The sequence below is a fragment of the Candidatus Brocadia sp. genome (genome assembly GCA_021646415.1).
Classification (GTDB): domain Bacteria; phylum Planctomycetota; class Brocadiia; order Brocadiales; family Brocadiaceae; genus Brocadia.
In genome coordinates this window covers 1-55,416 of record SOEU01000021.1, presented here as the reverse complement: position 1 = coordinate 55,416, position 55,416 = coordinate 1, and the positions used below count along the sequence as shown (strand labels likewise).

Annotated in this window: 54 protein-coding genes, 1 tRNA gene and 2 pseudogenes; 27 read left to right on the top strand and 30 right to left on the bottom strand. The window is 42.2% G+C overall.

The window, feature by feature from the left end:
• Positions 1–410: 410 nt before the first annotated feature.
• The 9 genes and pseudogenes from E3K36_14465 to E3K36_14425 form a co-directional block, all read right to left on the bottom strand.
• Positions 411–830: a HEPN domain-containing protein gene (locus tag E3K36_14465; protein ID MCF6156407.1), complete on the bottom strand. Its 420-nt coding sequence runs from the start codon at positions 828–830 to the stop codon at positions 411–413.
• The gene (locus E3K36_14460) at positions 772–1,134 is read right to left on the bottom strand and encodes a nucleotidyltransferase domain-containing protein (protein ID MCF6156406.1); all 363 of its coding nucleotides are present in this window, start codon (positions 1,132–1,134) and stop codon (positions 772–774) included. Before E3K36_14460 ends, E3K36_14465 begins: the two co-directional genes overlap by 59 nt.
• A 590-nt stretch (positions 1,135–1,724) precedes the next feature.
• A complete protein-coding gene (locus E3K36_14455; GenBank protein ID MCF6156405.1) occupies positions 1,725–4,208 on the bottom strand; it encodes a S8 family peptidase in 2,484 nt (827 codons plus the stop codon).
• A 3-nt stretch (positions 4,209–4,211) separates the two neighbouring features.
• On the bottom strand, positions 4,212–5,183 hold the full coding sequence (locus tag E3K36_14450; protein MCF6156404.1) for an ATP-binding protein: 972 nt from the start codon (positions 5,181–5,183) through the stop codon (positions 4,212–4,214).
• Between the two features lie 97 nt (positions 5,184–5,280).
• Entirely contained in the window at positions 5,281–7,449 is a 2,169-nt protein-coding gene (locus E3K36_14445) for a hypothetical protein (GenBank protein MCF6156403.1), read from the bottom strand.
• A gap of 47 nt (positions 7,450–7,496) precedes the next feature.
• Positions 7,497–8,741: a hypothetical protein gene (locus E3K36_14440; protein ID MCF6156402.1), complete on the bottom strand. Its 1,245-nt coding sequence runs from the start codon at positions 8,739–8,741 to the stop codon at positions 7,497–7,499.
• A 77-nt stretch (positions 8,742–8,818) separates the two neighbouring features.
• Positions 8,819–9,022, bottom strand: a complete 204-nt coding sequence (locus E3K36_14435) for a hypothetical protein (GenBank protein ID MCF6156401.1) — start codon at positions 9,020–9,022, stop codon at positions 8,819–8,821.
• Positions 9,023–9,080: 58 nt separating this feature from the next.
• Positions 9,081–12,285 (bottom strand): annotated as a pseudogene (locus E3K36_14430) (helicase).
• A 68-nt stretch (positions 12,286–12,353) separates the two neighbouring features.
• Positions 12,354–13,094, bottom strand: a complete 741-nt coding sequence (locus E3K36_14425; protein MCF6156400.1) for a YggS family pyridoxal phosphate-dependent enzyme — start codon at positions 13,092–13,094, stop codon at positions 12,354–12,356.
• A gap of 312 nt (positions 13,095–13,406) precedes the next feature.
• On the opposite strand from E3K36_14425, the gene E3K36_14420 reads away from it, so the two are divergent.
• Positions 13,407–15,371, top strand: coding sequence for a hypothetical protein (locus E3K36_14420; protein ID MCF6156399.1), 1,965 nt, complete (start codon positions 13,407–13,409; stop codon positions 15,369–15,371).
• 63 nt (positions 15,372–15,434) lie between these two features.
• On the opposite strand, the gene E3K36_14415 is transcribed toward E3K36_14420, so the two are convergent.
• The gene (locus tag E3K36_14415) at positions 15,435–15,923 is read right to left on the bottom strand and encodes a DinB family protein (protein ID MCF6156398.1); all 489 of its coding nucleotides are present in this window, start codon (positions 15,921–15,923) and stop codon (positions 15,435–15,437) included.
• A gap of 288 nt (positions 15,924–16,211) precedes the next feature.
• On the opposite strand from E3K36_14415, the gene E3K36_14410 reads away from it, so the two are divergent.
• The 6 genes from E3K36_14410 (at position 16,212) to E3K36_14385 (ending at position 24,147) form a co-directional block, all read left to right on the top strand.
• Positions 16,212–17,681 (top strand): hydroxylamine reductase, encoded by a 1,470-nt coding sequence (locus E3K36_14410; protein ID MCF6156397.1) that lies wholly within the window; start codon positions 16,212–16,214, stop codon positions 17,679–17,681.
• A 32-nt stretch (positions 17,682–17,713) separates the two neighbouring features.
• The gene (locus tag E3K36_14405; GenBank protein ID MCF6156396.1) at positions 17,714–20,005 is read left to right on the top strand and encodes a hypothetical protein; all 2,292 of its coding nucleotides are present in this window, start codon (positions 17,714–17,716) and stop codon (positions 20,003–20,005) included.
• A 267-nt stretch (positions 20,006–20,272) separates the two neighbouring features.
• Positions 20,273–20,938 carry a (d)CMP kinase gene (locus tag E3K36_14400; GenBank protein MCF6156395.1) on the top strand — a complete coding sequence of 222 codons (666 nt, stop codon included), beginning with the start codon at positions 20,273–20,275 and terminating at the stop codon, positions 20,936–20,938.
• A gap of 85 nt (positions 20,939–21,023) precedes the next feature.
• Positions 21,024–22,775: a 30S ribosomal protein S1 gene (locus tag E3K36_14395; protein MCF6156394.1), complete on the top strand. Its 1,752-nt coding sequence runs from the start codon at positions 21,024–21,026 to the stop codon at positions 22,773–22,775.
• Positions 22,775–23,623 carry a sigma-70 family RNA polymerase sigma factor gene (locus E3K36_14390; protein ID MCF6156393.1) on the top strand — a complete coding sequence of 283 codons (849 nt, stop codon included), beginning with the start codon at positions 22,775–22,777 and terminating at the stop codon, positions 23,621–23,623. The genes E3K36_14395 and E3K36_14390 overlap by 1 nt, the downstream gene beginning before the upstream one ends.
• An 8-nt stretch (positions 23,624–23,631) precedes the next feature.
• A complete protein-coding gene (locus E3K36_14385) occupies positions 23,632–24,147 on the top strand; it encodes an adenine phosphoribosyltransferase (protein ID MCF6156392.1) in 516 nt (171 codons plus the stop codon).
• A gap of 67 nt (positions 24,148–24,214) precedes the next feature.
• Here E3K36_14385 and E3K36_14380 read toward each other — a convergent pair whose 3' ends face one another.
• Entirely contained in the window at positions 24,215–24,478 is a 264-nt protein-coding gene (locus E3K36_14380; protein ID MCF6156391.1) for a hypothetical protein, read from the bottom strand.
• A 536-nt stretch (positions 24,479–25,014) separates the two neighbouring features.
• Between E3K36_14380 and E3K36_14375 the strand changes: the two genes are divergently transcribed.
• Together E3K36_14375 and E3K36_14370 are read left to right on the top strand one after the other, a co-directional pair.
• On the top strand, positions 25,015–25,212 hold the full coding sequence (locus tag E3K36_14375; GenBank protein ID MCF6156390.1) for a hypothetical protein: 198 nt from the start codon (positions 25,015–25,017) through the stop codon (positions 25,210–25,212).
• 14 nt (positions 25,213–25,226) lie between these two features.
• On the top strand, positions 25,227–25,805 hold the full coding sequence (locus E3K36_14370) for a hypothetical protein (protein MCF6156389.1): 579 nt from the start codon (positions 25,227–25,229) through the stop codon (positions 25,803–25,805).
• A 202-nt stretch (positions 25,806–26,007) separates the two neighbouring features.
• Here E3K36_14370 and E3K36_14365 read toward each other — a convergent pair.
• The 3 genes and pseudogenes from E3K36_14365 to E3K36_14355 form a co-directional block, all read right to left on the bottom strand.
• Positions 26,008–26,193, bottom strand: a pseudogene (locus E3K36_14365) (type II toxin-antitoxin system HicA family toxin).
• Positions 26,190–26,414 carry a type II toxin-antitoxin system HicB family antitoxin gene (locus E3K36_14360; GenBank protein ID MCF6156388.1) on the bottom strand — a complete coding sequence of 75 codons (225 nt, stop codon included), beginning with the start codon at positions 26,412–26,414 and terminating at the stop codon, positions 26,190–26,192. The pseudogene E3K36_14365 and the gene E3K36_14360 overlap by 4 nt, the downstream one beginning before the upstream one ends.
• 11 nt (positions 26,415–26,425) lie before the next feature.
• Positions 26,426–26,704 carry a hypothetical protein gene (locus tag E3K36_14355; protein MCF6156387.1) on the bottom strand — a complete coding sequence of 93 codons (279 nt, stop codon included), beginning with the start codon at positions 26,702–26,704 and terminating at the stop codon, positions 26,426–26,428.
• A gap of 299 nt (positions 26,705–27,003) precedes the next feature.
• Between E3K36_14355 and E3K36_14350 the strand changes: the two genes are divergently transcribed.
• The 3 genes from E3K36_14350 to E3K36_14340 all read left to right on the top strand — a co-directional run bounded on the left by E3K36_14350 (position 27,004) and on the right by E3K36_14340 (position 28,435).
• A complete protein-coding gene (locus E3K36_14350; protein ID MCF6156386.1) occupies positions 27,004–27,426 on the top strand; it encodes a hypothetical protein in 423 nt (140 codons plus the stop codon).
• Between the two features lie 164 nt (positions 27,427–27,590).
• Positions 27,591–28,196, top strand: a complete 606-nt coding sequence (locus tag E3K36_14345; GenBank protein MCF6156385.1) for a hypothetical protein — start codon at positions 27,591–27,593, stop codon at positions 28,194–28,196.
• 23 nt (positions 28,197–28,219) lie between these two features.
• Complete coding sequence (locus E3K36_14340; protein MCF6156384.1) at positions 28,220–28,435, top strand: hypothetical protein; 216 nt, start codon at positions 28,220–28,222, stop codon at positions 28,433–28,435.
• Positions 28,436–28,560: 125 nt separating this feature from the next.
• Here E3K36_14340 and E3K36_14335 read toward each other — a convergent pair.
• From E3K36_14335 to E3K36_14325, 3 genes are all read right to left on the bottom strand, one after another.
• Positions 28,561–28,636, bottom strand: a tRNA-Val gene (locus E3K36_14335).
• Between the two features lie 72 nt (positions 28,637–28,708).
• Positions 28,709–28,996, bottom strand: coding sequence for a hypothetical protein (locus E3K36_14330; GenBank protein ID MCF6156383.1), 288 nt, complete (start codon positions 28,994–28,996; stop codon positions 28,709–28,711).
• Between the two features lie 42 nt (positions 28,997–29,038).
• Positions 29,039–29,251, bottom strand: coding sequence for a hypothetical protein (locus E3K36_14325; GenBank protein ID MCF6156382.1), 213 nt, complete (start codon positions 29,249–29,251; stop codon positions 29,039–29,041).
• A 315-nt stretch (positions 29,252–29,566) separates the two neighbouring features.
• Here E3K36_14325 and E3K36_14320 point away from each other — a divergent pair, with 315 nt between their 5' ends.
• Positions 29,567–30,058, top strand: coding sequence for a DUF456 domain-containing protein (locus E3K36_14320; GenBank protein ID MCF6156381.1), 492 nt, complete (start codon positions 29,567–29,569; stop codon positions 30,056–30,058).
• A 61-nt stretch (positions 30,059–30,119) separates the two neighbouring features.
• Here the strand turns inward: E3K36_14320 and E3K36_14315 are convergent, their stop codons facing one another.
• Together E3K36_14315 and folE are read right to left on the bottom strand one after the other, a co-directional pair.
• Positions 30,120–31,715 carry a TolC family protein gene (locus E3K36_14315; GenBank protein MCF6156380.1) on the bottom strand — a complete coding sequence of 532 codons (1,596 nt, stop codon included), beginning with the start codon at positions 31,713–31,715 and terminating at the stop codon, positions 30,120–30,122.
• A 168-nt stretch (positions 31,716–31,883) separates the two neighbouring features.
• Positions 31,884–32,447 carry a GTP cyclohydrolase I FolE gene (folE, locus tag E3K36_14310; protein ID MCF6156379.1) on the bottom strand — a complete coding sequence of 188 codons (564 nt, stop codon included), beginning with the start codon at positions 32,445–32,447 and terminating at the stop codon, positions 31,884–31,886.
• Between the two features lie 198 nt (positions 32,448–32,645).
• On the opposite strand from folE, the gene E3K36_14305 reads away from it, so the two are divergent.
• On the top strand, positions 32,646–32,765 hold the full coding sequence (locus E3K36_14305) for a hypothetical protein (GenBank protein MCF6156378.1): 120 nt from the start codon (positions 32,646–32,648) through the stop codon (positions 32,763–32,765).
• Between the two features lie 49 nt (positions 32,766–32,814).
• Positions 32,815–33,240, top strand: coding sequence for a DUF3568 family protein (locus E3K36_14300; protein ID MCF6156377.1), 426 nt, complete (start codon positions 32,815–32,817; stop codon positions 33,238–33,240).
• Positions 33,241–33,302: 62 nt separating this feature from the next.
• Here the strand turns inward: E3K36_14300 and mutS are convergent, their stop codons facing one another.
• The gene (gene mutS / locus E3K36_14295) at positions 33,303–35,912 is read right to left on the bottom strand and encodes a DNA mismatch repair protein MutS (protein ID MCF6156376.1); all 2,610 of its coding nucleotides are present in this window, start codon (positions 35,910–35,912) and stop codon (positions 33,303–33,305) included.
• Positions 35,913–35,961: 49 nt separating this feature from the next.
• Positions 35,962–36,369, bottom strand: a complete 408-nt coding sequence (locus tag E3K36_14290) for a GIY-YIG nuclease family protein (GenBank protein ID MCF6156375.1) — start codon at positions 36,367–36,369, stop codon at positions 35,962–35,964.
• A gap of 224 nt (positions 36,370–36,593) precedes the next feature.
• On the opposite strand from E3K36_14290, the gene E3K36_14285 reads away from it, so the two are divergent.
• The 5 genes from E3K36_14285 (at position 36,594) to E3K36_14265 (ending at position 42,532) form a co-directional block, all read left to right on the top strand.
• A complete protein-coding gene (locus E3K36_14285; GenBank protein ID MCF6156374.1) occupies positions 36,594–37,043 on the top strand; it encodes a glycine cleavage system protein H in 450 nt (149 codons plus the stop codon).
• 18 nt (positions 37,044–37,061) lie between these two features.
• Positions 37,062–38,099 (top strand): DUF1611 domain-containing protein, encoded by a 1,038-nt coding sequence (locus tag E3K36_14280; protein MCF6156373.1) that lies wholly within the window; start codon positions 37,062–37,064, stop codon positions 38,097–38,099.
• 23 nt (positions 38,100–38,122) lie between these two features.
• Entirely contained in the window at positions 38,123–39,136 is a 1,014-nt protein-coding gene (locus E3K36_14275) for a dipeptide epimerase (protein ID MCF6156372.1), read from the top strand.
• 349 nt (positions 39,137–39,485) lie between these two features.
• Positions 39,486–40,598, top strand: coding sequence for an amidohydrolase (locus tag E3K36_14270; protein MCF6156371.1), 1,113 nt, complete (start codon positions 39,486–39,488; stop codon positions 40,596–40,598).
• Between the two features lie 161 nt (positions 40,599–40,759).
• Positions 40,760–42,532, top strand: coding sequence for a carbon starvation protein A (locus tag E3K36_14265; GenBank protein MCF6156370.1), 1,773 nt, complete (start codon positions 40,760–40,762; stop codon positions 42,530–42,532).
• Between the two features lie 52 nt (positions 42,533–42,584).
• On the opposite strand, the gene E3K36_14260 is transcribed toward E3K36_14265, so the two are convergent.
• Positions 42,585–43,565 (bottom strand): acyl-CoA thioesterase, encoded by a 981-nt coding sequence (locus tag E3K36_14260; protein ID MCF6156369.1) that lies wholly within the window; start codon positions 43,563–43,565, stop codon positions 42,585–42,587.
• Positions 43,566–43,892: 327 nt separating this feature from the next.
• Between E3K36_14260 and E3K36_14255 the strand changes: the two genes are divergently transcribed.
• Complete coding sequence (locus E3K36_14255) at positions 43,893–44,159, top strand: hypothetical protein (GenBank protein MCF6156368.1); 267 nt, start codon at positions 43,893–43,895, stop codon at positions 44,157–44,159.
• Positions 44,160–44,655: 496 nt separating this feature from the next.
• Here E3K36_14255 and E3K36_14250 read toward each other — a convergent pair whose 3' ends face one another.
• The 8 genes from E3K36_14250 to E3K36_14215 form a co-directional block, all read right to left on the bottom strand.
• A complete protein-coding gene (locus E3K36_14250) occupies positions 44,656–46,851 on the bottom strand; it encodes a B12-binding domain-containing radical SAM protein (GenBank protein MCF6156367.1) in 2,196 nt (731 codons plus the stop codon).
• Positions 46,852–46,912: 61 nt separating this feature from the next.
• Positions 46,913–47,389 (bottom strand): hypothetical protein, encoded by a 477-nt coding sequence (locus tag E3K36_14245; protein MCF6156366.1) that lies wholly within the window; start codon positions 47,387–47,389, stop codon positions 46,913–46,915.
• A gap of 191 nt (positions 47,390–47,580) precedes the next feature.
• Positions 47,581–48,081, bottom strand: a complete 501-nt coding sequence (locus tag E3K36_14240; protein ID MCF6156365.1) for a hypothetical protein — start codon at positions 48,079–48,081, stop codon at positions 47,581–47,583.
• A gap of 21 nt (positions 48,082–48,102) precedes the next feature.
• The gene (locus E3K36_14235; protein ID MCF6156364.1) at positions 48,103–49,158 is read right to left on the bottom strand and encodes a 2Fe-2S iron-sulfur cluster binding domain-containing protein; all 1,056 of its coding nucleotides are present in this window, start codon (positions 49,156–49,158) and stop codon (positions 48,103–48,105) included.
• A 59-nt stretch (positions 49,159–49,217) separates the two neighbouring features.
• Positions 49,218–49,808, bottom strand: a complete 591-nt coding sequence (locus tag E3K36_14230) for an NADH:ubiquinone reductase (Na(+)-transporting) subunit E (protein MCF6156363.1) — start codon at positions 49,806–49,808, stop codon at positions 49,218–49,220.
• A gap of 25 nt (positions 49,809–49,833) precedes the next feature.
• On the bottom strand, positions 49,834–50,445 hold the full coding sequence (rsxE, locus tag E3K36_14225) for an electron transport complex subunit RsxE (GenBank protein ID MCF6156362.1): 612 nt from the start codon (positions 50,443–50,445) through the stop codon (positions 49,834–49,836).
• 169 nt (positions 50,446–50,614) lie between these two features.
• A complete protein-coding gene (locus E3K36_14220; GenBank protein ID MCF6156361.1) occupies positions 50,615–51,277 on the bottom strand; it encodes an FMN-binding protein in 663 nt (220 codons plus the stop codon).
• Positions 51,274–52,347, bottom strand: a complete 1,074-nt coding sequence (locus E3K36_14215) for an RnfABCDGE type electron transport complex subunit D (protein MCF6156360.1) — start codon at positions 52,345–52,347, stop codon at positions 51,274–51,276. Before E3K36_14215 ends, E3K36_14220 begins: the two co-directional genes overlap by 4 nt.
• Positions 52,348–53,006: 659 nt before the next feature.
• Between E3K36_14215 and E3K36_14210 the strand changes: the two genes are divergently transcribed.
• From E3K36_14210 to E3K36_14185, 6 genes are all read left to right on the top strand, one after another.
• Positions 53,007–53,456, top strand: coding sequence for an Hsp20/alpha crystallin family protein (locus tag E3K36_14210; GenBank protein ID MCF6156359.1), 450 nt, complete (start codon positions 53,007–53,009; stop codon positions 53,454–53,456).
• A 21-nt stretch (positions 53,457–53,477) separates the two neighbouring features.
• Positions 53,478–53,882, top strand: coding sequence for an Hsp20/alpha crystallin family protein (locus E3K36_14205; GenBank protein MCF6156358.1), 405 nt, complete (start codon positions 53,478–53,480; stop codon positions 53,880–53,882).
• Between the two features lie 68 nt (positions 53,883–53,950).
• The gene (locus E3K36_14200) at positions 53,951–54,145 is read left to right on the top strand and encodes a 4Fe-4S dicluster domain-containing protein (protein ID MCF6156357.1); all 195 of its coding nucleotides are present in this window, start codon (positions 53,951–53,953) and stop codon (positions 54,143–54,145) included.
• A 31-nt stretch (positions 54,146–54,176) separates the two neighbouring features.
• The gene (locus tag E3K36_14195) at positions 54,177–54,542 is read left to right on the top strand and encodes a hypothetical protein (protein MCF6156356.1); all 366 of its coding nucleotides are present in this window, start codon (positions 54,177–54,179) and stop codon (positions 54,540–54,542) included.
• A gap of 35 nt (positions 54,543–54,577) precedes the next feature.
• Positions 54,578–54,772 carry a hypothetical protein gene (locus E3K36_14190; protein ID MCF6156355.1) on the top strand — a complete coding sequence of 65 codons (195 nt, stop codon included), beginning with the start codon at positions 54,578–54,580 and terminating at the stop codon, positions 54,770–54,772.
• A gap of 104 nt (positions 54,773–54,876) precedes the next feature.
• Positions 54,877–55,227 carry a cytochrome c gene (locus E3K36_14185; GenBank protein MCF6156354.1) on the top strand — a complete coding sequence of 117 codons (351 nt, stop codon included), beginning with the start codon at positions 54,877–54,879 and terminating at the stop codon, positions 55,225–55,227.
• The last annotated feature ends 189 nt before the right edge of the window (positions 55,228–55,416 follow it).

The following is a 55,416-nucleotide window of genomic DNA, read 5'->3' as shown; positions in this document are numbered from 1 at the left end:
CCTCTTGAAGTACTTTTTTACTAATCAATGGTTACTCCTATAATTTATCTCATTAGATAGAATGCATCGGACTCTTAAAGGAGATTTACTATACGTTTTATACCACATCTTTCAATTTTTTAAAAGCGTATAGTATTCCCCCCCTACAATCGCAATCCCATCCAAGGTGAGGACGTAAAGTTTGTAAACAAGCTGCCAACACCGTTAGATAACGGACATGTCTATCTAACGGGGCAAGCCGTGTCTTTCGTAATGGTCTGTCCTCGTGAAAACGGGGAGTGGGGAGTGGGGAAAAGATGTATCTTTGCACATTTCCATCCAGATAGAATTTGTCAATTTGAAAGATTCGCCCTTGACCTTTTGATCTTTTGTCATTAATCAACTGGCAACACCAAGTACCATTTTATGTACTATGAAATTTTTAACCCTCTCTTTTTTAAAGTACCTCTTATTATTTTTCTTACAGTATCTGCAATCTTTACTGCCTGTAAGGCATCTCGTTTACTTACCCTACCTTTTCCTGGATAACGTGCAGTAATTGCATAAGGGGTTAAAACTTTTGCTTCCTGTAAATCCTTTGCCAGTACTGTAAAATCAGGACATAATTCTAATAGATGGGATATGTTGTGGGTGTAAGGAAAGTCAATATTTCTAAAAACAAGGTAAGCCTTTAAATACTTTTCGGCACACTGCTGTGCATGATAGGCAATAAGCTTGTATGGACAGGAACTCTTGAGCTTAAGGGCATGTTTGGCTAAGCGCAGGTCTTCATCAGCGTGCACCAGCCATTCCTTTGTTTTTCTTATAATCTCGCTTCTGCTTTCGCTCATACAATAGCTTTCCCTCTTTGCTTGCGTAACGCGCAATTGTGCCCGGAATTTCTTTATCTATTTCAAATTCCTTTGGGGTGAGAACGACAATATCCCTTGCCATTTTTAATCCTTCAAGTACGCTGTCCATCTCCACCATCGCTTTTATGCGATTTTTTTTCACAGGACAAACTACAAGAATATCTGCATCGCTATGTTCGTCTGCAGTTCCTCTTGCGTACGAACCAAAAAGAATTATACGCTCAGGTTGAAATTTCGATACTAACCGTCTTGTTGCCTCTTGAAGTACTTTTTTACTAATCAATGGTTACTCCTATAATTTATCTCATTAGATAGAATGCATCGGACTCTTAAAGGAGATTTACTATACGTTTTATACCACATCTTTCAATTTTTTAAAAGCATATAGTATTCTTCGGGAGCATTCCCGATTTTTTGTAATTCTTTACATTTGCCAATTGGCGGACTATTATTGTATCACAAGCATTCTGCTTGTGAAATTTATAACTCAAGCTGGAAGCATGAGTTACTATTACTACATAATTGCCTTTTACAAAAAATCGGGAATGCTCCCATATTCTTCTCCACAATTGCATCCTCCGGCGTGAGGTTGCAGAGTATATAGACAAGCTGGTCAATGTGTTTTTCCAAATCGTGGACTTTGGCTTGCCCCGTTAGATAACGGATTTGCTATCTAACGGGGTTTGTTTGTCCATCTTTTGCCTGTTTTCCGCTGCACAGGCAGGCAGATAATCCTCTTTCATGATGACAAATATAAGCAAAATTCTTTAAAATCGCTATAAATACTCAACATTATATTCACTAATCAAGGTGTCCCAACACGTTCCCTTAGATCACTAATACGACCCTCTTCCTCTCCATGTCCACTAATTTCTAAGAACTTCTATTAACAGTTACTTCAATCGGAACTGACAATCTAATCTGAGTTGCTACAGGAGTATAGATATCGATATTTTGTTCCTGTGTATAAATTGATACAATCAGTGCATAACGAGTTTGCCGGTTCCAACGGCCCAGATGATTTCTTTCACGCCACCACCCGACAGAAGGATATATACCGACCAAATTAGACCCTGCAAGTTCGGCAGCCCGGCCTTGCCAAATATCAGAGTGGACAGACCCTACATTTCTGGCATCGCCTACTAACCACCTATCTCCAGGACCTTCGGTACCAGGATGTTCTCCATCATCACGAGCTTGATCATTGACACGCCTTACAAACTCATCTTCAGATTCTCCCGGCCCGTTGACTGCAAATCTGAGTGCATGAGAGGCATATCTATATCGATTATTCCAACCGACCTCTCCGGGCCCTGGTTCTATGAAATAAGAAAGTGTGACTCGCATAGTCACTATTTGTTCTCCAAGATTAGATAATTCACTCGTTGGCCATAGGAGGTTGTAAAGATGCATATCTCGGGTCACATATCGGCCGTCACGCCTGTCAAAGGGTTGCAGTTGCGTCTGCGAAATTAATGTCAAAGAATTTGACGCGCAGTAAAGGGCGCGCCCTAGATTCGGTACGCCATATCCGCAAATTCGAAGTAGCTTTGCAAAATCTTGTTTGGTAGGAGGCTGAGATTGTAAAAATTGACTTTTCATCGCATCAGTCCATTCTGCTGTATGGACAATCAAGGCACGGACGGTTTCCGGCCAAGCATCAGGATATTGGGTCTGAATTTGTGAGGCCATCCATGCTGCTTGAGCAGAAGCGGCACTCGTCATATTAAACGGTGCGAACTGGGCAACCTGCGGATCATGATATGTTGAGAGCAGCTGCAGGTCATCAGCATCCAGAATGGAATCATTAGGGCCACGTGCAACATTACCACCTTCAAAAACAACTTCGGGTTTGATAGGCCACTTCCGGGTAGGCCAAGTTACCGAAGTAGTACTGAAAGGAGAAAGCCCACCAGATGGGGCGATAGGGTAATATAAACTCAGTGTAGGATCATTGATTCTCGTTTTTTCTGTAAAAGCTCCTACTGTTAAGGCATTCCATGCCTGAGCAGGATCGTGAACCTCGTTTGTCAAATTGTCATTTGGGTAGTTGCGCCAATTATTCGAGTTATCAACATTTCCTGCGCAGACTACTATGAGCCGCCTGACATTGTCTCCATACCCGGAAGCTAACTCGTCCACCATGGCAGACCACGAGGAAGGCCTCCCACGGTCTCGGTTGTCGGTTGAAGTAACAGCCATACACACAATCCGCTTTCGTTGAGGGGCTTGAATCTCCGCTCTACTTATGCCTTGGGCGGTCATATAGCCCCAAAGTTCTTTCGAATTTTGCGCTGGAGGAGGGGGTAGGATTTTCGCGGACTCCAAGCGATGGTTGATTTGCAAGCGACCACTGTTATTAAGAATAGCCAGCAAGTCGCCATAAGCGGCTGTTCCGGCCATCAAAGTACCGTGTCCATTGTGGTCGTTTACATTCCATGCCGGAATAACTGTATGAAGATCAGCATCATCCAAGATCGGCCTGATAAGCAAGTGCCCGTTGTTCACGCCGGTATCGAGAATGCAAATGGCCACATCGGTATCGACATTAAAGCTGGTGCGACCGAGAAGTTCTTGAACTCGCTCTATCTGCTCTTGATTTTCCATTGCAATGAAGAATGAGGCTATCTCCTTGGCCGCGCGTAACTCCGCAATGTCGTCTGAAGCCTCAATCAACTGCTCCAGTTGACTTCGATTAGCATGGATGAGCTTCACTGATCTTTCGGGAAATTTCAAAAGCCCTTCAGCTCGTTCAATATGGAATTGCTCCAGCAATAAATCAAACCGCCTAACAACGGCATCATCGTCGCTACTAAGCCAGACCTCCACCCATACGGTGTTAGTAGCGGGAAGGAACATCATGTCGTCCTGCCAGAATGATTCGAGAACAGAAGCTCGGATATCAGCGATACTGCTTATGAGTTTCTTGTTTTTTGGTTCTCCTGATTTGGTTACTTGTTCTGCATAGGCAGTGATCTTTCTAAAAAAATGACCTCGCTTATCATGAGGGACATATACTGTTGCAAAGGTTTGTTTTTGTCCATCTTCTCCGACTCTCTGACGTACATTCAGAAGGCAGATGCCTGATCTTTTGGATTCCAGACTCTGAACCAGTAACTCAAAGCCAGGCTCGCTCATAAAATCAATGTAGGCTCCGTGACGCTCCACTTGGACAACGGCTTGTCGTTGTCCGACCTCATTCCATGCGGCATCAAGGCGTTGTTGTAGAAAAGTGCTGTGCTGGGAACGATCGCGGTTTGGAATCCGAGCGGATGAACCGCCTTTTCGTGGATTCGTAAATCCTTGAGTGCGTGTCGGTCCTCTCAGAAAAATATGTCTGTATTGCTTTCCGGGCATAATTTATCGCCCCTGCCGCCCGACATGAGTTCTTTGTCGTTCATTTAGCATCTGTCTCAACAAAGATATATTCACCTTCTGTTTATTATTCAAGATTGCCTGCTTAATGGCGTCTCGGCAAGCCTGATCGATTTCTGCATGACTTAAACCTTCGCTTTCCGCCAACACAGTCTTCCATGTAAATTTTGATGTCAGAAATGCAGCAAGTACATTTTGTATCAGGCGCTTGCGTTCCTCGGGCGTGGGTTGTTCATAATACAACACATCATCAAAACGCCGAAATAACGCACGATCCAAAAGTTTTGGGCTATTTGTAGCCGCTACAATTATGCTATCAGATATATCTTGCTCTATGAATTGCAAGAACGAATTAAGTACCCGGCGCATCTCACCAACATCGTTCTCCAACGACCGTTCTCCTCCAATCGCATCAAATTCATCAAAAAGATAAACTCCGGTTTCTTTCTGAATTAGATCAAATATCTGGCGCAACTTGGCACTTGTTTCGCCCATAAACTTAGTGACCAATCTATCCACCTGGATAATATGCATAGGCAGTCGTAGCTCTTTAGCCAGTACTTTGGCAGTCATCGTCTTGCCCGTTCCGGGTGGACCTATGAGAAGGATTTTTCTACGATGTGTCAATCCGTAGGTTTTCAATTTCTGTTGCTGTCGATATTCATGAATTATTCGCTCTACTCGGATTCTCAGGGTGGTAGGAATAACTAATGCCGTCATAGAGGTGACCGGTTCTTCCGACAACACCAGTCCTCGCATATCCTGAGGGAACTTGAGAACCAAAGCTCCTCTCTCCCGCCGCGCTTTGTCAATCGTTTCACGAATATCATGAGCCAGTGCGCCGTGGCCCTGGCCGGCCTCATGTGCCGCCACTTGGAGCGCAATCGTAAAGAACCGCTCCGGATCACTACTAAAATGTGATCTAATTAAGGATTTAATTTGCTCTGCCGTTGCCATATTAGATATTCCAACCTACTCATTATTGTAAAATATTAATTATACAAAATGCCCCCCAGCAATTATAAGTACAAAAACATACCAAATTTGCATAATATTACCCCTTCCCCTCCACAATTGCAATCTCCTCTAACGTGAGGTCGTAGAGTTTGTAAACCATTTCGTCAATTTGGCGTTCAAGGTAGGATGTATCTGCATCAGAATTACTATTTTTTTCATCTATTACTTTCTTTACTAAAAAATCAAGCTTATTGTGCTGTTCCGTATTTATTCTTGGTATAGGCATAATATCAGCATAACCTGGCATGAAATGCATAGTTCGAATAGCCTGATTAAATACAAAATAGTAATAATAAAACGAAATGAAAGTTGAGTTTAATAATCCTACCAAACATCTATTGCTCAATTTATCCTTTGCAGAAAAACACATAACAGTATTTAAACATAGACGATCATCGCAATTCAATGCAGCTGTAATTTTTATGTGTGGATAAGGACGTGTTATGTGAGCAACAATATCCTGTACTACTACTTTCTCACACTTGGATCTATGTAAGTCTTTTTTATTTAAGAAATGTTCTTCAAGATACCATATACCTTCTTTTCTGGGAACGATATTATAGCGCTGAATTTCCTTGCCTGTAAGAACCGGAATGCCTCGCCCTTCCATATTGACATGCGGAGTCATTCCCCCTTTTCCATACCAGAAGTCTGCATATTCTGAAATTGGTCTGCAAGATAACTTAACTTTTTTGAGTAAATTATAATAACTTTTAGGAAACCCAAAATAAAATGTACTTTCTGTCAAAATGTCTCTGGATGTTTGAAATTCAATTATAGTACCTTGTGAAAGATATCCTGTTGTAACCTTTTCCTTAGGTTTAGGCTTATTACCTTTTTGCAGTATAAAAATCAACATTTCATATAATACTGCTTCAAATGATTTGCCTGCATCTATTAATGCATATAAGTTATGTTCTGAAAGTAGTTTCTTCCTTATTTCACGCCAGGAAGTTACATATGAAAGTCCCTTTGGAACAATAAATGTAAGAAAACCGTTTTTGCTGAGCAAAGTATTTAATGTATTTCTTATAAAAAATTCAGCGAGGTCGCTTGTAGGACCATAAATACAATTTTTCTTCAGTTTGTTTTTAATTGTATCATTAATTCCTGTATATCGTCCATACGGCGGATTGGCAATCACCACATCAAATCCACCCCCTCGACTTCGCTCAGGGCAGGCCTTCTCATGAAACACTTCGGAAAAATAAATCTCAAAATCAAATTCTTTATGACCATTGGTAATCTGGCTTATCAGTTCATCAATCTGTTTTTTATAGTCCTGCTTTTTTGTGGGATTGGTTTCGTTGAAGTAGAGCGGTTTGACTTTTTCCAGTTTAGAGAAAAGATGATTGTTAAACAGGTTTTTCTCCACTCCCAACAACGAATTCCCGCAGACAATCTTGTAATCCAGATTGGGCAAAGGCTTGATGTTTTTTATGTCGTCTTCATCTACAACAAGCGATAGCCACAGCCGAAGTTTTGCGATTTCCACCGCACCGGGGTCAATATCCACACCGTAAAGGGATTTTTCTATGCATTGACGTTTGAAGTCGTAGGTTGTTCTCGGCGTATCTGACCTTAACCCTGACAGGGTTTGGAACCCTGTCAGGGTTTCTGGACTCAAGCTGCCTGCCTGTGCGTCTCCACACGCAGACAGGGAAGCTTGCGTTATAATAAAGGGAGTTAACACATTTCTCGCCTTGACAATTTCACTCATCATGCCCACGGGAAAGGCACCGGAACCTACCGCCGGGTCGCAGACGATGATGTCCGCTAATTTCTGGTCAATCAGGCTTGCGTTTTTGCGGATGCTTTCGGGCAATTTTGATTTGTAATCCGAAGACTTCTGTTTGCCCTCTAAGATTTTCTGTTCTTTGATCAATGCTATTTCTTCATTCTCACCAACTTGCTCGCCGACGTGTATAAGGGTTTCTATGTCCTCCTTGCTTACCGTAACCCTGACAGGGTTGGTGGGATAATCACGTTCAATCATTAAATCCAATTGTCCCTTTTTGACCTCGTTACCAAACATGGACAACTGGTTTTCACCAAATTTCTGATAAGTGACGATGCCGTTAACCCTGACAGGGTCTAAAACCCTGTCAGGGTTGGGAGGGTTGGGATCGGTCAATTCTGTATGCAAGTAATTAATCAGGCTTTGCTGGCACATATAGTGGACAATCTCACGGGGCGTGTAATACACGCCGTATTGCTTGTTAAATTTGCTTTCTTCGCCTTTTTTCCCGCTCTTTAATGCCTTTTTATATTCCTCAAAATTGTCGGGACGGATGGCGTTGAATTTTTCATACGCCTTGCCCAGTAGTTCCGGGTCAATGGCAACTTCCTTTTCCAGCGGCTCGTCTTCTCTGACGGTAAAGTTGTAGCGGTCAAAAATATCCAGAATGCCATCACCCTCTCGCCTTCTTTGGTTTTATTTTTATTAGAGAACAGGCTATCCGGCAGACAGATATCGGCATGCACCCAGTTATATCCGCCATTGTTTCCAATGGGGTCAAAAAGACCGCCATTTAAGAAGGGGATTTTGCAGTTAAAGCGGCTGTAATAGTGGTCGTCATGGCTGCGGTCGATGCGCAGGGCTTCGTAAAAGAGCGGCTCCAGGATGTCATTAAAGAAATTTTTATAGTCGCCGTGCTTTTTCCCAAAAAGTTCGCGCAAAAAGTGTTTGGAGCCTGTACCCCATTCGGCATCGCGGGCAACGCCAAACCAGCCTTTTTTCTGCAGAAAGTAGAGAAAAACAATTTGTCCAAGTAGTTTCTTGGCAAAGTTTACGGTATCAACTCCCTTCGATTTAAATTCATTCTGCAGGCTGGAAGCCTGCGTTACTATTTTGTCCAGTTCTTCTTTTGTGCAAATGAAAAGCCCACGGTATTTGATAAAAAATTCCTTGGTAACGGTTTCAATGTCAAATGCCTGTTCCAGTTCGGCAAGGGTTGGACTGTGTTCGTCATTTGCAAGGATATTGACCAGTCTGCTCTGGGCAGTATGGCTGTTTTCGTTTGCGCCGACAAGGAATGACCAGCGCCGTGCAGGAGTGAACTCTTCCTTTACCTTCATCCTACCGGTTTGAGCTTGTTCAAACTTATAGTCCATCTTGACAAGTGAAAAACGCCAGTCTTCCTCATCAGGTGATACAAAGGCAACCAGCGCAGCATCCTTCATTTCACCTCCGCGGCTGCCGTTCAGATACCATGCGACAAAGTTACGCTGCATGGTGCGGGCGCGTTCAAGGGAGGTCTCTTTCTGGAGTTTTACGATAAGGATATCAATCCTGTTTTCACCGTCGTTGAATTTACCGATTCTCTCCATATAGCTGATATATGCCTTGTAGGCATCGGGAATGAACTGACCCTGGTAAGTAAAAGGGGCTTCTTCAATGCGCTTTAAAAGGTTTTTGATAAAACCGATAAACCTCTCTTTATCAAAAGCACTTTCAAAGGTTTCTCTGATAATGTTTTGTGCCTGATGTTTATCCATAACACTTATTATTAACCCTGACAGGGTTCGGAACCCTGTCAGGGTTGTCCATGTTCAGATACCCCTTGACTCATGGGTTATCTTTCTATATCTTCTTCTGTAAGTTCTGAAAATCCTTTTTCTTTTGCCAGTGACTCTGCATATCTATGAATGTCTGATTTTTCTATAGGCGTTAAGACCACTTCAAAGACACTTCCTACCTCTTTCGCAGTATCTTCCGGAAGAGAAAGATGACCGTCGGGTAATACCTTTCCTATAAACTTTTTTGCATTTGTTGCCATATGATTTTTTCCACCAAGTCCAAGTAACCCTGACAGGGTTCTCAACCCTGTCAGGGTTTTACCGTTCCGTTAAATATAGTGATAGTATAACTTCCCGTTTGCCAAATACCACAGGGTTCTGTTCTGCATAGTGTTCTTCCAGGAGTTTTACAGGGATGTGGGTCTGAAGCACCGCCAGTGCCTTGAGCGGGTTAACGATTTCATCCTTAAGCGCATTCAGGGCCTTCAAGGTCTGGATGGCCGTCTGTTTTGGCAGTCCGCCTTCCTCTAGCTGTGTCAGGACTTTTTTCAGATATAGTTCCTGGTCTTCTGTCAGTTTTTGCGTGTTCTTCAAGGTTGCCTTTAAAATTCTGAGGATATTTGCAGCACTGTCACGTCCGCCCCTTTGCCCGTGATGCGGTATTTCTTCTGTTGTCGCTAAAATAAATGCCTCTTTGTTTTTATCCAGGAGGTCGTAAAATTGTTCGGGGAGCTTTTCCTTTGTTTTATCAGGACTGCTCTCCAGTAGTTTTGCCGCAGATATAAAATCCATTTCTTCCGCCTCATTTTTATGGCTGGCTTTAAAAAATTTCTGCAGCTTTCCCCGTCTGAAGTAGGTAATTAACCCTGACAGGGTTAAGAACCCTGTCAGGGTTTTTGCAGTGCGTGCCTTTTTGGGGAGTCGTTTTATCCTTTCGAAGAGGTCGGGGGATTTATCACGAATCTCTTTTATTGCCTGGAGGTATTTCAATTCGCTTTCCTCTGCCCCCTTCCTCACCTTCCAGTGTTTGTTTGGAAGTCAACCGGTTAAAGAGTTCATGCGAGCCAATGGGTTCGCCCTCAGTCAATAGTTCTGCGTCACCGCCAAGCAGGGTTAAGAAGGCATTGATTTTCGCCTCTGCGGCTTCTTTCAGTTTGATCTGGTCATTTGATTGCTTGGTCGGGAAAAAATTAAAGGTATGAATTGTGTCAAATGCCGTATCCACGCGGTTGACGCGTCCTACCCGCTGCATCATACGGGTAGGATTCCAGGGGATGTCGTAATTTATCACGGTATTTGAGCGGTGCAGGTTAACACCCTCAGCCAACACTTCAGTAGAGACCAGTATCCGGTACTCTTCTTGAGGATGACGTGCTCTGGCGTCAAAATTTTCAATGACCTTGTCGCGCGTTGCCTCGCCTGAATCTCCAGTAAAACACAACACTTTATCAGGGTATTGTTCATTTATGTTTTTGAACAGATAGTTTGCGGTTTCCTTTGATTCTGTAAAGATAATCAGATGATTCTCTTTTAAAACCGGATTTTTTGACAATTCTCCCAAAAATTTTAAAAGCTTCGGGTCGCGGTCAATGTGATGCCATAGTTTTTTAATCTCAAGGAGGATGTCATGGTCGTACTGCAAGTCATCTCTTAAACCTCCGTTAAATTCACTGCTTGCATATCGTTCCGCCTTGCCTTCGTCTATCAAACGCTGGACGGCTTCATCGTCATCGCTCTCTAGCAATTCAAATATTTTTTTCGTGTGTTTTTTGCTTACATAAACATTGCCGTTATCAAACTCTTTTATAAACATCTCATAAGAACGCAGGAATCTGTCCACCGAGTTTTTAAAGGCGAAGAAACTGCTTTCAAGACGCTTCACCAACAGGATCTTCATAAACTTGCCCATGTTCTTTTGCGAAAGTTCCTCTGGTTGTGAAATTTTACCTTCATAATAAAGCATGGGCATATAGCGGGCATATTTGAATTTTTTTGCGATCAATTCTATGGTTTTGTCGAATATTTCGTCCTCCGTATCATTGAGTTCATAAAAAAGAGGGACAGGCTTTTCAACATTAGGAAATTTGAGGTGTTGGCTCTTTATGTCTTTATAAAAGTATTTTTCGATCTCTGTTCTGGTACGACGCACCATTAAATATTTGAGGACTTTTTCACGTATTTCCCGCGCATTTTCTTTTACCGTATTTATGTATTTACCATGATCTTTCTGACGGTCCAGTTTTTTTAACTTTTTATCCAGGCTATGAAAGAAGCCTTCCAGATCCGGAAGGTTTGGGATCGTGCTTTTTCTGGCCTTTTGAAAGAGTTTTAAAAGGCTCAAAATATCTTTTGGTGCATTGTTATAGGGGGTCGCCGTCACCAGGACGACCCTTTTGCCACGGCAGATTTCTGCCAATTTTTCATAGGTAATCGTTGTTTCAGTTCTAAAACGGTGCGCCTCATCAATGATAATATTGGTGTATCTCTCTGTCCCTCTTTCAACAAGGTCATCCAGTTTGCCGAGTGATTCAAAGTCGGCCGGCGCCTTGAAATCAGAAAATACATTAGTCCAAGAGCCGGGATTCGATTTTTCTAGAAGAACGGGAGGTGCAATGACAAGGGTTCTGCCGTCAAGCTGACCTGCCAGCATTGCCGATATGTATGTCTTGCCTAACCCGACAACATCAGAGATAAAGACACCGCCGTATTCCTGAAGTATTTTTCGCGCATTTAAAACTGCCTGCTCCTGATATTCCAGTTTTTTAAATTTTTCGGGAAGATATTTCAAAAAAACTTCATCTGTCTGGCCGAGTTCATCTTTGAAATACTCATATAAAAATTTCAGATACAATTCGTAAGGAGTAATGGTATTGTTCAGCCAGGTTTTTATTTGAATCGTATCGATATACCGTTCCCTTACATCAACTGCATCCTTCCATAATTCGTTAAATTTTTGTAATGCAAATTCATAATCAGCCCTGGTTTTTAACTCGACATTAAACTCAAAGTTATCGATAAGACCAGACTGAGTAAAGTTGCTCGATCCTGTAATGACCCTTCCAATATCCCTATCGCCTTCAACAAAGGTCATTATGTAGAGCTTCGCGTGAATGTTTTCGGTTGGGTACGCCCTGATTTCCAACTTTCCACTTTTGAGCCATTCAATAAACTTCAGAATACCCTCTTCAACTGTAGAATTATCCTCTGAATTCTCTACTTCTTCAGTGACAGATTGTTCGAATTGTTCTTTTACTTCGGCGTGAGAATAGGGAAGTGATGGTTGGTAATTGTTTTTTGCTCTTTGAATGAGTTCTGTTGTCTGTTTGTTTGTGCTTATACCAATAAGAATCCTGATCTTTTCGGTATTTTCTAAGGATTTATAAATGGCATGAAACCCGCTTGTGTAGAAATAACCAACGAGCACATCGAAAAATCGGGTATCTTGAATAAGTACCCTGAATCTTTCTTGCAGGCTTTTATCTTCTTCGTTGGTAATAAAGGTGAGGTCTGAATTTATAGCCACTGACTTAACTCACTTGAAATACCGAAAAAAAGATTTCATATTACTTAAATTATTAAAAATCAGACTGCTTAGCCCCTATCCACATCGGTCTTCTCTGAAGGCCAGTAATAGGCATCCGGGGTATTACGGGCGCCGAAAATCGCGGTGCCGATGCGGACCATGTTTGCACCTTCTTCAATTGCGATCTGATAATCGCCTGACATACCCATGGAAAGGTATTTCATCTGTACGCGGTCGATACCTTCCTTTATTATATTGTCGTATATCTCTTTTAATACCTTAAAACACTTGCGGATCTTCACCTCGTCTTTGGTAAAGAGACCAATGGTCATGAGTCCATATATTTTTAGCGTGTCGTATTTGGCTGTCTGTTTGACTAGTGAAATCGCCTCTTCCGGTGCAACACCATATTTGCTCTCTTCATGGGAGGTGTTGACCTGGACCAAGATATCCAGGGAACGGCCTTCCTGCTGCAGTCGCTGATCCAATTTCTCAACGAGATGTAATCGATCCACAGAATGGATCATATCTGCAAATTTCAGGACGTCCCTGACCTTGTTGGTCTGAAGGTGTCCGATAAAGTGCCATTCCGCATCCTCATTTTTTAAAACCTCGTATTTTTTAAGTGCCTCCTGCACCTTATTTTCCCCGATAATGCGTCCACCGGCCTTAACGGCTTCTCGTATTCGTTCCGGTTCCACGGTCTTCGTGGCCATAACCAGAACAATTTCTTCGGGTTTTTTACCTGCCTTTACGGCAGCGTTGGCAATGTTTTGTTTCACCTGTTCCAGGTTTTCTTTGATTGACATATGTTCTCCTAAAATATGGAATGTTTCTGACGACTGCCAGTTGTATAGTCAATAAATTGATAAACCACCCCTTCGATAGGTGGCAATGAACATATCATATTCTACCTCTAAGAATCAAAAAAGAAAGTCTTAAAACGGGTATTTGACCTATGCAAAACGGGTAAACATCCCAAACAAGAAAAAAAGGACAATTAACAACTGGAATCCTTTCTCCTTTGCGTGCGGAATCATATCCATTTTGGATTTTTGTAAAATCTCTGTTGCATTTGGTGTTTAAACTATGTACCTTGTCAGTAGTATACTACGTTAAGAATGGCAAATGAACAACCGACCATTTTTATGAAGAAATTTATGGGAAAAATACCGCATAGTGTTATTTCATCTACAAACCTGAAATTCACGCATTCTTTCCTTTGTTTCATAGGAGTCTTGTTTGCCGCGGTTTTCATTATTGGCCGGCTCGCATACGGTTCGCAACCACACCATACAGAAAAGCCATCATTATTTTTACCCGGAAAATCTTTCCATGGTAAGATCTGTGGCAGTTTAGACAGAAAGGGAGAGTCAGGAGAGAAAACTCATACGGAACCGGATGATAATCAAAATCTGCCAGCGGTTGCCCGGTTTCAGGATCCCAGGGCATGGGACAGAATGTACTGCCAAAATACGCACCCCGGAGATTACGACCCACAAACTACTGCCTACGGTCTGCAATCCGTTGCTACCGCCCCTATTGTAACAACCGGTCCCGCTTCGAATGTAACACATAATTCAGCATCATTACAGGGAACGGTAAATGCAAACGGATTGTCAACGACCGCATGGTTTCAGTACCGGATTGTCAACGGGCCATCCAAAAGTACCTTTGCAACACAAACGATAATTGGGACAACCGACACAGAAATAGGTATCAAGATAATTATGCTGCTTCCGGGAACGACCTATTACTACAGGCTTGTTGCGAAGAACGACGCCGGCACTACGTATGGAAGTGAGATGTCATTTACTACGGCAGATATAAATACATCTGTTACAACGGAAATAACCCCCCCCATTGGTGCGATAAGCATTAACAGCGGCACTCATTGCACCAACTCTTTCACCGTTACAGCAAACCTTTCTGCTACCGATAATACCGGTGTTACGGGTTATTATCTCTCTACAAATGCCACGCCTCCTTCTCAATATACCCATGGCTGGATATCTGTAACGCCGGCTACCACCTATAATGAAGACGTCACCTACACCATAAGTAACGCTGATGGCATGAATACGGTGTATGCCTGGTATAAGGATGCTTCCGGGAATATATCAGAAGCAGCTAGTGCTTCTATTGTTGTGGATACAACCCCTCCAACAATAACGATTACCAATCCAACATCCGATCAAATCTATACGACCAAAAGTGACGTGGTAAGCATCAGTGGCAGCGCTTCAGACGACATCCATGAGATAAGCAGCGTGGTGTGGATTCATGACAAGGAGACGAGCAGGACAGAAAGAAGGACTATTGGCTGGACTGTACCAAATATTGTTTTAGCAAAGGGAGAAAATGTGATAACCGTAAAGGCTACAGATCATGTTGGTAATACAGGAACGGCTACGATAACAATAACATATGCCGAGGCCGATACCATCCCTAAGGTGATAACGGGGCATGCAACAAGTATAACAACTGACCTGGCTACCTTAAGTGGGACTGTTAATGCAGTGGAATTACCGGCAACGACGTGGTTCCAATACGGCACGAGCAGCGAACATTACAGCGGCACTTCATCAATACAAAATATAGAAAATGGCTTGCATGAGGTACCCGTAAGCAACCGGATAAGCGGATTACAGGCGGGAACGGTATACTATTACCGTCTTGTTGCACAAAACAGCGCCGGCACTACGTACGGGAATGAAATAACATTCAACACATTGCCACCAAAAGGCAACATTTACGGAAATGTAGTGTCCTTTCTGAAGGAAGGGCCTGTTGAATCTGCGAAATTACAGCTCAAAGGAACAAAGGCAAGGAAAAAATCTTTCAAGGTAACATTTTCTGATGCACATGGATTTTTCGAATTTAAAGATTTAGATGCAGATACGTATGATATCACGGTAACAAAAACTGATTTTAAGAGTATGAGTCAGACGGTTGAGATTGAAGAAGGCGAGGGAAAAAAGATTGAAATTAAATTGAAAAAAACAAAAGAGGAAGACAAGGCTCAACCAAAAGATGTCAAAAATGATCAACAGAAGACAAACGAGGCTTCACAAAAGCAAGATTAAAAAGAATATGCTCTGTTAATCATTTTGTTTTCAAGGGATGCGAATCGGCTCTGCTTTTTTGCCCTATTTCAGATACTTCTTTCTCCACTCATCATATCGCTTCTTCATTTGATTGATATGTGCTGGTACATGTTCCTCATATACTTTTAACCAATCATCTAGGGTAACGGTTTCGTTCTCCATTGAACCGACTGAGTTTAACCAAACCGACTCAGACAATGCCTTTATAAGTTTGTACGACGACAAACGGAGTCTCCTGAATAATTCCAATGCATCTTCAGTACTTTGATCCTGATAATGAAATGCCGCAGACCATTTGTCCTGATCATAGTCTGCAATGGATTTCCCGGGTTCAGCAATCAATTTCCTGCACTTGATATATGCATTCGCCTCACTGTCAGCAATATGAATGATAACTTCATGGATACTCCAGCGATCAGGTGAAGGTTTGAATGACCACATCTCCTTTGGAAATTGTTTTAAAGCCTCAGTAAGCTGGACGTATCCCTTGCCGTACGATTCGATTTTTTGCATTCGTTCTTCTCTCGTCATTACAATACCCCTTATATGCTTTAATGATTAGAAGGCACTGTGAAACTATAGTAAGAATAAGAAACCAAAATTTAAAATTATATTTAACTATAAATCAATTTTAGCTTTTTTTCGAATAAATTCTTCAGACATTTTCAATGAGGGACTCGTAAAAAGAAATGATGGATCGACGAACAGCCCATTTTTACACGGGGAAGACTTGCAGGTAATTTGGTTGCGACTATGCAGTGCTATGTTATAATAATTGAGTAAATAAGTTTTGGACAATCATCTTATTGACTTAGACTTATGGGGAGGAAGAGGTACATGAAGGGAGTTTGGGCGTTTCTTGGAATATCAATATTTTTTGGTGTTTTTGGCGGCATAATACAGGCTCAAAAACTGGATAAAGGGGTAGGTCCGTACGGGGAATTCTGGAAACCAATTCCTACCCAGAGATACTGGGCTCCGGACTATTTTTATTCACCGCCGGAAGAACCAAAAGGGATTTATACCGCTGATGAGTGCACGCTCTGTCATAAGGCATTAAATCCAGGGCTGGTAAAAGCATGGGCAGAAAGTAGCCATGCCAATCTGGACAAACTTCAGGGTTATCAGAAAGAAAAACTGGCCGAGATAGAAAAAAATCTCGGAAGAAAGCTTACCAAAGTGGGTTGCATCGATTGTCATGGAAAAGTTGGAGCAGAAAAACTTGATCACGCAAAAGAATTAGTAATGACCAGTTCCACCCTTTGTGGCGAATGTCATAAGCAAGAATACGAAGAGTTTGAATCTGAAAAACAGTATGGTATCCCGGACTGGAAACCAGGCAGGGAAAGCCACGCAAAGTCATATGATGCCAATCTGGACGTGGATGTATGGGCTGCGGTAGACAAGAATGTCGTTCAGGGTTGCGATATGTGCCATAACATACAACACAAATGCGACAGTTGTCATACCCGCCACGCCTTTAAGGCTTCTGAATCCAGGAGACCGGAGGCATGTCAAACCTGTCATAACGGGCCAGACCACCCGGACATCGAATATTACAGGGATTCCAAACATGGCTCTATCTATTTTATTGAAGGACACACCTGGGATTGGAGCAAACAACTCAAGGACGCGAATTACATCTCTCCCACCTGCCAATCCTGTCATATGTATTATAAAGGACAGTATTCCCATAATATGGTTAGAAAGGCCATTATGGGTGAGGGTGATGTGTTATTTTATGACAATATTTTCAAGGGAATCAAACCAACGGATTACATCAAGAATAGCAAGGAATTACTGTCGAGACGAGAAGCATGGATCGAGGTCTGCGTTCAGTGCCATTCACCGCGGTTTTCCCGTGATTATCTGGATTCTATGGATAAGGCTTCAGATTCGATTTTTCAGTACGTGAGTGATGCCTATGCGACGATAAAATCCCTCTATGAAGAAAGGATACTTTATCCCATGCCTGAAAACAGGCCCAAGGCGCCTGCTCCGGTAACTGAAAAGTATCCTGATCTCCTTGGTGGTTTCTACGGCGAATTTTGGGCAAAGGACGGTAATCCAAGCAAGATTGAAAAGGACTTTTTATACATGTGGGAAAATGATGCCTTTCTTGTCCGAAAGGGTTTGGCTCACATGAATCCCAACGGCTTTACCTATATTTCATGGTCAAACTTGCTCAAGAAATATGTGGATATCAAGAGTGAGGCAAATACCTTGCGGCGGTTGGCTGCGCTGGAAAAGAAGAGAGTACGGGCCCGGCTAAAAAAGAAAAGCAAATAGTATCTGTGTATATTTTATTATAAATCATTGATATGGAAAATCTTACACAATGGCATCTTACCTTCGCTGGTATTGAAAATCTCTGGTTACGTGCGCTTGTCTTATTTCTGGCGATTGCCGCACTCTACCTTTCCTGGATTGGCGTCAAAACGTTCTCTCCCCTTACCAAACGGTTGCTCCTTTTCACTCTCCGTTTTGCTGCTACGACACTCATAGTTATCCTCCTTCTCCAGCCGCAAATTGAGCAAAAAGAAGTTCTTAAACTAAAAAACAAGGTCGTATGCCTGTTGGATAATTCAGCGAGCATGACTCTGAAAGGAGGTGATACCGGCATCACCCGCTTCCAGCTTGTGAATAAATTTTTCAAAGACAATGCACCTTTTCTTGAAGAACTGCAGAATAATTTTGATGTCGATTACCTATCCTTTTCCGATAGCATAAAAGAGATCTCTTATAACGATATCGAAAGGGGCCTGGGTCTCGATGGCAAGAATACCGATATCGTCCAGACACTCAAACTCCTGAAAAAACGCTATGAGGGTAAATCCATCAGAGGATATCTGGTCTTTTCTGACGGCACCGACACGGTCGAACTTCCTTCAGGCGTAAATAAACTCGAAATCATTTCAAATCTTACAAGGGATCTTTCAGCTCCATTCTTTACGTTTTCACCAGCCGGCAATATGGAGGCCAGAGATATCGCAATCAGCAATGTCTCGTACGACAGCTTCACCTTTGTACGAAGTCCATGGAAGGCAGATGTCGTCATAAAGATTTTTGGGTACAAAGACCTCAAGCTCCCTGTTACGCTCAAACAAGGCAATGACATCATCTCGTCGAAAGTCTTAGATACGGGGAACGAGAGAGAACTGCACATAGAGCTGTCATTTACACCCCACACGACAGGAACGTTCCTCTATACGATATCAGTTCCCCTCCAGCCCCATGAAGCCATTACGGAAAACAATCAAGTCAGTTTCCTGGTAAAGGTGGTACGCGATAAAATCAGGATTATGCATGTCTGTGGTCGCCCGTCCTGGGATGAACGTTTTCTGAGACGGGTATTAAAAAGCGACCCCAATATTGATCTCATATCCTTCTTTATTCTGCGAACACCAACCGACGTCTCTGAGGCAAGAAACGATGAACTTAGCCTTATACCTTTTCCCGTAGACGAACTGTTTACCCAGGTACTCAGCAGTTTTGATTTGGTCATTTTCCAAAACTTTGATTACCGGCCCTATGACACCTCGTTCTTCCGATTTTCCCATTATCTGAGTAACATCCAAAAATTTGTAACGGAAATGGGTGGCGGCTTTCTGATGATTGGCGGAGATATTTCGTTTTCACAAGGCGGATACGATGGAACTCCTATTGATGAAATCCTTCCCGTAAATCTCACCATGGGAAAAGATATTATTGATACAACCCGATTAAAGGCGACCCTGACCAATGATGGGCTGAAACATCCGGTAACTGCCATTGACGCTGACACAGACAGAAATATTGCTCTTTGGAAAGGACTCCCCGAACTTGACGGATGCAATGTAACCGACGGGTTGAAGTCAGATGCCGTACCACTTGCAACCTATCCGGTAAAAGGAAATCCACCTCTTATTTCTATTCGAGATACGGGACAGGGCAGATGCATGGCCATTACCACTGATTCTTTATGGCGATGGAATTTCCTTTCCGTTGGGAAAGGCGGAAGCAATAGACCTTATATAAAATTTTGGCAAAATTCCATAAAATGGCTCATCAAAGACCCTACCTTAAACCCTATCCATATTATGGTAAACAAAGAAACGTTTTCCCCGGGTGAAGAGATACAAATTAAAATCGATGTAGTGGGTGGGAACTATCAGCCATTGAGCGGCGTACAATTAGGTATAGACATCGCAAATGAATTTTCTGGGAAAAGCATATTCTCCGCAAATGGAGTCACTGGGAGTGATGGTCAATACAGATTCACCATCAAACACGACGGAGAAGGTTACTATATTGTGAAAGTGCTGGCAAAGAAAGAAAACGAGGAAATTGGACAGGATTATGCCGTCTTCAATATAGCCTTAGAAAACAAAGAATTTAAAGACCCTTCCATCAAAAGAGATATTCTTGCAAAACTGGCCGAGGTTTCAGGGGGAAAGTACTTTGACCTTCCCGCAACAAGTATCAGAGAAAAGTTTTCAATTGAAAATCCTCCCATTGTAAAGCTCGTAGGCAAACGGCAAATCTCCCTGTGGGACAATGGCTATATTTTTATGATGATACTAACTATCGTTTCTCTGGAATGGTGGATACGAAAACGTGGTGGGTTAAGTTGAGAAGTAATTGTTCTCCGCAGAGAGCGCGGAGAACGCAGAAACGCAGAAGAGAAGTAAAGGGAATAGATGAAATTTGTATAAATTTTTTTGTTTATCCTTATCATACTCTCTGCGACCTCAGCGTTCTCTGCGGTGGGCTGAACTGTTAAGCTGAGACAAAAAACACTTGCAATAAAATACCTCATTTAGTATATTTTATTCTTTGCTTTACATACCTTAATCTGACGCTATTATAATAAAAGAGGCTATTCAGGGAGAGGTTTTCACTTGATAATAGCGATTGATGGTCCTGCAGGTTCCGGGAAAAGTACCGTTGCCAAGATGCTGGCCAAACGGCTGGGCTTTCGATATCTCGACACAGGTGCCATGTATCGGGCGCTTACGTGGAAGGCAATGCAAAAGAATGTAAACCTCAATGACGAAAATGCTTTGTGCCAGCTTATGGATAAAACTTCCATAGAGTTCCACAAGAAAGACGAGAGCTTACATGTGTTTGTAGACAGCGTTAATGTCACGGAAGAAATCCGTTTACCCTCTGTTACAAATAATGTTCATTATATCTCAAATACGCCTGGTATTCGGCGTCGCATGGTAGAACTGCAGCGAAAACTTGCAGGCGAAGGGAACACAGTTGCCGAGGGAAGGGATATGGGGACAGTTGTTTTCCCGCATGCAGAAAGAAAATTTTTTCTGGATGCAGAGATTGAAGTACGTGCCAGAAGACGTTATGGTGAGTTTAAGCCATCGGAACACGGAGTCTCCTATACCGATGTTATACACGATATGGAAACACGGGATAGGCGCGATACAACAAGAAACAACGCACCCTTAACAAAGAGTAGCGATGCGATTTACATAAATACTACAAAATTGACTATTGAAGAAGTGATGAATCTGATACTGAAAGAAATTGGATTAACCTTGAAGAAGTAGGACTTTCGTACAGGATACAAGCGTATTTTATTTCATGAAACTTTTTTAATTTATTTATTTTTTATTTCGGAGAAATCATCAAATTATGGATCGTGATATTTTAAAAGAATACAATGTGAATTTAACCGACATTGAAAGAGAAGTTGAAGAAATTATGGGAGGCGAGGATACCCAAAAGAAAGTGGAATCTACGTATTATGATTCTATCCAAAATTTCGAAGTTGGCTCGGTTCTCAAAGGCCGTATCCTCAGTGCTCTGGGTGATAACATTGTCATAGACTGCGGATATAAATCCGAGGGTATGATACCCAAATCTGAATTTGACGATCCTTCCGAAATAAAAATTGGTGAAGATGTAGAAGTTTTATTAGAGGCGGTGGAAGATGATTCAGGGCTGATTAAATTATCCAAACGCAAAGCGGACCGCATACGTGGATGGGAAAGGGTTATTGCAAAATATAAAGAAGGTGATATCATAACGGGACGTGTTACGAGAAAGATCAAGGGAGGTCTCCTTGTAGATATGGGTGTACCTATATTTTTACCAGCCTCACAGATCGATGTAAAGCCACCCGGTGATATTTCTCAATACATCGGACAAGACGTCACTTGTCGAATCCTTAAAATTGATGAGGCGCGGCAAAACATCGTTGTTTCCAGAAGAAAGCTCATTGAGGAAGAACGAGACAAAAAGAAGCAAGGGTTATTGGCAGAAATTGCAGTTGGGCAAATCAGAAAAGGGGTGGTAAAGAACATTGCCGATTTCGGTGCATTTATAGATCTTGGTGGGCTTGATGGACTCCTCCATATTACCGATATGAGCTGGGGCAGGATAAGCCACCCTTCAGAGATGCTTGCCATCGATGATGAAGTCGAGGTAAAAATACTTGACATCGATAAGGAAAAGGGAAAGGTCGCTCTGGGACTAAAACAAAAGTCTCAAAACCCGTGGTTGCAGATAGAAGAAAAATACCCTGTAGGCTCGAGGGTGAAAGGCCAGGTTGTCAATATCATGTCGTACGGTGCCTTTGTAAAACTGGAAACAGGTATCGAGGGACTTGTACACATCTCAGAAATGTCCTGGACACGCCGCATTAATCATCCGTCGGAGATGGTTGCTATCGGAGATATGGTCGAAGTTGTCGTCCTTAAGATAGACAAAGAAAAGGAGGAAATCTCCTTAAGCATGAAACAGACGGAAGTCAATCCATGGACTGTTATCGAAGAGAAATATCCACCCGGAACCAGGATCAAGGGCCGTGTCCGCAACCTGACCAATTATGGTGCATTCATCGAGATCGAAGAAGGTGTAGATGGCCTGCTTCACATATCGGACATGTCCTGGGCAAAAAAAGTAGGACATCCATCAGAAATTGTTAAGAAGGGCGATAAAATTGAGGCCATAGTGCTTTCGGTCGACCGTGAAAAAAAGAGGGTTGCTTTGGGTCTGAAACAACTCTCTGATGATCCATGGACAAAAGAGATCCCTGAAAAATTTAAGGTCGGCGATGTTGTCGCCGGCAAGGTTACCAAACTAACAAATTTCGGTGCATTTCTGGAACTCGGCAAAGGGATCGAAGGGTTGTTGCATATCTCGGAATTATCCAGCGAAAAGGTCACCAATCCTGCCGATATCGTCAATATCGGCGATGAATTGGAAGTCAGGATTATTCGCATCGAACCCGAAGCGAGAAAAATAGGGCTCAGCCTCAAAAAATTATCCGATACAGAGGGAAGAAGTACGGTAACATCGCCTTCAGATGCAGGTTCCCAACAGCAATCATGCAGTGAAACTGTGGAAACATCAGAAAAGGAGTCGGGCACTACGAACGGTTAATGGTCCCATCATACAACAAAGAAGGAGACATACATACGGAATCGGCTTTACAAACATATCTGAAAGAAATTAACCAAATTCCGTTGTTATCTCCCGAAGAGGAAAAAGAAATAACAAAAAAAGTTGTAGAGGGAGATGAGAAGGCACGGGAAAAACTGATACGTTCCAACCTGCGCCTGGTTGTTAGTATTGCAAAAGAGTATATTAACCGGGGACTTTCCTTTTTGGACCTAATCGAAGAGGGGAATATCGGTCTGATTCGTGCTGTTCAGGGATTCGATCCGTCGACTGGATATAAGTTCAGTACGTATGCCACGTGGTGGATCAAACAAGCAATTCGCCGTGCTTTAACGGATAAGACAAAAACAATCCGTATCCCCTCTTACATGATTCAGAAAATATCCAAACTGAAAACTGCATCGACCGGTCTTTTGGACAGACTTGAAAGACCTCCGAGCCGTGAAGAAATTGCAGAGGAGATGGATATTACAGCAAAAAAGGTTGAATCCATAGAACATGCTATACGCTCAACGGGATCCCTCAGCAAAACGGATATTACAGGTTCCGACCTTATATGGGCTCTTGATAGTATTCTACCCGACAGTAGAACACCTGCTCCTGAAGATGAAATGGAAGAAACTTATGAAAGGGAAAGTTTGGAAAGACTCCTGGAGGTTATTGATAAAAGAGAAGCTACAATAATAAAACTGCGATATGGATTGATCGATGGTGAACCAAAGACACTGGAGGAAATTGGTTCGCTATTACATATAAGCCGCGAACGAGTTAGACAAATAGAGAAAGAGGTCATCAAAAAGTTACATTATATTTTGACAAGGGAAAAATAAATAAGCCTATGAACGATTTAAAAAAATTGATACGAGATATACCAGACTTCCCGAAAAAAGGAATCATTTTTAAAGATATCACACCCCTGTTACAAAATCCAAAAGGGCTGAGAGGCGCAGTTGAAACGATTTCTGATTATTATAAAGATAAGAATATTGATATCGTAGTCGGCGCCGAGGCACGCGGTTTTATCCTGGCGCCCACCGTCGCTTTCAATTTAGGCGCCGGATTTACCCCTATCAGAAAACCCGGTAAACTTCCCTACGAAAAGATTAGCATGAGCTACGCACTTGAATATGGTACCGATGTGCTCGAAATACACAAAGACGGTATTATGGAAGGACAGCATGTACTCATGGTAGATGATTTGTTAGCAACCGGAGGGACCATGGCTGCCTGCTGTAAACTGGTCGAATCTCTTGGAGGAAACATTGTGGGATGCGCCTTTTTGATTGAGTTAACCTTTCTCAATGGCAAAAAGGCCTTAGACAAATATGACATATTTTCAGTTATCAAATACTGAAAAATATTCTAACCCACAATTTTTTAATTCACTTCCTGACCCACAGAAAAAGAGTATTTTAGCATGGTTACTTTAAAGTTATTTCAATCGATTGGCCTTCCTTCCATATTTGATTGAATACCTTTGCATTCTTCAATGCATCCATTACCTGTTTTTCAATCCACATAATTACATCACTATATCCACAACTGAAACATCTGATCATCCATGGTACTTTCATCGTTTTAACCATTACAGAAACAGCTTCACCATCACAATTTGGACATTTGGTTGAAGAAATAACGGCCTTGTATTTTTCTCCGATTTCTTTATTCGAAAAATGTTCTGGCATTTTTATACTCCTTGAGAAGGATTTTGCATATCAAATCATTATTCTATTCAACAAACTCTAGCAAATAAATGTTTCCAGCTATTCATTATTTTCTGAGCTTTTCGTTTAAGGCTGAATGCTCAGTAACCTTTTCAACAACAATCATGGTGGGCGCTAATGGATTCGAACCACTGGTCCCTTGCGTATGAAGCATGGAAAATAAGTATAGCTACTTTTTATTCTGATTTCAAGTTTCTTATTTTGTTCGGGTTAATGTCAAAAGGCGCAAAAGGCATCCCTGGCTTGTTTCGGTATATTTTGGGGTATTATGTTCACATTTTGTTCACAGTCCTTTCTCCTTTAAAGAACTAAAAAGGGGGTGATAAATTTGGCAGATAAAACCAAACGCGAGTCAGAAGATACCGATTATCGGGATTACGATCCTAAAAAAAAGAGGATGCAAATACAGGCCGTAAAAAATTTCAAGATCTGATAAACAGATTCGACAAAAATTATCTCGAGAGGTAAAAAGGCATGATTACAAAAAGAACGGTAAAATGGGTGAAGAGCGCTTTTGGGAGTATATTGATGACGACACAGGCCAACGAATAAAACAAATTGCCCTTGACGAAACTCAGTATAACCGCAAAACAGTGGAAGTCTTGATTGAAGGTCATATGAAAGAAAATCAAGGTGTTTCTTATGGTGAAGCACTTCAGGCAGTTTCAAAAGAGCATCCGGAATTTTTCATTTAATAGGAGTTAAACACATGGCACAACAAACAACTTACAAGGAAATTCCAGAAGTCAAGACGTACAAAAAATTAAAAGAGCAACTGGAACTTGAGCAAAAAAAGCTGACAGAGGCAGAAGAAGAACTCACACAATTAAATACCAGGCTTAAGGAATTGGAGGGTGAAAATTCAAAAGCTGAGTCAAAAAAGAAGGAAGCTTTAGAGCGTTACGCAGCAAATAAAACCAGTTTAAGAGAATTGAAGAGTGAAGTTCGTACGCAGTTCCTGGACACAACACAGGATCAGAAAAATACCAGGGAGCTTATCGATGTTATTGAGTCGGTAATCGAAAAGCAAAAGGACACTATTAAAAAACTACAGCCACAATTGAAAGAGATTTCCTGTACTATTTGGGTACAAATCGCAGATATATACCAGAAGAAATTGGAAAACGCGATCGGTGATACAGCAAATTTCTTATGGGTAGCCATGCGGAATGCTAATTATAGTTATATGTCTCAACTAACTATCCGTGACTTGCCAGAAAGATTAAGGATATTGGCTGCACCCGATCAACAAGAAAGCGAAAACCTGCGGAAACAAACTCTGGAATGAGTTTGTTGAAGCGGAATAAAGACATTTAAAAAAAAGCTTGTGATAGCAGAAATCGTTTAAGGCCTCAAACCACCTTTAAACGGACTCCTTTCCTATTGCAGGCCCTTAATTTTTTTGCAGGATGGAGGGCCGGCTTCTCCCCCTTATATCGCTGCCGGGTATGTACCCGGCAACGCCGAAATTTTCCTACTGTCATCCTGCATTACGGTTTTGTGATTCCCAGATCCTTGCAGATTTTATGAACGAGGAATTCGTTAATCTCTTTATGCCTGGGTACCGTTGAAGTTTTCTTCAAAGCGCGGTTGACATACACGGTGTGATTCCCACCCTCTCACAAAAATTCACATCCCTGGGTTTCTAAATGGCGGATAAGGTCCCGGCGCTTCATGGTGTCGAAACGGAGAACGATTCTTTTATCACATCCCGACCTTGAAGCGATTCTTCTGCTAATTGCCTATTAGCATCCAGGACTAATTGCACTGCCTCTTCAAGGTTGCTCCGTGCTTCCTCTAATGTGTTTCCCTGCGTATTGGCGCCCGGTAATTCTTCTACAAATCCTATGTATCCTTCGGGTACCTTTTGGAAGACTGCCGTCAATTTAATTTGCATGACGAATTCTCCTAAATATTTTGCTTATCGTGATCATCCTTTTTAAATTCACTCAGCTCTTTTCGTAATTGTTTAACTTCGCTTCTCAATTGCTCAATTTCTTCGTTGGTTTTTTTCCCGTAGTATGACTCCTGGACTACCTCGCTGATAAGCTCCTCAACCCCTTTCGCCATTTCTTTCGTCTGTTTTTCACGCTCGTATGGAGTAAGTTCTTTTTCCTTTTTATGATGATATTTTATGAAGGAACATACTGCTATGATTATGACTATTAATCCGATTAATGCTTCCATTGCGATAAGGAAAACTGGTTTTTATAAGTTGATTATAGAGGTTAGAGGGCTTGGACAATGACCGAAGCGAAACGCACTACGGCCCGCATATGACTGTCTGACAGGGCGCCCCCCCGCCATATGCGTTTCCAGAACCCCTTATTTCTTTGAGGTCTCTTTTTTAGGAGTGCCCAGGGCCTTTTCTATCAATTGCCTTACGGCCTCAGCTCTAGATTGAATCCTGTTTTTAAAACGATAATCGTCAATCACATCCAACATTTCCGAGGGAAGGGTTTGACAGGCAAGGGGCGCTTAAGCCGGTGGATGTGAGGTTTGAGGAGTTTAATGGGAAGCCTTTAAGGATCGCCATTGTGGCAATAAACGGCGAGAGGGTGCCGGTGGTAACGTTATCTGATATTGCGGATTATTTAGACTATCACAAAGAGGTACTTTGGCGGTTAATTAATGGTGATGCCCTCTTAAAAGAGTGGTCAGTTATTGTCGTAACGACAATGACTGACGGCACAAACTATGAAGTTCTGGCCTTAACCCTTGATGGTTTTATCGGTTTGATGGTCAAAAATCAATCCAAAAAGGGTGAAAAATGTCGAGCGACAGGAAAGAATCCTGACATTTCAGAGGTGGGCAATACTTACCCTGTGAAAGATTATGTTTCAGGAAAGGGACCACTTGGATTCAGACAGGATCCCACTGACCGCCTAGGAGATGAACGCTATCTTTGAGATGATTAAGTATTATGAGAAGACCCGGAGTGCCAATACGTACCAACTCCTCAAGAAGACGTTACAGAAGGTGTACCCGGATATTGTGATCTCTGATAGTGAGGCGATGGAGAAGGTGATAAAGCAGTTAGAGTTATCGTTTAAGTAGAGGAGGTAAAACAGTTATGAAAATGAAAAGGGTGTCAGAATTTTTAACTGAGGATGAGATTAGCGCGATCCTCCGGGCGCCGGACAGAAGGACGTTACAGGGTAAGCGGGATTATGCCCTCTTGCTTCTGATGTTTTCCACGGGGCTCAGAAAGGCGGATGTGTGCAATCTGACGGTTGCAGATATTACCACGTACCGGAATCAACCGGTGGTTGACGTGATGGGCAAGGGGAAGAGATATAGGCGTGTTGCGCTGAATAGGGATGTGATGGAGGCGATTGTGGATTATCGGAAGACAATCCTCCCCCTCACCCCCTCAGAAGGGGGACAATATCTGTTTTACACCCTGGGGGAGCATGGGAATTGTGATATGAGGCCGCTTACCCATAAGGCGGTAGATTGTCTCTTACGGCGTGTAAAGAAGGATGCCTTGATCTACAAGAGGATTACTCCGCACACGACCAGGCACACCTTTGCTACCACGCTCCTGGATAAAGGCGTTGACCTGAAGACGGTACAGGAGCTTTTGGGGCATAACCACATACGGACCACCGAGAAGTATCTGCATACATCGGATGAAAAGAAGATGGATGCCGTTGCACGGTTGCAGTTTGCATTGTAAGGGATTTATCTGTGACTACGTTAATCTATGTTGGTAATAGTAGTGGTTGTATCGGTAGATGTGATGCGAAATGCTACGAGGAAAAGGAGGACAAATGCGATTGTGTTTGTGGTGGCCGGAACCATGGTAAAGGTCTTAAAAAGGCTTTGGAAAACACAAAAGAATATTCTGAGGAGATGATTGAAGAATACGTGAAGAGTCGAGGCGCTAAGATATGCACACCTGGCACCGGGGCATAAAAGAAAGGCCGTTGAAATGCTTGATAAAGTATTAAGTGGTGATCAATCAGAAAAAAGAGTTCACAATTTGTTCACATTTTCAAGTGATGCTTTAGAGAGAACAAGTCATAAGTGCTTGCAAGATATGGTGGGCGCTAGTGGATTCGAACCACTGATCCCTTGCGTGTGAAGCAAGTGCTCTAGCCGCTGAGCCAAGCGCCCAAATTTTCTCTATTTTATAAAAAAACATGTTAAATTCCACTGAAAATTGTCATAAGCCAGGGGGGATCCCTATTATTGCAAACTTATGGACTGTTTTTTTGCATTGCTTCTTCTAAACAAACTGCGTAATAATAAAATAGTCATGACAAACGATAGTGTAAACCCATTTGCCAATGCTATAATAGGATTTTTCAAATGCACTCCGTAAGCCAGCCATAAACTACAGCCCACCAGGAGAAGGGTTAACATGACTGGCGAAACATCACGTAATTCCCGGGTCTTTATGCCACGTATTATTTGTGGTATAAATCCTACCGTTGTACAAATTGCTGCAATTGTTCCCATTATAGACCACAGCATAATTTTTCTCCCATAGATTTCACTTAGACTAGGCGAAACAGTTTAGTTTTTTGAAAGATGAGTTGTGCTTTTTAAGTCCTTATAGGGACGTGAGGCAATAGGCAGGCAATTTATTGCCTGTATTTTTATCAAATAGAAATACAGTCCCGTAGGGACGATTGAGACGATTTTGTATCCATAATCTTCATTCGCCCCTACAGGGCTTATTTTTATCTTTCTCTTAACACAGGCAATAAATTGCCTGCCTATGAGCAATTTGCCCCTCCGGGGCGAAATCAGCACAAGGCTTTGCCTTGATAGTTTTTCAAAAAACTAAAGTGTTACGACTAGGCTAATTTGTTGGATATAAGGCACTATCATGTGATATTATATGAGTTTATAATAATTTGCAATTAAATCAATCTGCCTTTGGCAGCAACTTTGACTTTTGCTGGTTCAACCGTCCTCGATTGGACCAGTTTTGATCCTTCAAAAACTTTTTTCTAAAAACACATTCATAGAAAAAATATATTACCATATTTTCTTAAAAATTCATTTCTTAATTTAAACATTATGTAAGGATAGTTATCGATGGGAATTTGGGAAATTATTTTATTCGCTATTTCACTCATTATTATGCTTGTGGGAATGGCTGGAATTGTGGTACCAATAATACCCAGCATACCTCTTATCTGGCTTGGAGCATTTTTCTATGCAATATTCACCCATTTTGAGAAGGTCACATGGATGATGCTCCTGATATTTGCGCTGATGACTATTTTTTCCATCATACTTGAAAATCTTGGAAACGTATATGGCGCAAAGAGATTTGGCGCCACCAGATGGGGACTCGTAGGCTCGATAGCAGGCACAGGTGTTGGATTTTATATGGGTGGCCCTATAGGTTTACTATTAGGTCCCATTGTCGGCACCATTATCTTTGAAATTATTGGTGGAAAGGGTTACAAGGGGGCATTGAAGTCTGGCCTGGGAAATTTTGTAGGCTTTCTGGGAGGTTCGGTAATAAAAATACTCATTGGTCTGGCCATGATTTCTATTTTTATCTGGAAGGTATTTGGATAAGGGAGAGTTACCCGATACCCCTTTCCCGATAATCTTTCTCAGTATTATTGTTATTTCAATTTCAAATTTTTGATTCTTCTTCCAGTTTAATATCGTAAACATCGAGAATCGTACCCTTAGCCTTCTCCAAATTTCCTAACGATATTTCATAATCAATAATTGCCCTTGCCTCTTCAAACTCCGCAATGGCAAGGCTTTCCTGTGCGCGCAGGATCTCCAAACTTGTTGATCTACCCACACTGTATTTCTTTTCCTCGTTTTCTAATCTTTTTTCTGCCAACTCTCTGGCCTTTCTCGTGGCTTTGACCCGTTCAATATTGGTCATTACTCCGCGAACAGACTCTCGTACCTCTACTACAATATCAAGTTCCATTTTTCTGACATTTATCTTAGCCTGTCGTTCATTGAGCTTGGATTTATTGTATGCACTCCTGGCCGACCTGTTCCCTATAGGAACCTCTAACGTAAGCGTGAAAAATTCTCCCTGAAAATCCCCAGAAAATGTAGAATCATTGGCACCCGACAATTCATCATTAAGACCCGTATAGCGAATTCCTCCCGTGAAATCCAATCTTGGATACAATTCATTCTTTCTCCTCCTGGTTTGCATACCTGCATTTTCAGACTCCAGTTGTAGCCCGGTTAATTCCGGACGTCTTTCCATGGCTATTTTAATCGTATCCTTTACTTCCACCTTTTTCGGCTCGAAGAGAGGCTTATCTGTAGGAATAATGGTAGCATCAGAGATAATCACGTCATCTGCGAGATTCATAATTCTTTTGAGTTCATCCTCCTGATCTTTAATTGCATTTTCTGCAGAGATCACTGCCTCAACCCTCGATGCCACACCAGATTCAGCATCGATAATCTCAACTGGCGCAAGGGTGCCAACTTCTACCTGTATCTTGTTCTTCCTCAATAAATCCTCTGCACGTTCCAGGGATTTTTTTGCTACCTTTAAATTCTCCATTGCCCTTACATAATTCCAATATGCCTCCTGAACTGTATTGGACACCTCTAGTGCCGTGCTTTTGAATTGAGACAAAGAGATCTTTTTGTTATTCCGGGCAATATAGATGGGGCTTCTGTTATAAAACCAACCGCCCCCTTTCAACAAAGGCTGTGTAATCTTTGCCTCGATGAAATTCCGATAATATGGATTTAGCATCACGAAACCCTGGGGATCTGTAAAACTCCGAAATATATTATATTCAAGCGAAAGGGTTGCACCTGTAGGAATCAATGATTGAATTATTGCATCGGCTGTATCTCCTTCCCTGACAAAAGGAGTAACGGCAAGTATATTCGTCTCTAATGGGGTGTTGCTCGGTGTTTCATCATTCTGAATACTACCCATTAATTTCATCGTAGGATCGAACCTCGCTTTTTCTATTGTAATATCATAATCACTTAGCTTCGAATCCAATCTTGTTAGCTCGATATCGAAGTTATTACGCAAGGCATAAACAATACTGTCCTTCAGGCTCAGGCTGATGAACTTTAGATTCGAATCTATATTTACGCTTGCCGGTGATGTTGGTGGAGGTAACGGTGTCTTAGATGTATTCTCGCTACCCAAAGAAATACCCAGGCATTGTAAAAAGGAGGATAAGGCAACTAGTAAGGTTAAAAAGAATCTTTTATATTTCGTGATCATCCAGATAAAAATTCCGTATGGTAAATAGGTAACCAGAGTACGCAGTACACAGCGAACTGGTTAAAAATTATAGATTTTAACAGTAAATATCTTTTTAGTTTGGCGTCTTGCTATTGTTTCTGCTGGCAGATATTTCCTCGGGTTAACAAGTTCGTATTCGTATCCGGATCAGTAACCTTTGATTAACGCCAGGGCCTCTGCACGGGTAGCGGGGTTGTCACGAAAGATGCCACGCACTACGGAGGTTTTTACCCTTGTGCCTGGCTTTTTGATACCCCTCATGGTCATACAGAGATGTTCTGCCTCAATGATAGCGAGTACGCCCTTGGGACGTAATGCCTTCATAATTGATTCTGCAATATCTGTAGTGAGTCTTTCCTGTACCTGCAGACGCTTTGCCTCTATTTCAACAACCCTTGCAAGTTTACTAATCCCGGTCACACGATTCCCTTGAGGAATATAGGCTACATGAGCGACCCCGCTGAAAGGGAGGAGGTGATGCTCGCAGATTGAATAAAAAGGAATATCCTTTAAGAGCACGATTTCATCGTACTTTTCAGATTTTAACACCTTGATTTCCTTGTGAGAATCCTGCCCGATACCTGCAAAAATCTCTTCACACATATCGGCAACCCTTTCCGGCGTTTCTAAAAGCCCTTCACGATTAGGGTCGTCACCAATGCCTTCGATAAATAAGCGGATGGATTCTATAATCTTTTTTTTGTCTACCAAAATAAAAACTCCCGCATAGTATTACACGTTTCTTTGCATTTCAAAATATGTTAAACATTTTAAAAACCAAAGTCAATGGCAAATAAATATGAGATGGTAATACTTCGAGAACACGAAAACAGGAAAATAGCAAACATGTACCAGTTCATCAAGAAAAATTACAAACTTGATTTGTCGGACATATTGACGTTATAGTGTATCCGTAATGATGGTTTATACATTTTCGTAGCTGCAAATCAAACCACCACCAGAGTGAACAAGTTGAATAAACATACATGCACATGTCATTGTGAGGCCGATAGCCTGAAGCAATACTGAAGTCTGGAATTGCTTTTTCATAGATGGCAACTTTCTTTCGACGTTCGCTATGGGTCTTTGCATGAAGAAAGGGTTTTGCTTTATGATGCCGAAGAATTTGTTGTATATTGCGTTGCTTGGAATCACTTTGTTTTCGAACTCCGGATGTGTGGCTGCTTTGCTCATAGGTGGCGGCGCTGGCGCAGGAACAGTAGCTTATTTAAAGGGAGAACTGAAATCAACGGAAGAAGCATCGATTGGTAGTGTTTGGCAGGCAACACATAAAGCCATGAAGGATTTAGGATTTGTCGTAACGAGCGAAGAAAAAAATAACCTTTCTGCAAAACTGATTGCACATGAATCGGATGACACAAAGATTGAAATTAGTCTTGAAAGCGTATCAGCAAAATTGACTACCGTAAAAATCCGTGTCGGAGTATTTGGAGACGAATCGCTTTCCCGCCTGACTTTAGAAAGGATAAAGAAGCATCTCTGATTTTTAACGAAAAAAAGATTTAGCTTTTGAAATGTATAAAAAGGTTGTATGAATGCGCATTCTTATTCGCCCTCCAGTCTCTTCTTTAATTCATCAAGCTTGTTCAAGGCGTCAAGCGGTGACATCCGGGAGATATCGAGCTTTTTGATCTCTTCGATTACCATGTCTTGTTTTGATGCAAAGAGTTTTAACTGTTTCGGTTCTTTTTTATCTTGTATTGCCTTCAATGGCGCAAATTTCGGTTTGCCGTTTACATCCAATGTCGCGGCCTCGAGGTTGTTCAGAATAATACGAGCCCGCTGGATGATCTCCCTGGGTATCCCCGCAAGACGTGCAACATGTATCCCATAACTTTTATCCGTTCCGCCTTCGACAATTTTCCTCAAAAAAATAATCTCGTCCCCCCACTCTCTGACAGCGATATTAAAATTCCTGATTCCCGGAAAGAGTAAGGCCAACTCGGTGAGTTCGTGATAGTGGGTAGCGAAAAGTGTTCGGGCGTGGATGTGCTGGTAGATATATTCTGTAATCGCCCATGCAATGCTGACGCCGTCAAAGGTACTCGTACCCCGTCCTACCTCGTCTAATATAATCAGACTGCGTTCAGTAGCGTTATTAAGGATATTCGCCGTCTCATTCATTTCCACCATAAAGGTACTTTGTCCCCTTGAAAGTTCGTCCGAAGCGCCCACCCGTGTGAAGATCCTGTCTACCGTTCCAATGATCGCTTCTTTTGCAGGGATAAAACCCCCCATCTGTGCCATAAGCACCAGGAGTGCCACCTGGCGGATATACGTGCTTTTCCCGGCCATATTTGGCCCGGTAATTACCATGATTTTATCCTGATCTCCATCCAGATGGATATCATTGGGGACAAAACTTTCACCCCCGGGTTTCCGATCCAGTACGGGGTGACGCCCATCAAGTATTTTTAATTCCAGATCATCTGTAATCTCCGGCATGATGTATTGGTTTTCTGCAGCAAGATTGGCAAGGGTAGACAACACGTCGATCAGCGCAATCACTTCAGATGTCCGTTGAAGCCGTGCCGTATACGCACTAACCTTTTCACGGATCTGAATAAAGAGATCGTATTCCATATCCCTCGCACGCTCATCGGCTGTTAGCACCTTTGTCTCGTAATCCTTGAGTTCGGGTGTAATAAAGCGTTCTGCATTCTTGAGGGTCTGCTTCCGGATGTAGGATTGTGGTATATTATCCTTATGGACGTTGGTGACCTCAATATAATATCCAAACACCTTGTTATAGCCTATTTTGAGGGAATTAATTCCAGTCCGTGCGATCTCTTCTGCCTGAAAATTGGCAATCCAGTTCTTCCCATTTTTACTTACGTACCTCAATTCATCGAGAGATGCATCATAACCCTCCCTGATAAGCCCCCCATCTTTAATCGTGGGAGGCGGATCGGGTACGATCGCTGTACCAATCAAGATTCGCACTTCCTCAAGGACGTCTAGTTGTTGTTCTAAGGACGCCAAAATATCCGTGATACAAAATCCGAATTTTTCTTTCAGTGCTGGCAGTTTTGAGAGAGACTGCTTTAAACTAATAAGGTCGCGCGCATTGGCGCGACCACAACTTACCTTGGTCGAAATTCGTTCAATATCGTAGATATTGCCTAAAATATCACGGAGTTCTCGCCTTAATGATGAATTTTCAAAAAATTCCTTCACACCAAGCTGCCGATATTTAATATCGGCAGCTACTCGTAACGGACCAATAACCCATTCCCTGAGCAGCCGGGCGCCCATCGGCGTCTTTGTCTGGTCTATCACGCCCAGCAACGAGCCCTCCCGATCACGGGTCCTTATTGTCTGTGTAAGCTCCAGACTCTGCTGAGTGGCCTTATCTATGAGCACCCTGTTATCCAGCCGATATTTTTGAACTCTTATAATATGCTTGAGCGATGTCCTTTGAGTCTCTTTAAGATACTGGATCACGGCACCTGCTGCCCCCAAGGCCGGCCCAACATCTTCACAACCAAATCCCTCCAGGGATGTCGTTCCAAAGTGTTCTACCAGGGTTCGATAAGCAGTGTCTCGTGCAAATTCCCAATCAGGTCTGGAGGTAATCATTACTTCACATTCTGCACGAATTCTTTCCATAAAGGAGGTGTTATTCCTTGTAGTTTCTTCAGGTAACAACAATTCCGACGGGTTCAGCCTTGCAAACTCGTCAAAGAGTCTTTCCTCCTGAACATCTTCAACCTCAAACCGGCCAGTTGATAAATCGACCCACGACAATCCCAGCATGTCCTTTGCCTCCAATACCGCCATTAAGTAATTATTGCTTTTATCCTCGAGCAAGGCATCCTCGGTAACGGTTCCAGGGGTTATAATCCTGGTAACTCCTCGGTCAACAATTCCCTTAGCCTCATCGGGGTCTTGCAATTGATCACAAATAGCTACCTTTTGTCCTGCCTTGATTAATCTTCGGATATATGATTCGGCAGCATGGTGCGGCACACCTGCCATAGGCACTGCACTTTCACCTTTGGAGCGGGCGGTAAGGGTAATCCCCAATATCTTTGAGGCGAGCTTTGCGTCCTCAAAGAATAATTCATAAAAATCGCCCATACGGAAAAAAAGCAAGGCATCTTTATGCTGCTTTTTTATCTCATTATATTGGCGCATCATGGGTGTTTCAGTAATCATCGGGAAAACAACCTCAGCTGATTTTGCAATTTACATTTTAATATCTTCATTTTATATTAAGCACGGACATCTCAGGATAAGGATCATCCTGGAAAAAATACAGATGTGAATTACATGAACAGTCCGATGAGCCAAATCCTCTCACGGGTACCACAGCATTTTTTATGTTTCCAATTTTACGGCTCAGTATACACTCCTTATCCTTTTCGCCAGTATAGGTACAGACAGAAACTACCTGCCCGTAACGGAGCAAATAGTCAATATGCCAGTGCATCTTCTTTTTTTGCCGTAAGTGCCTTTTAATCCTGCGTTCCAGGTTGCTCTGCGCACTTCCGACATAGGCATAAAAACCTGCGGAAAAATGAAAGGTGCCCAGACATCCGATTCTTATATGAGCCCTTTGAAGTAATTTGACAACAAGACAATATACACCGGTATCCGAAGTAAAATCCATTCTAAATTTAAGTGTTAAGAATCTCAAAATTGCTTAAATCCACGAAACACACTAAAAACCTAAAAGAGTATAAAAGATTCTTTTATAAATGAAAAGTCTATATTTTTTACTACTGTCATAAAGCCAAAACTGCCTGAAAAATCGATTATACTTGACAATGGTTCAGTTCTGTGTTACCATTTTCTGGTATTATCAAGTTATAATTTGTTGTGAGGTATTATGTTATGATTCCTGAGCATTTAAAGTATACGCCAACCCACGAATGGTTTTTCTGGGATAATAAATCAATCACTGTTGGCCTTACAAAATTTATTGTTGACGAGCTTGATGACCTCTTGTTTTTGGACCTCCCAAAGGTAGGAGACGAAATCCTATCCGGTATCTCTTTTGGAGAAATAGAGTCATTCGAGAAGCTGATTGATATTACATCACCCATGGCTGGCGAGGTTATAGCAGTAAATGAGCGCCTTTACGAAAATCTAACTGCTCTAAACAGCGACCCTTACAAACACGGTTGGTTAATAAAGTTCGTAACAACTGAAACTCATATCATCAATGAATTATTGAATGCCAAGGAATATGCAACACATATAAGTAAACTACAATTCAACGCTACCCCGGTTAAACAACGAAAACGACACGCCAAGATAATAAAAGGAAAGAGGCGGAAATAGCCTCTTTTATGTATTCTTATGACTAACCGCAGGCTCATTATCTTAACAGAAGGAAAACTTGATGTCTTTAATACAAAAACGGCTGTAAACATCATTCGCTATTGTAAGGAAGACGTGGTTGCACTCGTAGACCGGATCAATGCCGGGAAAGACCCTGAATCGATTATCGGTATTGGAAAAGGTATTCCCATTATCAGTACGATTGCGGAAACATTACATTTAAAACCCACAGCACTTCTTATTGGCATTGCGCCTCCGGGTGGCATGCTTCCAGCTGAATGGCGCAAACATATTACAGATGCCTTAAAAAATAAGCTCCATATCATTAGCGGCCTCCATTGTTATTTAAGTAACGACAGCGAATTTTGCAAACTAGCGCAAGACCATCAACTGGATATATGGGATGTTCGCAACCCCCCTAATACTCTCCCTCTTGGTACAGGGAAAGCAAAAGAAACAAAGACATTGCGTATCCTTACGGTGGGCTCAGACTGTAATATAGGCAAGATGGTAACTTCTATTGAAATCGCAAATGCCGCAAAGAGACAGGGTTTCAACGCCTGTTTTGTAGCCACAGGACAGACCGGAATTATGATTAATGGAAGTGGGATCGCTGTGGATCATGTCATTTCTGATTTCATTTCCGGTGCGGCGGAAAAACTTGTACTCGACCGTGCTCACCATCAACTCTTAAGTATCGAAGGGCAAGGCACCATCGTACATCCGGCATATTCAGGCGTTACCCTTGGTCTATTGCATGGTTCTGCTCCGCAGGGTCTCATTTTATGCCATCAGCCTACCCGAAAGACACTCCGCCATTTCGCCAATTTTCCTATTTTACCAATTCCTTATCTTATTGAACTCTATGAAAAGCTGGCGCAACCCATACACCCCTGTAAGGTAATTGGTATCTCACTCAACTGCATCGGCATGTCCGACCATGACGCCTTACAAGAGATACAGAAGGTAGAGAAGGAAACAAAACTCCCCGCCACAGATCCCGTTAAGTTTGGCGTGGACAAATTTATCGATAGCATCCGCCCTCTCCTGCCATGAATCTCTCCTTCCATCCCTTAGATTTGAAATTGAAGCACACTTTCCAGATTGCCAGAGAAACCCGTACTGTTCAAAATAATATTGTAACTCTGTTAAAAGACGAAGACGGAATTATCGGATGTGGAGAAGCCGCACCCTCCAGCTTTTTTGGAGAAGATATAACGAGTGTTACCAAGGTATTTGTTCAGTCTCTCGACTTGCTCAAAGACACCGATCCTTTCCAAACAGAAAACATTACCTTTCATTTCAAAAAGAAATTTCCCCTGGATGCGGCTGCGCGAGCGGCAATTGACATAGCCCTCCATGATATGATCGGCAAAAAACTCAAAGTACCGCTCTATAAGTTGTTGGGCTTAAACCGGCATGAAGTAAAGACAACATCATTCACCATAGGAATTGACACCATGGAAAAGACGTGCAAAAAGGTGGAGGAGGCAAAGGATTTCCCCGTGCTCAAAATAAAGGTGGGTTTTAAGGACGACATCGAGATGTTGAAGGAGCTGCGCAAAATTACCAAGGCCATTTTCCGCGTTGATGCCAATACAGGCTGGACGCTGGATGAGGCAATACAAAAGTTGAATCTTATGGAAGATCTCGGGGTTGAACTTGTAGAACAGCCATTTCCGGTCGGCAGCATTGAATCGCTGAGGAAGGTCAGACGTCACACAAAAATCCCTGTCTTTGTTGATGAAGATATAAAAGATTCAAAAGACATACCTGCATTTTCAGATGCAGTGGACGGGATCAACATTAAACTGATGAAGTGTGGTGGAATCCGTGAGGCCATCAGGATGATTTACACAGCCCGGGCCCATAATCTTGAAATAATGCTCGGCTGCAATATCGAAAGTTCGGTATCAATCACAGCTGCGGCCCACCTGATGTCATTAGTTGACTATATCGATCTTGACGGAAATCTGCTTGTTACAAATGACCCTTACATCGGGGTAACAGTTGATAAGGGAAAACTAACATTACCAGCAGGTAACGGATTAGGAGTAAAGGCACGTAACAGTATGCCTTTACTGTCTCTGTAGGGTGGCACGGACAAACTTGTTTGTCCGTGTTGAGCTTGCACGATGTTATTTTATGTCTAAAAAATATAGCCCAGAGCTGGTTCAACCTTGCAGATTGAACCATATAGTTTGAATGGCACTCTAAGGCCTAAACTTGTGCTGTAACAAGGAATCATGCCAAATGTTTCGGTTCAATCTGGGACGATTGAACCAGCGAAGAGTATTTAAAAAGTCGCCGAAGGCATAACTTAAGTCGTTCACTATAGTTGAGAGGGCATAATAACCATTAAAAAAACAGACCATGCAAATGAAACCACTTACACAGGAAATACTGGCCCATGCCAGAGAGATACACGACTACGTTATCAGGATGCGGAGGGATTTCCACAAACATCCTGAAACTGGTTTTACTGAAATTCGCACCTCTGGTGTTATTGCTGAGGAATTGAAACGATTGGGGCTTCACGTACAAACAGATATTGCAAAAACAGGCGTCGTTGGTTCCCTGCACGTTGACGGAGCATCCAGTACCGTTGCCTTTCGGGCTGATATGGATGCATTGCCCATACTGGAGGAAAACAATCTTGAATTTAAATCCCAAAATGAGGGAATATCCCACGCCTGCGGTCATGATGCTAACATGGCAATGCTCCTGGGAGCCGCAAAACTTATGGTGCAGCTAAAGGACAAACTCAAGCGGCAGGTAAAATTTATCTTTCAGCCCTGCGAAGAACAGCATCCAGGCGGTGCAAAACTTATGGTAGAACAGGGTGTCTTACACGACGTAGATGAAATCTATGGATTGCATATTGAACCGAATATACCATCCGGTACCTTTGGGGTACGGGCTGGAGCCACAATGGCGGCAACAGACCGCATTGTCATTACCATTATAGGAAAAGGCGGGCATGCCTCCACACCTCATCTGTGTATAGACCCTATCGTTATCGCTGCCGAGGTGATATTAGCAATTCAGACTATTATCTCACGAAAAGTAAATCCTCTGTCTCCCTGTGTGGTTTCTTTATGCCAAATTTCGGGAGGCACAACTTTTAACGTCATCCCGGATAAAGTCAAAATCATTGGTACGGTAAGAACCCTTGCCAAGGAATTAAGATATAAGATGCCGATAGTACTGGAGGAGACCATTAGAGGAATCACTTCACTCAATAATGCAACATACCAATTCGAGTATCTTAAGGGTCACCCTCCACTCAACAATCCACAACCGCAGGCAGATTTTATACAGAACAAAATTATCGAACTATTCGGCAGTAAATCAGTGGAGCATATAGACCCCAAGATGGGTGGAGAAGATTTTTCCTATTACCTGGAAAAAATAAAAGGTGCCTATGTTTTTCTGGGATCGGGAAACCTGGAAAAGGGTACTAGTCAGCCATTACACAGTTCCCGATTCTTATTGGATGAAGACGTGCTCTCCATGGGTCCCGCACTGTTTACCTGCATTGCCTGTAGCCCATAATCTTTCTGCGTAAATTTTGTGTTCATTTATTGCTGAATTCAATGATAATTTTACATTTTGATAGGTACCTTTTATCTTTGATTTTTAATTTCTCTCATTACATTGATAATTTCCAAGTGCTAGTTCGCTCAATATAAATTACGAAAGTTATCTCTCATCAAATGAACCCAATTATACTCCTGTCTATTTCTACTGTTTGCTTTCTTCTGGCAGGTCGTTTTTACTCCCGATTCCTATCCAGAAAAATGGGGATCGATTCGAACCGAATTACGCCGGCGGTTGAAATAAACGACGGACGCGACTATGTACCCACGGCAACACCGATCGTGTTTGCACACCACTTTGCAGCCATTGCCGGCGCCGGCCCCATTATCGGCCCGGTTATGGCTCTGATCTACGGATGGGGACCTGCCTGGCTGTGGATACTGATCGGCGGAATATTTTTTGGGGCGGTACATGACTTTTCTGCCCTGTTTGTCAGCGTAAGGGAGGGTGGAAAATCCATTGCAGAAGTTGCCAGAAAATCCTTGGGTACGGCAGGATTTATCATGGTTATCTCATTTACCATCGTAATGCTGATCCTCGTGAATGCCACCTTCCTGAACGCATCGGCAACAGCCCTGACATCCGTAATTGAAAGTTCACAGATTGGCCTGAACAAAGATCAGATCTTTTTTCGCTGGGCAGATGACGCGGGAAGCAAGGTTATCGTTGGTGGAATCGCCTCTATGTCTGTCATCATCATAACCCTTTTTGCCCCACTTATCGGGTATCTTTATATCAAGAGGCACGTTTCCGTTGCAAAGTGCTCGGCCTTCGCAATCATCATCTGTGTTGTATCAGTTATCGCAGGTTTTTTTGCGCCGATTTCTTTGAATCCGTTACTCTGGATGGTCCTGATTTCCCTTTATACTATAGTCGCAGCGGGTGTCCCGGTCTGGTTATTTCTTCAGTCAAGGGATTTTATCAATGTCCACATGCTTTACATCGGACTGGGATTGCTTTTCATCGGTATCTTTGCATCGGGTCTCAGAGGCGCAGAGGTGCGCTTTCCTGTCAATAATATCCAGGAGGGTATCTCCCACGTTGGTTTTCTATGGCCGGGGATCTTCATCACGATTGCGTGTGGCGCTATCTCCGGCTTCCATGCCCTCTGTGCCGGCGGAACTACCTCTAAACAAGTCAAATCAGAAGCAGCAGTCCACAAGATAGGATATTACGGCATGTTGCTGGAGTCTTTCCTTGCCGTATGTGTTATCAGTACGGTCATTGTGGGCATTGATATGCACCAATACAAACAGTTCGTTTTACCAGCAGAGGGCTCGAAGCTTCAAAGCAATCCCATATTGGCCTTTGCCGTGGCTTTTGGTCACACACTGCATTCCGGATTAGGATTACCGATATCTTTTGGTATTCTCTTTGGCATGTTACTTCTGGAAGGGTTTATTGTTACCACACTTGATACGGCTGTGAGATTGAATCGTTATCTCTTTGAGGAACTCTGGCGGGTTATCTTTAAAAATCCCCCAAAGATTTTGAGCCACTATTGGGTTAATTCAAGTTTGGCAGCGGGATTGATGTTTGGACTCGCATACGGGAATACGGTAAATAATATCTGGTCTATATTTGGGACGACCAACCAACTTCTGGCGGCTTTGACCCTAATCATCGTGTCCTTCTGGCTGCTTTCTCAAAAAAGGAGCATCTGGTTTACAGCCATTCCAGCCGTATTCATGATCATTACCACCATAGCCATGCTGGCAATCCTGCTCGTTACCCGTTTTATTCCGCAAGGCAATATCACACTCATTATAGCAGACCTGGTACTATTAGGTCTCTCCTCGGGGATTATCACCATTGCGGCCAAGACGCTCTATAATTTTAAAACAGGTATTCCTCTGAGCGTTCCCATTATAGACGATATTGAAAAGTGAACAAACCACGCAACCTGGACAAAACGGAACCATGCGATCAACTCTGATATTATTATATCGGATACCCTTTTAGCCCTTGTGACTGCAAGTCCTTCAATCTTTGCATGCGGTGTTCTTTTCTTTGCTCAGCCTCGGCCCAGCGTTTTTTCCCCACATCGGTTACTGGCGTAAATGGCGTAAGGGGACTCGGCTTGCCGTTTCCGTCCACTTTGACACAGGTAGAAAAAGCTGTGCAGGTATGGCGAACGATATTGTTGATCGGATCTTCGGCCAGGACCTTTACACCAATCTCCATAGAAGACCTGCCGGCGTAATTGAGAGAAGTTGCCAGGGTGAGCACATTTCCAACATAAATGGGGTGGTAAAAATCCAAAGCGTCCAGTGAGGCCGTTACGATGGTCCCTTTGGCGAATTTCATTGCCACGATGGCTATAATCTCATCCAATACGAGCAGGAGCTTTCCCCCGTACATGAGGTTACCGTAAATAGCGTCTTCCGGGAAAACCAGCCGATGTGCCCGAAGGCTGAGTTGTCCGACATCTTCCAGACCGGTATCAAGCACCCTTTGCTTTCTTTGTGCTATCCGCGCAAACCTTCTTTCCCGTATCTTCCTGGCATACTGATACATTTTCCTTTCATTATCGTCAGCAGGCTCTATATGCTGTTCTATAGGTACTGGCTTACCCTGAACGTCGCTGGAAACAAAAGACATTCTGGCACGCGTACAGAGTTTTTCTTCTTCGTTTAACGGCCTGCAGAATACAACGGCCTCCACCTCCAGCGAAGTATTTCCAATATATTCGATCATGGCCCTGACGGTAACCACGTCACCGATCCGGACGGGCTGGAGAAAGAATAAATCTTCGATAGAGGCCAGGAGTAAAGGTCTTTTGGTTAGCCGTAAAGCAGCCAGGTTTCCCGCCGTAACGATCCAGTTCATCATCCACCCTCCATACAAGGTACCCGCGGGGTTCGCATGTTGGGGAAAGACATGATGCAGCATTTCTACCATGGTGGAGTGAACACTGGGCATAGAAGGAAATTACCTGATTCGAAAATTATATAATGATGGGCAATAATTTTTGGTCCGTTACGTTTCAGGAGATCAATATAGTTTAAATACTTTTAAAACCTGCTATTGATAGGGCGTTAAAACAGGAATACGGATTTTCAATATTTTATTCCAATTTTTGCATGGTAATCAATAATAATCTCTTATTGTAATGAATAATCTTTGGCATTTCTATTACCCGACTTTCACCATTTATCTGCTACCGAACGGCTCATTTTGGACTACTGGTTTTAGTTTCTTTATGAACAATTCTCGCTTTCTGCCTAATTTGACCGATGGGCTGGTTCCCTGAAGGAAGATTATCAACCGGTTTCTTGTAGAAAATCTCTCGGTTCTACTCTCTCAGAATCGCATATCGCATTAAAAGCTCAATGGAGCATTGTTAAAAAGGATGACAGAACAGTGCGTCTTGTATGCACATCGGGATTTACCGAACCGATTCAGGAAGCAGATTACAGCGGAAAAGTCGCAGTCATAAGCCGTATCCTTGAGATGCTCAGTCAGGATATCGCCAGGACAGACAAAACTCCTTCAGGCACAAAAACATCAAAGTAAAACTGCAGGGAATCAATCCAGTCGTGTAGGATAGACACTACCTACCAAAAACCGAGTAATTGGGAGCGTTCTGCATGAAGATCGGATTGAAAATGGTCTTGGTGAAATTTATTCAGGCAGGGCTTTGCCTGCCCTGCCTGACTGGATGATCACTTCGCCTCCATAAGTGTGTTTTCTAAAAAGATCTTCAAGGCCTTCTCCTTCGCTGCATTTTCCGAAAGTGTCATAAGCCATCATGATCTCCTCCAGCCGAAAATGGTGCGCTATCAAGTTTTTTGGCTACGGCCATCCTGCCAAAACCAGCGTCAGGAGCATCGGGGTGGTCGCGGTGTCTTCCAAGACGGGTGGTTAGCGTGATGTTATGGAACCAGAGTCGGTCCAGCTTTAGGGTTAGGCCTTTCCGTGTACGCCAACGTTGGCGATATATCCTCCCGGCTCCACAATATCCTGGCAGAGGTCGAAGGTGGCTGGTATTCCTTCGGAATTTACGCTGATCTCATTGAAGTTCAGGTTTTTTCAGAAATTTGAGAATTTTGAGTGTTCTCATCTCATGAAAGAATGAATCTACTTTTGATTTTACGGCTTCCGAATTCATAGCCAGCAACGAAGCCAGTACATTAATGACTTCATCGGTTGTATAATTTCCGTTGCAAAGTAATAATATTGCATAACCTTCCGGTGGTACTCTTGTTGAATGTTGTCTATAAAGATCGTAGATTAAATAGCTGTTTTCCGGTTTTACTTCCTTATTGATCCCCTTTTTCAGATTCTCCTGTATTTTGAGAATATCGAAATTTAAATGGTTAAGGTATACACCCTGCCTGATAATTGGGTAGTGGTTGCAAATATCAACTTCCGACTCATCAATTGAAGCACAAAGATTTTCTTCAAGATCATGAAATTTCTTGATAACCTTCAGAAGATCATCCCCTTTGTATTGTAATGAATACAAGAAAAACTGTTCCCGGAACAATTTGCCCCAGATTGCCCCGAATTGTAATTTTTTTATTGCAAGCTGCATAAAACGGTCCCTTAGATTCAACACCAGCTGTTCGGTTTGTCCGGTTAAGTAATCGAAATTGAAATGATATGAGAACGGTTTGGGAGAAAAATGAGAGCGAATAGTAACCCCGTATTTGGAAGGATTCTGGCTGATCGGAGAATGTCTTCCAATTGCAAAGGTAGAAGCACCTACCGAAAACACGTAGTCTTTATTTTTCAAGATGAAGTCGATGGTTTCTTCACTATCCTCCACCGTTTCCTCTGGAAATCCAAAAATCACAAATAGGTGTACCATTATACCTGCCTCATAAAAACGCTTCAGAATTGTTGGTGCCAGGTCAAAATTGATACCTTTTCTGATCTTTTTCTGTATTCTGAGGCTGGCAGATTCAAGCCCAATGAAGAGCATCTTTATTCCGGCTTGAGACATCAACGAGCAGATTTCATCCGAAAATGCAGTTTCAAGCCTGACTTGTGCCAGCAAAGAAACATCTAGTTTACTTTCGATTATTTTTGCAGATATCAAGCGTGATGCTGATGGCGAAAGAGCTTCATCGGAAAATGAAAAATATCTGGTACCATATTTAATATTCAGGGTACGAAGATCATTTGCAACCTGTTCAGCATCTCTTTGTTGAAAACCTTCACGATAAATGTAACTATGATCGCAGAAAGTGCATTTTCCCCAATAGCAACCTCTTGAACTCAAGATCGGTAATATCAGGAATGGTGCAAAGTATTTGTCCAGTTTCAACCCATCAAAATCAGGGGTAGGAAGTCTGTTGATTTCCTCCGGTTGACACATTTCCGTTTGGACAACCTTCTCGCAGTCCAGGAAAATTAAATTGGGTACATTTGCCAATTTCTTTCCATTTTTGATCGTTTGGATCAATTTTAACAGAGGCTTTTCGCCCTCAAATATTACAACGCTATCGGCAAAATTTCGAAAAAAATCAGGCAGGTTTCTCAGCCCATCAATACAACGAGACAGCAGATTCCCTCCGATTGTTATGTGGATCTCAGGGCGATGTACCTTTATCCATCTGGTCATGGTCAATGCTGGAACCAACTGGCTGGAATCATTAATAGAGATACCAGCTAACAGATATTTTTTTGATGTTAAAAGATCTTCGATTTGTTTTTGAAAAAAACGGAGGAGAAAATTGTTCTCTTCCCTAGATATAAATTTTGCTATCTCTTCAAAGGATTCTACATCGATGGGAAAACAGAGTTCATCTAAAGCCAACTCGACCCTGCAGCTAACATTCACAATATTAATGGCGGTATTCAAGATGGATTTTTGAATGCTCAACTTACTCAGATCAAAGAAATTTTCTTCGGAACGAAAAAAATCCTTCGTTTCTTCGATCTTTGATATCACCTCATCAAAGGCACTACGGATCAGATAGATGGAATAGAAATACCTCTGTTCCTCCAGGCGTAAGGATTGTTTCTTATTTAACTGCTGGAAGATTTGCTCCAGTTTACAGCAGAGAGGTTGAAGCTGCCCCCGGGATAACAGCTTTTCGTAAAAATCCAGGTTCAGGTCACACTGGTTGACCGAAATTCCATGGTTTTGTAAATAGGCAGTGAGCGCAGGTATGCTCAAGTAGGGTTGCATCGGCGTCCATTGTGGTGGAAATATTAAGACGACATCCCTACTATGACTCACGGGGCATTTTTGTTTCACAAAATTTGGCTCGTTCTCCCAGAATACTTGTCAGACTTGGAAATATTCTGGAAATGATACACTATACCGGCTCGATTTCAGCAAATTGATCGGGCCAATATACAGCTGAATCGGCCGATGATGCATCTTTCTTTTTTCTTTTATTAGAATTGAAATTATTGTTATTATTTACGACGCCGGTTGAAGCACTGCTCGTGACTGAGATTTCAATCATCCCATGAGGTACCATATTCTGTGCCTGGCATATTACCTTTGGATCAAAAGACATATTTCTTTTTAAAAGAGAAGCCGCTTTAACAACCTGGGGTGTCGCAACTTTTTTAAGATTATCAAGATCCAAATCCTTTAACGCCTTTTCGTTGCTCAGAGAGACCTTTATAGTTCTATAGTCTTCTCCGCTCTTTACTCGATCCTTTACCTGGATATCAACTACTCCTGGAGGAATTTTTCTTGCCCCATCCAGGATATCTTCCAGATCGAAAGTTATTAGCCTCTTGATCATCACTACTAAATCCTTAGCTTCCTTTGTGATGCTCATACTTAACCACCTTTCTGTCTTTGGTTTAATGACACCTATTTTATACTTCGAATCCCATAAACGATTAAATCTTCAATCTTTAAAGCCTTTTTTATACTATAATCAAAAATAAGGCATTATCAAGTTTTTTGTATAAATTCTTTTTCTACCATTTGTCTGAAGAAGGGCAGCTTCGCAAAAGAGAAGAAATGTCACCCATTAGAAGGCTTTTGTCGGGGCGAAAAAATTCTCTCTGGCAAAAGCTTAAATATTTTTATCGCAACCAGAGGATCGATTCTAAACCTGCATCCTCTGCCCTGAAAAAAATCATGCTTTTCGATAAGATTTATTCCCAGGCTCGTAATAATAAGCGACAGATTACTGGCGCTATCAGTAACGACAGCCTCACCTTTTTCAAAGAGACCGTCCTTGCAAAACGGTGATGGAATGCGTCCCATTGACTCACAAAACACGGCCGTCACGTTCCTTTTTATCTCTATTTCAGCCCCAAAGGCCTCTTTTGCTTTCTGATAGGCATCTCTCAATGTCTGCAGCAACAATTCCTTTGAAACACCCGTTTTTTTCAGCGTATCTAAATCATCGGCAATGATTTCCTCCACAGAACGGGTATCTGTCCCTAAAAAGCCTTCTTTAGAAAATTTGGATGGTTTCAAGTTATGAATTAATCTCTGATCTTGAGGCGATAGTTTCATACACGGATATTCCTTAATATTTCAAGCAAATTTATCGTAAAAAATGCGGTCTTCTGTCATACCCGCTTCTGTCAGGACTTTGATACAGGCATCAATCATGCCAGGCGAACCGCAAAGATAACCCTCGTTTTTTGAACAATCAGGCATGTAGCGTGCTACAACTTCGGTGATAAGACCGCGCTCGCCCTTCCAATCCGACCCCTCTGGTTCTTTGGAAAGCGCCGGAACAAATCTGAACCAGGAAACTTCTTGCTGAAGTTTGGTCAGTTCATCAACAAAAAACAGGTCTTTTTGTGTGAGAGCACCGAAAAAGTAGGTGGCTTTACGCGTATTTCCGTTTTCTTTCAAGTCTCTCAACATCCCCCAGATCGGTGCCATGCCGCTTCCGCCTGCAATAAAGATAATCTCTGCATCGGTATTCGAAATACGAAATTTACCATACGGTCCGCTGAATGTAACTTCCTGTTCTTCTTTGAGATGCTCAAATACCCAGGTGGTGCAGATGCCACTGGGAACTTTACGGATCATAAGTTCGATGTGATTTTTATCAGATGGGGGAGAAGACATGGAATAGGCACGCATAACCCGGTCGTGGCCATCATACTCCTCGGATTCAAGCTGAACATACTGTCCCGCAACAAAATCTATGGTGTTCGGTTCAAGGAGTTCAATGCGCAGTTCTATAATATCATATGTCAATGGTCTCTTATGGAGAAGCTTCCCCCTGTATTTTTTGACCGACAATAATTCTTTCGGCACATGGATCTTAATGTCTTTTCGAACCTTGACCTGACAGGAAAGGCGGATTTGGTTTTTACGCTCTTCGGGGCCCAGATAAGGTTCTTCAACCGGACTAATCATGCTCCCGCCTTCCATTACCTGCACCTTACAATATGCACAGGTGCCGCGTCCTCCACAGGCTGACGGAATAAATATTTCATTCTCCGCAAGTGAAGACAGTAAGGACCCCCCGCCAGTGACCTGTAATTTCTTTTCACCCTCGTTAATGTCAATGCAGCATGTACCGTAATTCAGGATCTTCTTCTCGGCAAGAATGAGAAGCAACGCGAGAATCATTCCGGTGATCAAAAGAAAACCGACTGAAATACCGATAGAAACAAGGATGCTGCCTATTATCATATTTTTATCATTCCCGAGAATCCAACAAAGGCTAATGCCATGATGCCGATAATAATAAGGGTAATTGCAGGGCCCTCCAGACCTTTCGGAATCTCGCTTTCTTTTATTTTCTCACGGATACCGCCAATAAGGGTAATTGCGAGAAACCAGCCAAAACCTCCGCCAGCGCCAAAGGCAAAGGCCTGCCAGAATGTATAGGGCTTATTCAACATAAAAAGCGCAATGCCTAAAATTGCACAGTTAACTGTAATGAGTGGCAGAAAAATTCCCAGGGCATAGTACAACTTTTCAGAAAAGCGCTCAATAATCATTTCCAAAAGTTGTGTAAAGGCAGCAATAATAACAATAAAGGTTAGCAGGCGCAAATACTCTATACCCAGCGGAATAAGAACATATTTATACATCAAAAAATTAAGCGCGGTAGTGCTTGCAGTCACAAACATCACTGCACCGCCTAAACCAATACTGGTATCTACCTTTTTGGAGATTGCCAGACACGAACACATCCCCAGAAAACGCGCTAACAGAATATTGTCGGTAAATGCCGCTGAGGTAAAAATAAGCACAAGTGATGCAAAAAAATTCATATTTTGCAGATCCATGGTATTCTCCTTATCGTTTTACTTCCTTGACCAGCCACCTGCGGGCGAACCAGGTAAACATGCCCAGCATAAAAAATGCACCTGGAGGCATGACCATGATGATCCATGAATGCCACCAGAGATCGCGTGCAGGCAACGTTATACCCAAAATAGAGCCGAATCCGAGGGGCTCACGTACTGATGCAATGAAGATAAGTACGAGGGAATATCCGACCCCTGACGCAATACCATCAAAAAGTGAAAGCAGCGGTTTGTTCTGACTGGCAAAGGCCTCTGCCCTTCCCATGATTATGCAATTAGTAATGATCAGACCGACATAAGGACCGATAAAGCGATGAATGTCGGGAGCATATGCCTTAATGATGATATCAACTATCATAACGTAGCAGGCGATAATAAGTACCTGGATAATCATGCGTATACGCTTCGGAGTATAATCTCTCAGCAGTGAAATGGTGAGGTTGGAAAGCGCGGTGGTAAAGATTAATCCAAAACACATGAACAGGGTATTTGCCAGCAGATTGGTGACAGCCAAAGTCGAACAGATTCCTAATACCTGCCGATAGATTGGATTATCCTGCCAGATACCGTTTAAAAAAACTTGTTTGGGTGTATAAGCCATATAATGTCCTTATATAATAAAAAAGCATGTTAAATTAGGCATTCAGCGACTTACACGTACACCTTTTTACGACAAAATTCCACCCCCGCCAGCGGGGGACAGTTGTTGTTCCCCTCAGTGAGGAGGATTAAGGGGAGAGGCGAAAAGCTTGAAATTCCTTACAATCCAGTTATTCCCACTGCAAAGGAATCTCAGGCATTGGTTTTTCTTTTTGTTCTTTCATTGCTTTTCTGAATGCCTCAAGCTCGCTGTTTAAAAACTTCATGAGCGCCAGTGACGTCTGTGTGGCGCCAGTAATAGCATCGACCCGGTTTTTTGCATTGGGAATCGGCGCCTGACCTACAATAATACGCTTATCAGCCGGTTGGTCCCATGCAATGGAAATACCTTTAAATTGATCGGTAAACCAACCTTCTTCAATGCGCGCCCCCAATCCGGGTGTCTCTTTCTGGTCGAGAAATTGAATATTCACAATTTTCGACAGGTCAGCTGAAAGTACAATAATTCCAGAGATACGGTCCCAGAAGCCTGTGCCGCTGAAGACAAAGCCGATATTGCCGGTTTCCTTTTGTTTATATATGTCCCATGTACGCCCTTCATAAGTTATCTGCTCATGGCTTATGTTGTCATCAATTGCCTTTTGAAAGGCATCAGCAGATACGCCAGTGACAGGAAGATCAAATGCACCGCATATAATCCTGTTCTTATGCAATTTTTCGTTTTTAATAAGCATATCAAGTGTTGCATAATGAACGGAAGCAATGCCAGTACCAAATACGGTACAAATGGTTATCATGAAGCCGAGAATATATGCGGGAGATGTTTTTTTCATGGCGATTCAGTTACTTTCTCTGATACAGTCCCTTTCTCGGGGATTTGGGGTTTTTTCATACGAGTTATCCATAAATCGAGAGAGGGCGCTAATATATTGCCGAGCAGGATAGCAAATCCGGCGCCACCGGAAAAAATGCTTTTATAACGGAAAACTACTATCATGGCGCCGATAAAAAAGCCATAAATCCATTGTGACAGGGTAACCTTTGGTGCGCTAATCGGATCGGTGACCATAAAGACAGCTGCATAAAATAATGCACCGGAAAAGAGGGTAAAGAGTGGTTGGGGAATGGTTTTAATACCAAAAGCGTATCTGAAAACAACTGAGGAGATTAAAGCCCCCAGCAACGTCGCTACAGTCAAGCGCCAATTTGCAGTTTTGGTCCATAATAAATAAAGACATGAAAACATTATTACAATCGCTGAAACCTCTCCCATTGAACCTGCACCCAAGACCATTTTTTGACCTTCATATTCAAAGATGGTCCCTATATTTCCAAGGAACAGGGAAAGAATTGAACTCTCGTAACTATAATTTCGATGTGCCCACATAGGTGTTGCTGAAGTTATTGCATCGACAACTTTCAGCCCTGCCTCTGCAATATATTGCGCAGGTTGTTCTAAAGCTGTTACACTCCAGTGGCCAAATCCACCGGGAAATCCCGTAAATACTGGCACAAACTGTCCTGTTAATTCGATAGGGAAGCATACAAAAACAAAGCCGCGCCCAACAATAGCAGGATTAAATACATTCTTTCCAAATCCCCCAAACATCTCTTTCGCAAATAAGATAGCGATAATGGCGCCAATTGCAACTATCCACAATGGTGTGGTTGGGGGGAGAGAAAGGGCATATATCCCGGCAGTAACAAAACACGCATAACTTATTTTTCCCTTCCTCAAAGAGGACATCACCCATTCTGTCAGGAAAGCAAATATCATTGAAACGGCTATGATACCTACGACATACCAGCCAAAAAAATAGACAGCCACTATCGCAACCGGTATGAGCGAATACAGCACCCGGAGCATAATTTCCTGTTTCAGGAATTTGAGGGAAGAAAGCATTTTTCTATCAGAAAAAAAGTCCTTTTCAAAAGATGATTCTCTTAACTAATCAATTATTATACCAAAGTGGCGGACTTTAAAAACATCGCACAAATATATCCTAGCCATAATCAAATCGGGTAGTTACGGAAAACATAATCAAGCGGCAAGATTAAATTCAAGAATGTTTTTATCAAGAATCTTAGACCAAAATTCTATTTAATTAGATTTAAGGGAAGAGGTTTTTCCAAGGAAATTATGAGATATTTTTTTATATACGAACCTCCCGAAGACATCCATTACGATAATTAGGAGTAATTCTCACTCATTGGCATCTTTATTGCCAAACAGAATATAAATTTACATTATTAACGATTATTTTTGATTTTGAATGGAAATTAACTGATACATTATTTTTTATAAACTGTTACAGTTGCAGGAGAAATGATTTCCATACTTATGACAATCGAAAATTTTTGAAAAAAACCAAAAGGGGAATTTATCCAGAAGTATGGAACTCGATGTCTAAAATCTTGGATAATTACAGAAGAGTCGAAAACAAACCTTACTGAAAGAAAAAATTTATGAGGTTGAAGTGGTTCAAATGTTGTTTTTAGTTACGGAGGGCATAATTATTATTTCTTTCATGGATTTTATTTTAAGCAGAGGAGGTGAAATTAATGAATCTTGTAAAATGGGACCGATTGGATCCTTTAAATAGCCTTACCCATATCCAGCGAGAGATGAGTGACTTATTAGACATTTTGAGTTCCGCACCTCAAACCGAAGGTTATGTGAGCGCAGAATTTCCACCGATTATTGTATCTACAAGCGAGGATAATATACTTGTTCGCGCAGAGATTCCCGGAATCAGGATCAGCGATCTGGATGTCCAGGTAGTTGATGATGTATTAACAATCAAGGGGGAAAGAAAACCTGTCGCTACCACAGCGAAGATAACGTACTTGCGCCGGGAAAGAAACTACGGAACGTTTGCCCGTTCTATTATGTTACCTGAAAAGGCCGACGTGGAAAAAGTAACGGCTTCTTACAAAAATGGCGTTTTAACGGTAAAGCTTCCGAAGGCCGCAGAGACAAAACCAAAGCAAGTTGTAATTAAAAAGGCATAACGAAAAAAGGAGATTCTTCTCATGGAAACAAAAGAACACCCAGCCATCGAAAAAAAGAAGATTGCGCCTGATAGGTGTATCGTAACCGGGAAAGGAGACTGGTACTTTCCCTTAGCTGATATTTATGAAACCCCGGACAACTTTACTATTTTAATCGATATGCCGGGAGTAAGCACTGAGAACATTGCGATTGATATACGAAACAATGAATTAGTTATCAATGGTGAAGTTTCTCTGGAGGCGTATATTGATGAGAAAATAATACATAATGAGTATAACATCGGGCATTACCACAGGCACTTTGCTATCTCAGATGCCATTAACAGGGATAAAATTGAGGCAAAGATGTCTGACGGTGTCTTATCTCTTGTCTTGCCCAAAGCAGAACATGTAAAACCAAGGAAGATTGAAGTCAAGGCAGAATAATCTCACAACCTTTTGCAGGAGGCTTCATGGATGTGGTATTCCTGCTATTGAAAGGCACGCAAATTATGATTTTTGTAGATAAAGCAGAATGTGTCGGTTGCGAAGAATGTCTGCATGCTTGCCCTATGGAATCCATTATCATGAAACATGAGAAGGCAGAAATTACGCATCGCAAGTGCGATGAGTGTGAGCGCTGCATCCCGGTGTGCCCTGTAAAGGCTATCCAGATTGTATTCACACCATTAAAGAAGAAGTGTATGTAACTTTTTAAACATTTTAATATGGAGCATAAAAATGGCAGAAACAAGTTTGTTTTGTCAGATCAACACACTGGCCACAGGTCCGGCGGACACCGCGAAGAAACATGTACCCGTTATTACCATACAGGGTGCTGTAAAGGTTGGACAGCCCTTTACAGTAAATATAAAAGTGGGAGAAACACTTCATGGAATGGAAAATGGGCATTTTATTCAATTTGTAGATCTGTATTGTGGGCACATATATATTTCACGGGTGGATTTTACTGCTGAGCTTAATAGACCGGAAGTGTCACTGAGCGTTGTTTTGCAGCATGAGGGAAAAAGGACACTCCGGGCGTTTAGCCGATGCAACCTCCATGGTATCTGGGAAGGAGCAAAGGAAGTGGATGTAACCAAATAATAACTTTCCTTGTTTTTTCATGAAGGAGCCACTTTATGATAAAAGTAAAGACTTTTACTTCGCCCCTAAGGATATTTCACGTCCATAATGAACTTGTGGAATTGGACAAAGTAGTGAATGATTTTTTACAACAGAGCAATATAAAGAAGGTGATTTCTGTTTGTGACAGCACCACGAACACCAACGGTGGTACGATGGGCGTTATTCGTGTTGTTACTTATGAAGAATAAGGTATCTTCACAACAGAAGTGAACTGAAGGTCAATGTGTGCCACTCAGCGCTGAATTTGGAAAAGATTATCTTAAAGTCTATTATTTTTTAAGGGGGAAAAGCTATGCATAAAACAAAATTTTTTGCAGTAACATCGTTTGCAGTCGCTGTAGGGGCAATTACCTATTTTTCAGGAATCCCCGTTTCCAAAGCGGCAGATATCGATGCCAAAAAACTATACATGACCCATTGCAAAACCTGTCACGGGGAGGACGGTCATCCGACAGATCTTGGGGCGGGATTGGGGGCACGTGAGCTTGCCAATGCAGAATGGCAGGCAAAGACAACCGATGAACAGATCATCGAGCAAATTAACAATGGCACACCAGAAAAGATGATGCCGTTTAAAGAAAAACTGACACAGGATGAGATTAAGGCATTGGTTTCCGTTGTCAGGAGTTTTGGGAAGAAATAAATTTCGCTGCATAGGAATTTTCATTTTATTTAAACGGTTTTAGGGTAGCACGGACAAACAAACAGACTGGGTCAAATGAAAAAATTTGTCTATATACAGTATTTATTGATGAAACGAGGCTCAAATACGGTATAATTTCCTACGAATCAAATATCTTCAATAGAACCAAAATAGAACCAAGGAGGTATA

Bases quoted from the DNA above. Each gene is read 5' to 3' on its own strand.
- E3K36_14465 (MCF6156407.1), bottom strand. From the start codon at position 830: ATGAGCGAAAGCAGAAGCGAGATTATAAGAAAAACAAAGGAATGGCTG.
- E3K36_14455 (MCF6156405.1), bottom strand. From the start codon at position 4,208: ATGCCCGGAAAGCAATACAGACATATTTTTCTGAGAGGACCGACACGC.
- E3K36_14450 (MCF6156404.1), bottom strand. From the start codon at position 5,183: ATGGCAACGGCAGAGCAAATTAAATCCTTAATTAGATCACATTTTAGT.
- E3K36_14440 (MCF6156402.1), bottom strand. From the start codon at position 8,741: ATGGATAAACATCAGGCACAAAACATTATCAGAGAAACCTTTGAAAGT.
- E3K36_14435 (MCF6156401.1), bottom strand. From the start codon at position 9,022: ATGGCAACAAATGCAAAAAAGTTTATAGGAAAGGTATTACCCGACGGT.
- E3K36_14425 (MCF6156400.1), bottom strand. From the start codon at position 13,094: ATGTCAATCAAAGAAAACCTGGAACAGGTGAAACAAAACATTGCCAAC.
- E3K36_14420 (MCF6156399.1), top strand. From the start codon at position 13,407: ATGGCAAATGAACAACCGACCATTTTTATGAAGAAATTTATGGGAAAA.
- E3K36_14415 (MCF6156398.1), bottom strand. From the start codon at position 15,923: ATGACGAGAGAAGAACGAATGCAAAAAATCGAATCGTACGGCAAGGGA.
- E3K36_14410 (MCF6156397.1), top strand. From the start codon at position 16,212: ATGGGGAGGAAGAGGTACATGAAGGGAGTTTGGGCGTTTCTTGGAATA.
- E3K36_14405 (MCF6156396.1), top strand. From the start codon at position 17,714: ATGGAAAATCTTACACAATGGCATCTTACCTTCGCTGGTATTGAAAAT.
- E3K36_14395 (MCF6156394.1), top strand. From the start codon at position 21,024: ATGGATCGTGATATTTTAAAAGAATACAATGTGAATTTAACCGACATT.
- E3K36_14390 (MCF6156393.1), top strand. From the start codon at position 22,775: ATGGTCCCATCATACAACAAAGAAGGAGACATACATACGGAATCGGCT.
- E3K36_14385 (MCF6156392.1), top strand. From the start codon at position 23,632: ATGAACGATTTAAAAAAATTGATACGAGATATACCAGACTTCCCGAAA.
- E3K36_14380 (MCF6156391.1), bottom strand. From the start codon at position 24,478: ATGCCAGAACATTTTTCGAATAAAGAAATCGGAGAAAAATACAAGGCC.
- E3K36_14375 (MCF6156390.1), top strand. From the start codon at position 25,015: ATGGGTGAAGAGCGCTTTTGGGAGTATATTGATGACGACACAGGCCAA.
- E3K36_14370 (MCF6156389.1), top strand. From the start codon at position 25,227: ATGGCACAACAAACAACTTACAAGGAAATTCCAGAAGTCAAGACGTAC.
- E3K36_14360 (MCF6156388.1), bottom strand. From the start codon at position 26,414: ATGCAAATTAAATTGACGGCAGTCTTCCAAAAGGTACCCGAAGGATAC.
- E3K36_14355 (MCF6156387.1), bottom strand. From the start codon at position 26,704: ATGGAAGCATTAATCGGATTAATAGTCATAATCATAGCAGTATGTTCC.
- E3K36_14345 (MCF6156385.1), top strand. From the start codon at position 27,591: ATGAAAATGAAAAGGGTGTCAGAATTTTTAACTGAGGATGAGATTAGC.
- E3K36_14330 (MCF6156383.1), bottom strand. From the start codon at position 28,996: ATGCTGTGGTCTATAATGGGAACAATTGCAGCAATTTGTACAACGGTA.
- E3K36_14320 (MCF6156381.1), top strand. From the start codon at position 29,567: ATGGGAATTTGGGAAATTATTTTATTCGCTATTTCACTCATTATTATG.
- E3K36_14315 (MCF6156380.1), bottom strand. From the start codon at position 31,715: ATGATCACGAAATATAAAAGATTCTTTTTAACCTTACTAGTTGCCTTA.
- E3K36_14300 (MCF6156377.1), top strand. From the start codon at position 32,815: ATGGGTCTTTGCATGAAGAAAGGGTTTTGCTTTATGATGCCGAAGAAT.
- E3K36_14290 (MCF6156375.1), bottom strand. From the start codon at position 36,369: ATGGATTTTACTTCGGATACCGGTGTATATTGTCTTGTTGTCAAATTA.
- E3K36_14285 (MCF6156374.1), top strand. From the start codon at position 36,594: ATGATTCCTGAGCATTTAAAGTATACGCCAACCCACGAATGGTTTTTC.
- E3K36_14280 (MCF6156373.1), top strand. From the start codon at position 37,062: ATGACTAACCGCAGGCTCATTATCTTAACAGAAGGAAAACTTGATGTC.
- E3K36_14270 (MCF6156371.1), top strand. From the start codon at position 39,486: ATGCGGAGGGATTTCCACAAACATCCTGAAACTGGTTTTACTGAAATT.
- E3K36_14265 (MCF6156370.1), top strand. From the start codon at position 40,760: ATGAACCCAATTATACTCCTGTCTATTTCTACTGTTTGCTTTCTTCTG.
- E3K36_14260 (MCF6156369.1), bottom strand. From the start codon at position 43,565: ATGCCCAGTGTTCACTCCACCATGGTAGAAATGCTGCATCATGTCTTT.
- E3K36_14245 (MCF6156366.1), bottom strand. From the start codon at position 47,389: ATGAGCATCACAAAGGAAGCTAAGGATTTAGTAGTGATGATCAAGAGG.
- E3K36_14240 (MCF6156365.1), bottom strand. From the start codon at position 48,081: ATGAAACTATCGCCTCAAGATCAGAGATTAATTCATAACTTGAAACCA.
- E3K36_14235 (MCF6156364.1), bottom strand. From the start codon at position 49,158: ATGATTCTCGCGTTGCTTCTCATTCTTGCCGAGAAGAAGATCCTGAAT.
- E3K36_14230 (MCF6156363.1), bottom strand. From the start codon at position 49,808: ATGAATTTTTTTGCATCACTTGTGCTTATTTTTACCTCAGCGGCATTT.
- rsxE (MCF6156362.1), bottom strand. From the start codon at position 50,445: ATGGCTTATACACCCAAACAAGTTTTTTTAAACGGTATCTGGCAGGAT.
- E3K36_14220 (MCF6156361.1), bottom strand. From the start codon at position 51,277: ATGAAAAAAACATCTCCCGCATATATTCTCGGCTTCATGATAACCATT.
- E3K36_14215 (MCF6156360.1), bottom strand. From the start codon at position 52,347: ATGCTTTCTTCCCTCAAATTCCTGAAACAGGAAATTATGCTCCGGGTG.
- E3K36_14210 (MCF6156359.1), top strand. From the start codon at position 53,007: ATGAATCTTGTAAAATGGGACCGATTGGATCCTTTAAATAGCCTTACC.
- E3K36_14205 (MCF6156358.1), top strand. From the start codon at position 53,478: ATGGAAACAAAAGAACACCCAGCCATCGAAAAAAAGAAGATTGCGCCT.
- E3K36_14195 (MCF6156356.1), top strand. From the start codon at position 54,177: ATGGCAGAAACAAGTTTGTTTTGTCAGATCAACACACTGGCCACAGGT.
- E3K36_14190 (MCF6156355.1), top strand. From the start codon at position 54,578: ATGATAAAAGTAAAGACTTTTACTTCGCCCCTAAGGATATTTCACGTC.
- E3K36_14185 (MCF6156354.1), top strand. From the start codon at position 54,877: ATGCATAAAACAAAATTTTTTGCAGTAACATCGTTTGCAGTCGCTGTA.